Below are 57,671 nucleotides of genomic sequence, written 5' to 3' on the forward strand. Positions count from 1 at the left end.
TAGAAAAACCTATGACGATAAAAAACATGGTTTGAGTGTGAAATATAAATACAAGATGCTCCATGTAATTAAAAGGTCTTCTAATGTATATGAGCCAAATGCTTAAGGCAAAAAAGGGAAGAAAGAAGAATATGATGAAAGGTAATTTATTAAATATAAATTCAAAGAATTCTTGTCCATAGTTTTCCTCTATTGATTTGGTTTTTAGAACTCTATGGTAGATGTATTTGTTAAATTGATTTCTTTCGTGTTTTAGTTCTGATAAAGCTCTATAGGTAGATTTCTCTTCTGTTTTGTCATAATAATCTTCATACATCGACCATAGTTTAAAGCCTCTTTTAAAAAAACCAATACTATCAATCTGTTCTTGTGAATAATAGGTAACTTCTTCTGGTTTGGTCAAGCTGTCATTTAGTAAAGGAAACCCCTCAACTTTTAGAATTCCTTCACTAATTTTTTCTTTATCTGATTTAGAAATACCATTAGTAGCTAATATTTGATCATTAATTTTATGTTTTAATGAATCATCCATTTTGATGCTTTTTTTGATTTCGGTAATAGCATCTTTTCCAACGTTGACTTTGCCTTCAACTTCTGTCCTAAAACCATCAAAATCAATAAATAAACCGTTAATGATAAAAAAGATAATAGAAACACTAAGGTAAAACCGAAATGGGTTAGCATATTTTACTCTTTTACCTTGGGTGTATTCTTTAGAGATTTTTCCAGGCTTAAAAAGTAATGCAATAATAGTGTGTCTTAAACGAGAATCATAAGAAAAAATACTTGCAAAAAACTCATTAAAAAAATCCTTAAGTGATAATCTTTTTTTGGTGTTAATTTGCCCGCAATTATGACAATATCGATCAATAACATCTAATGGTACACCGCAGTTAAGACATTCGCTACCGCGATACTCTTTTAAGAATCTTCCCGTTTCTTTCATTTTTAGTTGATAGTTTCCTTACGGGACTAAAATAGTAGTATTTTATTACAATCTAAAAAATGAATGTACTTATATTAATTTGTAATGTTAGCTGAGTTCCCTGTTCCTTTTCCGATAACCCTATCATAACGCGCTCCGGGAGCTCTGTAATAAGGTAGTACAGTATACTCATTTTCGGTTTCATCAAAATTACCACTAATAAAACCTGGATCTATAGTTCCGTCTGGTCTTAAGAGGACATATTTGTAATTATAAAATCCTTGTTTAAAAATGCTTTTGTTGAAGTATCCGCCACTTTCTTTATCATATTGAAGAAGTGTTGATTCATCAAGAGTATAGTTGTTGAAATTGCCATAAAGATGAATTTCTCCTCCTTCCAGAGGTTCGTAACATTCTAATGAAAAATGCATCCACACATAATCTGCTTCGACATTATTATTTTCGGCATCCAGGTTTCTGATCACAAAATTCCCATTGATATCGGGGTTGTATGTGTATCTTCGATTAGCTCTAACTCGATTAGAGTACAGGTAGTTGTGGTAGATGTCTTTTAGTTCTATGCCTCGTGTGCTTACTGTAGATGCTCTAATGTCTTTACTGTCAAAAAATAAAAATTCATTTCCTCCCCAAAAACTAGACTCCTGATCATATTTGTATACTAGACTATTAGCAATGGTGAATTGAGGAACCAAATTGGTAATTGCATTTTTGAGATCGTTATTTTGCATCACCAAAGTTTTTACTGTTTTTCGAGGATTTCTTAAAATTTCATTTGGTGAGTTTATTTCGAATTGAACAGATTGTTTGGTGTCTATGTGTTTGAGATCTCTAGATCTTTTTGTGTATACTTTTACAGATGTTAAGGGTTCATAGACAATAAATTTTCTAGAGAATACAACTTCGTCATCTTCATCGTATATTTCTATAAGGTAGTTTCCGCTTACTTTAAGCCTTCTGGTATCCTCGTTTGGGATGCTTAAGGTGTAATGGCTATACATTTGTAATGTATTAAAAGAATTCTCATAGTTTACAATTCTAATTTCATCAAAACCGTCCAGATATTCATTTTTATATAAAGAAGAAGGTGTCCAATCAAAGTTATAATGACTTATTCTGTAATAATAGTCAGATTCATCGCCATTAATATCATCAAAAGTGATTTTAAAAGGATCTCCAAGTTTAAGTATAGGTATTCCAGAGAATTCTGCGCCTGTTAGTAGCTGGATTGTTTTAATGTGATCGGCAGTATTGACTTCGTTTACAGTAGATTGACCAAGAAAGGTGTAAGGAGCAACAATGTGCAGTAGTAGAAATAGTAAGGATGGTTTAAATCTTTGTGACATCATATAAAGAATTGCGGGTATAAATATAAGCAAAATGTGTGCCTAAAGAATAAAGAGTGTTTTTTTAAGTCGCAGATCACTATTTAGAAGCATTATAAATAATATCTTATAACAAAACCAGCTTTCACTTACGTGTTTTAATTAGTAAATTTGCACGATTTTTTTAGTTAATTAACATAGACTACAAATATGTCAAAAGACATTCGTATCAGAAAAGGCTTAGACATTAAGCTTGTTGGCGAAGCAGAAAAAGTTACTGTAGATGCCATAAGAAGTAATGTTTACGCAATTAGGCCTGACGATTTTCACGGTATAGTACCAAAGGTTGTTGCTAAACAAGGTACAGAAGTTAAAGCCGGCGAACCACTTTTTTATTCAAAATCTAATGAAAAAATGCTTTTTCCTTCTCCTGTAAGTGGAGAGGTAATAGAGATTGTGCGTGGTGCCAAAAGAAAGATTTTAGCTTTTAAGATTCTTGGAGACAAGGAACAGAAACATGCAGACTTTGGTGTAAAGGATGTGAATTCTATGAGTGGGGACGATATTAAAACCCACCTTTTAGCATCAGGTTGCTGGCCATTTATTAAACAACGCCCCTATGATGTAATCGCTAATCCTGATGTAGCTCCAAAAGCTATTTTTATTTCAGGATATACAACTGCTCCTTTGGCAGCAGATAGTGATTATGTATTAGAAGGAAAAGAAAAAGAACTTCAGGCTGCAGTTACTGCTTTAAGCAAATTAACTGAAGGCAAAGTGCATATTTCTGTTGGTAAAAATGGAAATTCACCACTATCTGGCCTAGAGAATAGTACAATTCATAATGTTTCGGGGCCTCACCCTGCAGGAAATGTGAGTGTACAAATAGCCAAAATAGATCCTATTAACAAAGGAGAAACAGTTTGGGTAGTAAATCCACAAGATCTAATCGTTATTGGAGAATTGTTATTAACTGGGAAATTTAATGCAGAAAGAACAATAGCTTTGGTTGGTTCGTCTGTTAAAACTCCTAAATATTTTAAAACCAAGATTGGGGCAGAGGTGTCATCAGTAGTATATGCTTCTGGAGTACACGATGAAGGAAATATAAGGGTGATTAGTGGAGATGTACTTACCGGAGAAAATGTAAAGCCAGATGGTTACCTTGGATATTTTCATAATACCATAACAGTTATTCCCGAAGGAGACGATTATGAACTTTTTGGATGGAATAAACCTATTTTCAATAAGATTTCACCTTCTAGAGCACTTACTTTTTCATGGTTGTTTCCTAACAAAAAGTACGAGCTTACCACCAATACAAATGGTGAACACAGAGCTTTTGTAGTTACAGGAAATTATGAAAATGTATTTCCGCTAGATATTTATCCGCTACAATTACTTAAAGCATGTGTGGTAAATGACTTAGATGCAATGGAACAATTAGGAATGTATGAGGTAGCTCCAGAAGATTTTGCTCTTACAGAGTTTATATGTGTTTCTAAACAACCACATCAACAAATTATAAGAGAAGGGTTAGACCTAATGTTAAAAGAAATAGGATAGTGCTATGGGATTAAAAGATAAATTACATAAACTAAAACTTAAGTATAAAGACAAAAAGATTGCCCCTGCATTTAATGCAATCCATACGTTTTTATATTTACCTAATGAGACCACACATTCTGGTGCTCATGTTCGTGGTGCAGATGATTTGAAACGTACCATGAATACTGTAATCATGGCTTTAGTACCATGTTTGATATTTGGAATGTTTAATGCTGGATATCAGCATCACTTAGCAGCAGGAGAGATAGAAGCCGTAACTAATGGTTTTTTTAGTTCAGGGTTTTGGTCCTTGGATAACCTAACAGTAGGATTATGGAAAGTATTACCACTAGTAATTATTTCTTATGGGGTAGGACTTGCAGTAGAAATTTTGTTTGCGGTTATTAAAAAGCATGAAGTAGAAGAAGGATACCTTGTAACAGGGATGTTAGTTCCTTTAATTGTACCGGTAGATACTCCATTATGGATGTTAGCCGTTGCGGTTATTTTTGGAGTTGTGATTGGTAAAGAAGTATTTGGAGGAACAGGGATGAATATTCTAAACCCTGCTCTTACCATTAGAGCATTCTTATTCTTTGCATACCCAACCTGGATGTCGGGTGATAAGGTATGGGTTCATGGAGCTGTAGAAAGAGCTAACGAAATAGCTGGAGGAGCAGAACTTGATGCTATGTCTGGAGAAACTGTTTTAGGTGCTTTGGCTCAAGGAAAAGAACTTACCTATTCAGTTTCGGATATGTTTTTAGGATTTATACCAGGTTCGGTAGGAGAGACCTCCGCAATATTAATTTTATTGGCCGGATTATTCTTAATCTTTACAAAGATAGGAAGCTGGAGAATTATGGTAAGTGCCGTATTAGGTGCTTTGGTAATGGGATTGATCTTTAATGGAGTGGTAAGTGCAGAATGGATTAATGAAGGAAGTAAGTTTTATAGTCTTATGAGTACAGAATTCTGGCATCATTTAATTATTGGTGGATTTGCTTTCGGAGTTGTTTTTATGGCAACTGATCCGGTAACAGCATCGCAAACCAACAAAGGAAAATGGATCTATGGATTTCTTATCGGATTTATCTCAATACTTATTCGAGTATTTAATCCAGCATATCCAGAAGGAGTAATGCTTGCTATTTTATTAATGAATGTATTTGCTCCAACTATTGATCACTATGTGGTTCAAGGAAATATCAAGAAAAGAATGAAACGTTTAAAACTAAAAACGGCGTAGATCATGGCAATTAATACAGATAAAAATTCATATACAATCATATTTGCCATTGCAATGGTGGTTGTGGTTGGTTCTTTATTAGCATTTACTGCATCTTCATTGAAAGGAAGAATAGATGCTAATAAACGTACAGAAAAACAGCAGAATATTCTATTTGCTATGGGAGTTGCAGATACCGAAGATCCTAATGAGTTTGTACCTGCAGAAAAAGCACAGGAGTTGTTCGATAAATATGTTGGTGATGAGCAATATATCATTACTGGTAGTTCTGCAGAGAAAACAAGTGACGCTTTTAGTATAGAAGTGAAAAAGGAAAATGATAAAGTAAAGCAGGATCCTAATTATGAAAGAAAACTTCCTTTGTTTATAGGTAAGAAAGACGGAGAAGAGTTTTATGTAGTTCCGATGAGAGGTAATGGATTATGGGATGCAATTTGGGGGTATGTTTCTTTGGATAAAGAATTTAAAACCGTTAAAGGAGCATTTTTTGACCATAAAGGAGAAACCCCGGGATTAGGAGCTAATATTAAAGAAGCATATTTTAGAGATGATTTTATAGGAGAAAGCATATTAGATGCATCAGGAAACTATAAAGGAATTACTGTGAAAAAAGGAAATGCAGATCCTAAAAATGAAGATAAAAGTGATAATGAAGTAGATGCCATGGCAGGAGCAACAATAACAGGAGATGGTGTTACAGCAATGGTAAAGAAGGGAATAAAGATGTATCAACCTTATTTCGAAACTTTAAAAAAATAACAAATGGCTGAAGTAACAGAAGAAAAAGTTAAAGTAAAAGAGCCTAAAGAGCCTTTGTTTTCAAAGAAAAACAAGAAATTACTAACAGACCCTCTTGCCGATAATAACCCAATTACTATTCAGGTATTAGGGATATGTTCTGCTTTGGCGATTACAGCACAATTGAAACCTTCAATTGTAATGGCAATTTCGGTAATCTTTGTATTAGGAATAGGTAATGTGGTTATTTCTTTGATGAGAAATATCATCCCTTCAAAAATTAGAATTATTGTTCAGTTAGTAGTAGTGGCAGCTTTGGTGATCATAGTAGATCAAGTCCTTAAAGCATTTGCCTATACCTTAAGTAAAGAACTTTCTGTATTTATAGGATTGATTATTACCAATTGTATTATCATGGGACGTTTTGAAGCATTTGCTTTAGGTAACGGGCCCTGGAAATCTTTTCTTGATGGAATTGGTAATGCAGCCGGTTATGGAGTGCTATTGATTATAGTAGCTTTCTTTAGAGAGTTATTAGGATCAGGTACCTTGTTTGGTGCTAAAGTATTAGGAGATCCAATAGAAAAAACAGGATTATATGCTTTGGGATATGAAAATAATGGATTTATGGTATTGGCCCCAATGGCATTAATTACAGTAGGGATCATTATCTGGATTCAAAGAAGTAGAAATAAAGCATTAATAGAAGATCATTAAAATAAAGAGACATGGAATATTTAGAATTATTTTTAAAATCGATCTTCATAGATAATATGGTATTTGCATTCTTCTTAGGAATGTGTTCATACCTTGCTGTATCTAAAAAAGTGTCTACTGCGGTAGGACTGGGTGCTGCAGTAATATTTGTATTGGCAATTACAGTCCCATTAAACTTTTTATTAGATAAGTATATTCTTAGAGAAGGTGCTCTAGTATGGTTAGGACCAGAATATGCTGATTATGATTTAAGTTTTTTAACCTTTATATTGTTTATTGCTACGATTGCAACTATGGTACAATTGGTAGAAATAATAGTTGAGAAATTTTCACCATCATTATATAATTCTTTGGGTATATTTTTACCGTTAATTGCAGTAAACTGTGCAATTCTTGGAGGATCATTATTTATGCAACAAAAAGAATTTGCAACGATTTCCCATGCAGCCGTATATGGTATAGGATCTGGTATAGGATGGTTTTTAGCTATTCTTGCTATCGCAGCAATCCGTGAAAAAATTAGATACTCTAATGTACCAGCTCCTTTACGAGGATTAGGAATTACATTTATTCTTACAGGATTAATGGCAATTGGTTTTATGAGTTTCGGAGGAATGTTAACAGGAGGAGATGAAGAAGAAAAGAAAGAACCTAAAGCTGTTCAGGTTGAAAAAAAAGAGACTACAAAAGAAGTAGCCGAAAATACTAACGTTACAATACTTAAATAATTATGATATTTTTAGCATCTACCGTTGGAACAATAGCGATAACCATTATTTCATTTTTGGTTCTTATCCTGGTGTTGGTAGGAATTTTATTATTTGCAAAAGATAAGTTACTACCATCTGGACCTGTAAAGATTACCATTAATGGTGAAAAAGAAATTGAAGTAGCTTCGGGAGGTACATTACTATCAACTTTAGGAGCTCAAAAAATATTTTTACCATCTGCATGTGGTGGTGGTGGAACCTGTATCCAGTGCGAATGTCACGTACTAGAAGGTGGAGGAGAAGCGTTGCCAACAGAAACTCCGCATTTCTCTCGTAAAGAGTTACAACATGGAGCACGTTTAGCTTGCCAGGTTAAGGTAAAACAAAATATGAATATCGAAGTTCCGGAAGAAGTATTCGGAATTAAGAAATGGGAAGCTGAGGTTGTACGTAATTATAATGTAGCGTCTTTTATCAAAGAATTTGTAGTTCGTATTCCAGAGGATATGGGATATAAAGCAGGAGGATATATTCAGATTGAAATTCCACAATGTGAGATTAAATATTCAGATATAGATATCACTGCTCACCCAGAAGAACATGAAACTCCAGATAAGTTTCAGGCAGAGTGGGATAAATTTGGTCTATGGCCATTAGTGATGAAGAATGATGAAACTGTAGAGCGTGCTTATTCTATGGCTTCTTATCCTGCAGAAGGAAGAGAGATTATGCTTAATGTACGTATTGCTACGCCACCATGGGATCGATCTAAAAATGGATGGATGGATGTTAATCCAGGAGTAGCTTCATCTTATATCTTTGCTCAAAAACCTGGAGATAAAGTAGTGATTTCAGGACCTTATGGAGAATTCTTTATAAATGAATCTGAATCAGAGATGCTTTACGTTGGTGGAGGAGCAGGTATGGCGCCAATGCGTTCTCACTTGTATCACTTATTTAAAACCTTAAAAACAGGTCGTAAAGTAACGTATTGGTATGGTGGTCGTTCTAAACGAGAATTGTTCTACTTAGATCATTTCTATGACTTAGAGAAAAACTTCCCGAACTTTAAATTCTACCTTGCGTTATCAGAACCATTAGAAGAAGATAATTGGAAAGTTAAAAGTGATATCGATGCTGAAGGAGATGGATTTGTTGGGTTTATACATAACTGTGTAATCGATAACTACCTAAATCATCATGAATCTCCAGAAGATATAGAACTATACTTCTGTGGGCCACCATTAATGAATAAGGCAGTACAGAAAATGGGAGAAGATTTTGGTATCCCAGACGAACATATTAGGTTCGATGATTTTGGAGGTTAAGGATAATCTTTCAGATATAATATAAATAAGAAACCGATACTTTTAAGTATCGGTTTTTTTTGTAGAAATATATAACAGCTCCTGTCAAAAAATTATATATGTATATTTATTTTCCTCGATAGCAAAAGATAATTTTAACCTTTTGTTGAATCATGATACTCAGATTATTAATATTTTTATAAACTAAATGTTTGTTATAATGAGGTCAAGGATTACTTTAATTTCGGCTTTTTCAATAGTAAACCTGTTAATAGGAAGGTTATTTCAGGAAAGCCTGCAAATTATTTGTTTTTCAGAACTTATTGCTGTTGCAGTTTCCAGCTTTATATTTTGGAATCTAGCTATGCCTCAAATCAAACGTACGATTCGATATTGGAATGTATTTACAACTCCTAAGCATATATTAGCCCATAGTGGCATGGCAATTTTTACAAGTGTTTTAAATATAGTAATAAGCCAGGCTTTAATTTTATTTTTGATGCTATATGTATATCAATGTACTTCGCCAAGCTTCAGTTTTATAAATGCAAGCTTAACCAATAATATAGCTTTAAATCTTCTGTGTTATTTTTCATTGGTGTTTTATAGTATGCAGAGAAATCTTAAAAAAGATACTCCTATAGAAAGTAATGTGCCAACGCCATCTAATTCGAATAATAACTTTGTAAGCTTAACTTATGGAAATACAAAAAAGATCATTCCGATCGAGGATATAAAATTTATAGAGGCATCGAATAATTGTATAGTTTTTAATACTAATGAAGGGAAATTTGTTAGATATCAAAGCCTGAAATCATTTTTACACGAGTATAATGGTGCTGATTTTAAACGAGTACATCGATCATATGCGGTAAACATTAAGTATGTTAACTGTATTCAAAAAAATAAAAATGGAGATGGCGTTATTACACTTACAGATAATAAAAAAATTAAACTTAGTAGAACGTACCGATCATCGTTGGTGATGTAGTTAACTCCTCTTTTTACCCCTTTATCGCCTCATATTACCCCTTTTCTTTTTTTAAACTAATATGCATATCAGATGTTTGTTAAAAAATAAGCATGATAAGAATTGCATTAATATGTTGTAGCATTTTATGTTGCTCACATTTTTTTGGCCAGGAAAATACAGAAATCATAATCAAAAAAACGAATAGTAAAATTATATTAGATGGGTATGTTAGTGATGAAGAATGGAAAGGAAATCACACTTTTTTATTTCATGAGTTTACTCCAAATTGGAATCAAAAGGACAGCTTAACAACGGTACAAATAACTTTTGATGATAATTTTATATATTTAGGAGTACATGCTAAAGAACCAGAACCAGATAAAATAATTAATAGAAATTTACTTAGAGATGGATGGTATGGTGACGATTTTATTGCTTTTGGAATAGATCCTAATCAAACCAAAAAGAATGCTTTGGTATTTAGTATATATCCCTCTGGTAGTCGGTACGATATGTCTATCTCTAATGATGGAATTCCCTTGGGAGACTCTACATTTAACCCGTCTTATGACATGATATGGGAGGGGAAGACTCAAATTACAGAAAAAGGCTGGTCTGCAGAGTATAAGATTCCTATTTCAAATTTAAGATTTGTAAAAAAAGAAAATCAAATAAAAGCAGGAATATCTGTAGTTAGAACACAAAATCACCGTAATAGAAGTATGAGAATATTACCATTGCCGCCACAAAATATTCCAAATGCTACAGAAACACCATCGTTGTACCATCCCATAGTTTTTGATAGTTTACATCCCAGAAAACAATTGCAAATAACACCCTATGCGTTAGGTTCTGTTGGGAGTTCTTACAATTTTGATACTAATGAATATCGAAAACAAAATGATAATAATATAGAAGCAGGTATTGATGTACGGTATGGTATTACACCAAAACTTACTTTAGATATTAGTGTTAATACAGATTTTGCTCAAGTAGAAATTGATGATCAAATCGTTAATATTAATGATAGAGTAAATGTTTTTTTGCCCGAAAAACGAAGGTTTTTCCAAGAACAAGCTGGGTTGTTTGATTTTAATGCCGGTGTACTGTCACAATTGTTTTATAGCAGAACTATAGGTATCAATAGTGGAAGGTTAACTCCGATAATCGGTGGAGTACGGTTAACAGGGCAGGTTAGAAACGCTGATGTTGGATTTCTTTCGTTACAGACAGAGGGAGTAAATTTGGGTGATGAAGGTAGTGTGTCATCAGAAAATTTTAGTGTATTACGATTCAGGAATAAAGTGCTTAATGATAAATCTTTTGTTGGTTTTATGGCTACCAATCGTTTGAGAAAGGATTATTTTAATACGGCAATAGGTTTTGATGGCGTATTTAGCTTGCCCAAAAGTCTATATTTTATTCCATCAGTATCGACTACTGTCGAGAAAGACACTAATGATTATGATTTGGCCGAAAATTCTAGAGTTTCATTAGTATTAGATAAGCGTAAACAAGATGGATTGTTTTATAGAGCAGCGTATGAGTTTTCTGGTAAGCAATATAATCCGGGAATGGGGTTTTTATTACGAGAAAAACACCATAATCTTTATGGGAGTTTAAATTATGGAAATTACAATAGTAATAAAGATGAAGCTTTGTTTCAGTATACCAGATGGACTCTGATGAATTCAGATTTATATTATACCACAGATTTTTCAAGGGTTATTACATGGTATAACAGAAGTTTTTGGACAGGAAGGCTATTTAATGGAGATAGTTTTACTGTTTTTGGGCAAGTACAGTATGAAAATTTAGAAAAACCTATACGTTTCACAAATACGCTCGAAGCTGCTATTGGGGATTATATGTTTTATTATTTTGGAGCTTCCTACTCCCCGGGAAACCGCCGTAATATTCAATTTCCTGTCGGTATAGAATACGGTAAGTTTTATGAGGGAACCAACTTGAAATTAGAAATCAAACCAACTATAAATTTTGGGAAACATTTTAATATTGAATCTTCCTGGAAAGCAAATTATATCGTATTTGATAAACAAAATACAGAAGAATGGATACATGTTATACAGACAAAATTTAATTGGGCATACAATCTTCATCTTTCGGGTAGTATAATAGGCCAATATAATTCGGTTTCTGATCAATTATTAACAAGTGCTCGATTGCGCTACAATGTTAAGGATGGTCATGATATATATCTGGTTTATAATCAAGATTACAACATAGACAGGCAGTTAACGACTCCAAATTTGCCAGAATACAATAATCAGATATTTACCATTAAATATTTATATACTTTTTTTAAATAAATTATTTCACTGTAAATGGGTATACGCAATTATACTGGTTTTTTTATTTTTGAGTATAAATGAGGTTTTATGAAGAAGTATATAGTATCTCTGGTTGTAATCATTGTTTTAATATTGGTATTTAAGAATACATCAAAAGGAAAAATGGTAACCAATCATGTAAAAGGCATCGTTACAGATGTAGTTACAAAAACAAGTTATATTAATAGTAAAGGAGATTCTATCTCAACTCGGGTTATGATTCCTGATGGGTATAAGAGAACAGAATATATGTCAGGCTCTTTTCAGGAATATTTACGTCATTATCCGTTAAAATCTTATGGAAGCAAGATTATAAATTATGATGATAGCGAATATTTTGCACAACATTGGCACGAAGCAATTCTAGAAGTCCCTGTTCCTTCAAATGGATTACAACAATGTGCAGATGCATTGATGAGAATTCGATCAGAATATTTGTGGGGGCAAAACAGAAAAGATGAAATAGGGTTTAATTTTACCTCGGGTCATTATTGTTCGTGGCGTAAATATGCACAAGGATATCGCCCAAAAATAAATGGCAACAAAGTAACGTTTCATAAAACGGCATCCCCCAATGATTCTAAAGCTAATTTTTATAAATATTTAAATCTTATATATACTTATGCAGGAACCCTATCGATGCATAACGAACTACAAAAAATATCAGTAAAAGATATACAAATTGGTGATATGCTTGTCAAACCTGGTTCTCCAGGGCATATTGAAATCATAGTAGATGAAATCATAAATGATCAAGGAGATAAGATGTATCTTCTGGCTCAGGGAAATACACCAGCTCAGAATGTATGCCTGCTTAAAAATTTTGAAGATACTGCAATCTCTCCATGGTATAAGTTTGACGAAAACCAGCCTGTATATACACCGAGTTATTATTTTGAAAAAGCACAATTTATTAGGTTTAAGTAAATGTTTCAATGTAAATATATTTGATGCTGAAGTTTTTATTAGACCTCACAGGTTTTTAAAACCTGTGAGGTCTTGAAGATACTTAATGATATGAACATTGAAGTAAGAGTAATTATTGGGATTACGTACTTAAAAAATTACTCTTTTTGCTCTATACCTCAAAATAAGATGTAACTGCAGGCTATACTTAATATCTAATCGAGCTTAGTACAAGCTTTTGTTTTTTGTTTAAAATAAAAAATGCTATTGTTCTTACGAGCACATTCAAATTAGAAATAGTATTATACCCAATATGGATACACTTATGCTTTAGTTTTTAACGCTTATGACATTACTTTTAAGAGGTAGTGTAAATCTGATTAATTTTACCGTAGAAATGATAATAAAACCAGATTCGATAACCAATTAAAAGCGTGCGAAGAAGGAAGTAGTAGTGTGAGAATGAATTATTAAGATTGGATTTGCGATTATAGCATGAATAGAATTTGTGTTTAGTCAAATAAAATTAAAACGTTCATACATTTAGTTTTTATAGAAAATATGCTGCTTCTGTTGAGGGTGAAATGGGGGTTTGCCGTTACGGCAGGAGCAGCCATATTTACCAAAGGTAATGTGTTTGTTTTACTTGGTGCTAATAGTATATATCTTAACAATACAATGCATTTAGTTTAATATATCGTTATCCTTTATAAATAAAGCTTTATAGCGTTCGCTAAATGGGATTTTGGCATCGTTCTCTAATATGATAAGATTGTCTTCGAAGTAGATTTCTTTAATTTTTTTAATATTGACCAAAAAATTACGATGCACTTGCGTAAAATCTGGATTCGATAATAGCTCTTTTACTTTTATTAAGGACAGCTTAATCAAAAAATTACCTTCTTTACTTATCAGATTACAATATTTTTCTTTCACCTCAATATAATGAATAGATTCTATAGCTAATTTCATAACACTTTTATTCTTTTTTACAAAAATATAAGTAGGACTCAGTACTGCATTTTCTGAGTTAAAACTTAAGGTATTAGATTGTTTATAGTGCTTTTCGATAGCAAGCTCTATAGAAAATAGAAGTTCTAAGGTGTTATATGGTTTAAGTAAATAAGTTGCTGGTTGTGTGAGTTTAGCCAGGTCAAAAAAATGTTTACTCTGCGTACTGGTCAAAAATAAAAAAGGGATGTTAAGTTGTTGCTCATTAATCTGTTGTGCCAAAACAATACCATCGGGTCTCCCGTCTATCATAATATCCAAAATGATCATGTCAAAGAAATGATCTTGTATTTTTCTTTCGGCATCTTGTATCGTTGAGGCTCTCGTCACTTCAAAATTATTATCGCTCAAAAATTCTGAAATTTCTTTAGCTTCTTCGTCTTCGTCTTCTAATACTAATAATCTTAATGTTTTCATATATAAAGTTACACAAATAATTAAAGTATTAGAACGAACTATAAATTTCCTTTTTTAAGGAATTTTTTTGCTTCAACCCTAATACCCTTAAGTTAAGTTTTGCATTGTCAGTCTGAGACATCCAATAAAATTTTATCCAGTGTTTAAGCTGACGTTTTAAAGCAGAGCTTTGAAATCTTTTTTCACCAGTATAAGATTTGTTTTGCGTTAAAAAATCTTGAAGCCTTGGAAAGATTTTAGCACAATAAATCTGGTTTTCAGTGAAACTGAAAAATACCTTGAAAAAAGTGCCTTTTCTTTTGGTTCGTTTTCTTTGGGCAAGCAAAGAAAATGAACAGAAAGCCAAATCAAAGGAAATTAGATGAAATTTAAGAGTGTATAAGTTTGTGAGAAACAAATCATTATGAAATACGTCAATGGTAGCTTGTCGAAGACCAATTAAAGTTTCGTTTTTATACGTACTTATATCATATCCTATCCCTGGAGAGTTTTGAAATCTTGGCATCATACGTATAGGTGTTAATCAATTCCTTTGGGTAATACAATCTTGATACTTGTTCCTTTACTGGGCTCACTATCAAATAGTATTTGCCCATTGTTTTTTTTGATAAGTGTATGGCATAGCAGTAGTCCAAGACCTACTCCCTTAGACCGATCAATTTTATCGGTGGTAATGTCATGTAATGAGTTGATTTTGGCTAAAATCTCTGGAGGAATACCCGCTCCCGTATCTTTAATCTCAATAAAACATTCGTTCGCAGTGTGATCACCAGATGTTATCGTAATCTTCCCTTCGTTTTTAGTGTATTTAATAGCATTATCAAGAATGTTACGAAGCACAATTTTTAGGGATTCTTTATCAACTGTAACCAAAATAGAAGCATCTAATGAGGTGTTGAGTACAATGTTTTTGGTTGTTGCCAAATACTCATAATCATTTATAACATGTTCAAGAATGGGTTTTAAAGGATATGTTTGGGGTTCAAAGAATAATTGTTCACTTTGCTCTAATGACCAGTGCAATACATTGTTTAATAAATGACTGGTAGACTCTGTTAAGGTAATTGCAGTGTTTGTGGTTTTTTTGATTCCCAATAAATCTTTTTCGGCTATGTGATCCAGCAATTTTTCATGTTGTCGTTTTAACGCATTAACAGGAGATCGCAAATCATGCGAGACTACAGAAAATAAGTAATCTTTGGTGGTGTTTGCGATATCCAATTGTTCTTTTTGTTCTGTAATCAATTTCTTTTTACCAATTAACAATTTGTAAAAATAGCCCAGAACACCAATAAACAATAGTAAGAGCGAGCTACCTATAATTAGACCATTACGTTGCGTTTTTTGTCGTTTTATCTTTTCATCCTGCAACCGTATTTCTTGTTCCTTTTGTGCAATGGCAAGTTGTTTGTCTTTTTCGGTAAGCTCCCAGATCTTATCCCTGTTCCAGATAGAATCTTTCCATTTTCCATATTCTATGTAATACGTTACACTTTCTTGATACCGTTTTCTATTTTTTTCAACTACCGCCATATTTTTGGCAGTATTTTGTTTTAGTACGATATCATGAAATGATGCAGCCAATTGGTAACACTCTTTAAACAAGGCGATAGCTTCTTCATCTCTATATTGGCTATAATAGGCGTTAGCAAGCTCCATTTTGGTGACAATCACAAAAAAAGTATCCTTTTCTTTGATTAAGGCTAATTCTTTAGAAAAATAATCCTTTGTATTTGCATACTCTTTTTTATGTAGATAAGAAATACCCAGATTATGGTAAGCGGTTTTTAGTAAAAGTTCGTCTTTGGTCTCTTCATCTTGATTTAACCATTTTTTATAATACTGTATAGATTGATCATAATCCTCCAACCCCAAATAGACTCTTCCAAGTTTATGGTTTTTAAGCCCCGAAAATTTAAAATTTTCAGAAATACTGCCCATGTTTTGGAGGGATTTAGTATACAAGTTTTTGTCAAGTGCGCTTACACCTTGTATATAATGCAGGATATCCCGTTGTTCCTGATGTTTTGTGATTTCTAATGCTTTACCGGCATAGATATAACAGGAATCCAACTTATGATTACGATAAAATTCTACAGCATTACAAAAATCAGTAGTAACCACCTTTTCTTTACAAAAACTATCCAGATGATTGTAAAATGAGTTGAGTTGACTGGTTTTTTGAGACTGACCATGCATAAACGTATATCCAAGAAGTACACACCATATGATAATCGTTTTATGCATTTTATTGTCCACTCGTTACAGGAGTAGTCACTGTACCCCTATCGGTTTCAGGATCTAGGTTTTTATCATGTACTACAATAGCTTCTACACTCTGTGTTCTTAGAGATGTGATTTTATAATCTATCTGTATATGGTACATATCAAATTCTGAAGGAATAGGATCTGTAGAATCATATACAATATTAAAATCCCGGGAAACGACCAAACCACTTTCAGTATGTATAGTGGTTTTTACATCTGTAACTCCGTTGTAATTAAAAAATATGGTCTTTTCTTCATTTAAAAACAAACCACTACTGGTGTCTTTTAAAGGATCTAGTTTAACGGGTAAAAATGAAATGATATTAACAATATAATGTCTTTCTCCTTTGGGATTGGCATATATATTAGCTAAAGATTGTTGTGGGACTTCTGCCAGGGGAATAGGTTGGGCATTTATTTTATTACAAAAATTAATTACGAAATCTAATCCGGCCAAAGTAATTTTATTTTCCATAGGGTATGTTTAATACGGTTATTATAATTAAAAAACGTTAAGAGTTTTAATACACTAAAAAAGATAATTCTACAGACGTTTTCAGGACTATCAAATTATCACATTAAACATACAATAATTTCTCTGAATGCGTAAAATAATGGCTATATTTTATACTATTATTTACAATATATACGGTAGGTAAATGATATAAATATGTCTGTTCGAGTGATTTTTCGCAATGATAATGGAGAAAAATAGTACTTCGACAGGCTAAGCAGAACTATCGAGAACCGGTTTTAAAAGTGAAAATGTAAAATACTAAAGTAAAAAAAAATGAAGCCGGAATGAATGCTGAATATCGAGTAACGAATACAAAATGTAGAAGCAGTTTTGTTTCTTTTTTACGGTTGAGGTAAGCAAAGAAAGGTTAACAGGAGGGGTGAATTAAGATTACAAATTTACTCGTTGTATAATTCAGAATTATATTTCCAAAATAATATCTTTGCAACGCTATGACCAGAATACTTACTAAACAAGAATTACATAACCTTGCAATGAATATTGTAGGTGAAGAATTAGAAAAAAAAGGCTTCGAATTTATTGCTATTAATAGCACTTTGGGAAAACATCCTCAGTTTGTGTGTATTGATAAATCTAATCAAAGATATTTTGTACTTGTTAAAGCAGTTTCGTATCCAGATAACCCTCATAATTATGATATGATCTGGATGGAGTCGTTTAAAAAACACGCTATAGAACAAGAAGCAAAAGTGTTCTATGCAGGTGTTGGGTTACAAAATTCTGAAAACCCAAATAAACCGGTACTTTTAAACGAAGAATATATTTTGGAATACGCAGGACTACAAACCATTGAAACTCATCTGAACTAAAATTATGATTCGAAAAATAGGGATAGTTGTATTAATAGGGATATTTTTCTCATGCAAAAAGGAATCTAAGTTACACCTTAATTATACGAATGGAAAAGCTTTTGGAACCACGTTTTCAGTTCAGTTTATAGATGATAAAGAGTATGATTTTTCAAAATCATATGATAGTTTGATAAATGTGATCAACAGATCAATGTCTACTTATAGTAAGGATTCTGATATATCGAGAATAAACTCTGGCGATACTACTGTAGTGATTGATGAACATTTTATAAAAGTATTTGATGCTTCTAAAAGGATACATAAAGAAACAAATGGAGCTTTTGATCCTACAATTGGGATTTTGGTAAATGCATGGGATTTTGGACCAGAAGGAAAAATAGCCTCTTTAGATAGTCTTAAAATAGATAGTTTATTGCTCTCGGTTGGTTTACACAAAGTAATACTGAAAGAGAATAAAATTGTAAAAAATGATCCTAAAACATATATCGATTTTAATGCATTGGCAAAAGGATATGGAGTAGATGTTTTTGCTGAATTTTTTGAAAGCAAGGGGTTTAAGAATTACCTGGTTGAGATAGGAGGGGAGATTAGAGGTAAAGGAAGTAATGTAATTAAACAAAAACCATGGAGAATAGGGGTGGAAGATCCTAATTTTGATGACACACAATCCTATAGTAAAGTAATTTCATTACACGATGAAGCTATGGCGACTTCTGGCGGATATAGAAAGTATAAAATTGATGAAAATGGAGAGCGATATATTCATATTTTGAATGCTAAAACGGGATACCCATTAAAATCAAATCTTCTAGCGGTTTCTATTATTGCCAATACCTGTATGGAAGCAGATGCATATGCGACTGCATTAATGTCGATGGGATTAGAAGGTTCAAAAAAATTCTTAGAAACGCATCAAGAACTCAAAGCATTCTTTATTTATGAAGATCAAAATAAAGAATTAAAAACACTAACTATAAATGGTTTTCCTGAAAAGTAAGTATTAAGGCTTATAACAAACAGGAAGGATTTCTCCAGGAGCAAGACAGTATTTTGTTACACATTCTTTTGATAAAATATTAGTGTAATCTACCTCGTCAACTTTAAAACCAATAGCTCTTAATTTTTCGAAATAATCTCGACCATAAACTCTTACATGATCATATTGACCAAATATTCTGGCGCGTTCTTGTGGATCTGTAATGCTATCATCCTCAAAGGTTGTGTCTCTATTTAGATCCTGAGGAATTTGAAGAATGGCCATTCCACCTGGTTTTAAAACCCTTAAAATTTCTTGCATTGCTGCAGTGTCATCAGGGATATGTTCTAAAACATGATTACAAAAAATAATGTCATATTCACCATCTGCAAAGGGTAAATTACAAATATCTGCTTTTACGTCTGCTAACGGGGAGTTAAGATCAGTAGTAGTATAATCGAGATGTTTTAAATTTCTAAATCTTTTATAAAAAGCCTGCTCTGGAGCGAAATGTAATACTTTTGCAGGAGTAGTAAAAAATTCGGTTTCATGAGTTAGAAATAACCAAAGTAACCTATGACGTTCTAATGATAAAGTCGAAGGAGATAGCACATTGTCTCTTTGTGTGCCATATCCGTAAGGCAAAAAACGAGAAAAACTTTTACCATCAATTGGATCGGTATAAGTATTCCCTCGTAACCATAATGATAGTACGGGACGCACCATATAACTCAACCGAATCAATAGTGGTCTGGGGATGGTATTAAGTATGAATTTAAATAGTTTTTTCATTTTGAAAAGCTACACAAAGCAGACTTTGAGTACTTAAAGAATACATACTATACAGTCAATACTTCTTGTCTAAAGGCATCTTCTTCATTAGACTCAATGCCTAATGCCTGATAGATATATTTAAAGGTCGAGAGAATTTCAGGCTTTCCGTCGATTATAGCTACGTCATGCTCAAAATGAGCACTTGGTTTCCCGTCTGCCGTAAGAATAGTCCAACCATCTTGTAGTTGTTTGATACGATGTGTTCCCATATTTGTCATAGGTTCTATAGCAACGACCATACCTTCGATAAACTTTTTCCCCTTACCGCGACGTCCATAATTAGGCATCTCGGGATCTTCATGCATTTTTCTACCCAAACCATGACCTACTAATTCTCTAACTACACCATAACCGGCTTCTTCGGTAAACTTCTGGATTGCATATCCAACATCACCTACTCGTTTTCCAACTTTAAACTCGGCAATCCCAACGTATAGCGATTCTTTAGTAATACGAAGTAAACGTTCTACTTCTTTTGATACTTCACCTACAGGAAATGTATATGCATGATCTCCATAAAAATCATTTTTAATAGCACCACAATCAATAGATATAATATCACCTTCTTCTAATGGATTGTTATTCGGGATCCCATGAACCACTTGAGCATTAGGACTCATGCATAAGGTATTTGGGAAATCGTACAATCCCAAAAAACCAGGAATTGCACCATGATCTCTAATAAATTCTTCTGCAAGTTTATCCAACTGTAGCGTAGTTACCCCAGGTTTAACTTCAGAGGCTAACATCCCTAATGTCTTAGATACAATTAATGCACTTTCTCGCATTAATTCTATTTCTTCACGTGTTTTAGTAATAATCATATGTAAACAATTCCTTGATAAAAGAAGGCAAATTTACAAAGAATAATGCTTGTTCTGTTCAACAGCACCCTCTATTTTGATATTTCACTTTTTTACGCTATTGGTTAGAGTACTTTTAAGTGGTTTTTAATGTAAATGAAGTAGTTAGGCCTACACAAAAATTTCGAGGTAACTTATCCACTCCAAAAATTGCTCTTGTGTGTGTACCTTTTTCTTCTAGTATCTTAATAAATAGATCTGAAGCGCCATTTACTACAATAGGAGAATCGTCCCAATGAGCACCCGACTGAAAGTAAGCATCAATATGATTGAGTCCTTCAATAGCATCAAAGCCAATTTTTTTATCTATCTGGGCAAGAACATTAAGAGCACATAATTTCATAGCTTCATATCCTTGATCCGTTGTTACGGTATCTCCTAATCTGCCTTGATATAAGTATTCACCATTTTGAATAGGAAATTGAATAGCTACATAGGCAATATTACCTCTTATATTTACAGATACATAAGACCCTCCCGGAACTGATATTTCAGGTAATTGGAGTCCAAGTGTGTTTAATTTCTCTTTTGGTGTCATCGAATTATTTAATCTTCGTAAGAATGTTTATAAGGTTGTTCAGAAACAATTGCCAATATGTCTTTTTCGAGGGTTTCTCTTGCAAATTCTACATAACGCCCTATTTCTTCTCCGTTTTCATAAAAGATAAAGGTTGGCACTCGCATAATGTCTAAATCTTTTTCAAAACCTTCGGGAGTATCTTTAGATTTTGTTACTGTTATTAATTCCAGATTTTTATAACTAAAATTAGAAGCGTCCAGTATTTTATAAAATGTGGGAGTTTCTCTTTTACTGTCACTACACCAAGTGCCCATAAAAGCTTTAATCGTAATACTTTTTAGGTATGGAGATAATTTCTCTACAGTTCTGGTATCGACAGTATAATTTTTGTAATTAGCATTAAACCAATTTCCATATGGCTCTTGCTCTAATGCTTTTCGATCTTGTTTGCCGACTAAAAAATCTGATTTAGAGCTATTTTTCTTTTCAGTTGAAACTTGCTGTTGATTACTTTTCATTAGTTCTGCATTAGAATTTTTATCATTTGTAACAGTAGAAGTACTTCCGCAAGAAAAAAGAAAACCGGTAATAGCTAAAAAAAATATTTTTTTCATTTTGATCCACAATTGTTTGCTCTGCCAATTTATATAAATTCTAATGCTTGATCCAGTGATTTGATACTAGTTTAACAAATAATGAAGTATCGACGCAGCGTTTTTATTTTTCTGGGGTTTAATAGATAGAAAACAAAGATAATATTCACTTAAAAAAAGAAAACCATGAAAAAATTATTGATTTGTGCCCTGATTTTTGGCCTAGTAGTGAGTTGTACTAAAAATGATGTTGATGATAATGTTTCTGAACAAAATAATAAAGAAACATTCGAATTGAGTAAAACCGTGAACTTGGCTATGGATGATTTTGGGAAAATTTCGGAACAGGCTTCTTTAGATCTTAAAAATTCCTCTAAAAATAGTAAAGGTACCTGTTTCTCTATTGAATTATTAATTCCTTATCAGGAAAAACCTATTCTGGGTTTTTCGGAATATGGTCATTACAGTAAATTGATTTTTAATGATGCAGGAGACCAATGTCAATTTGACGATTGGACAGGTAGTTTAGAATACTATGTAGCCGAGGATTTACCATCTAAATTTAAGGATTCTGCAGTGTTTAAAAATGTGCAATACGATCGGGGATATATTTTTGATGGGTATAGAGTAGCTCAAAAAAATGAAGAACAAAGCACCGATGATATTCCGGTATTTGATGTAAAAATAGATGGAGTTATTACAGCTCCTGATGGAGAAACATATCAGTATACAACCAATAGAAATTTTTCTTTTCAAAACCGTTTTACAAAAGAAGAGGTTATTACTTTAAAAGAATCTTCGTCATTAGAAAATCTAAAAAAACCATTCTTTATAAAAACAAAATCTGTTGATGGATCTCCAATAGTATATAAAGCAGCATGTTTTGAAGGATTAGATTTTTATAAATATCCTGTGCAGGGGTCACAAGACTATTCTAGTAATTTTGGAGTTAATTTTAATATTAATTTTGGCGACGGAACCTGTGATCGTGAGGTTATACTTACTTCAATAGAAGGGACGATAACTTTTGATCTATAAATAATAGATTAAGTTTAAAAAAACCGGCCTATAAAACATTTTATAGGCCGGTTTTTTAATATACAAATAATGTATTTATAACCCGTTGTGCATTTAGAAATTAATAACATAAAAAAGCGTCAATTCGAATGGTTTTTCGAAATAGAATGAAGAAAAAATGTACTTCGGCAAGCTCTGTAGAATTATCGAGAATAGCTTTTTTAATTCAAAATTCTTGTCATCCTGAGTATATCGAAGGGCTCAATACACTTCTTCCTTTGATCGAAGCACTCGAATTGACGAATTTCGAATTAAAAAACCTCAAATGAACAACGGGTTGTATTTATAGTAAGAAGTACTAAAAGAATCAGATGTGTTAAAATATCTTTTTAGAGTTTACAAAGAAAATATTTGCGCTATACAAATTTTTAATTTGCACAATTACCTTCTCTTATAAGTATAAAAATCTCACCTTCCTTTTCTATTCTTACGTTGAATTTCTTAGCTAATTCACTCAATACTTTTTTGGTAGTTGCATTGCTAAAAGATCCCGTGTATTTACAATCGAGTAGAGGACTGCGTTTTAATCTAATTTTGGCATCGAAGTTTTCACCCAAATCACTTATAATTTGGTTCACGCTAATGTTTTGATAATGTAAAACACCAGTTTTCCAGGCAAATTGATTTGGAGATCTTTTAAGAAGCATAATTCCTTGGGGGGTGATACTAAAACTTTGCCCCGAAATTACATTTTGTTTTTTACCAGTTGTTCGATGAATTATTTCTGCAGAACCTTCAATAAGCGTTATATAATCGGCATCTTTTTCTACAGATATTGCAAAAGAATTTCCGCTAACCCGAACATTACAATAGTTTCCGTGTATCACGAATGGTTTTGATTCATTTTTCTGTATTGAAAAGAATAGAGTACCAACAAGATCAACTCTTCTATAGCTTTGTATCGAAGTATTAAAATTAACTTTGCTATTTTTTCTCATTACCATCGTACTCGAATCGGGAAGCTTAATATACTTGGTGCTTTTTGTTGAAGCATATTTTTCTGAAGCAATGTAGGATACCCCAATAAATCCTTTTTCGTTACTTTCTTCGTCTGGTTCTAAAATGGTAGAATCTATAGAAAAAGTTTCTGTTTTAGAAGTTTTCACAGGCTTACTTTCTGTATTCGATTCTACAGGTTTGACTTCAATAATTTTTGGTTGCTCTTCTATTTGAATTGTTGTTTGAACATTTTTTGGTTCGACAGAATCAATGTTTTCTTGGTGTGATGGAGTGATTTCGGTATTTTTAGAAGTAGTGTCATTCATTACGTAATACAGAATGAATATAGCGCAAAGTAATACGGCAATAACAGTTATTTCATACCAAGGTATATAATTGCGTTTAACCTTTTCTTCCTGTACTGCATTGTATATGTCATCAAACCTATCCTTCGATGGTATAATCGAATCACTTTTAAATTTTGCTTGTAAAAGCGGTTTTAAAAGGTCTTTATCATCTTTCATTTGTTACTCATTTAGGTTTTAAACGTTAAAACTTTACAACTCCATTATTCCTCATACGCTCTAATAGCTTCTTTCTTGCTCTGGTATAGTTAGATCTTGATGTACTTTCTTTAATATTAAGCATTTCTCCTATTTCTTTATGAGAATATCCTTCTATGGCATAGAGGTTTAGAACATAGCGATACTGTTCGGGTAAATCACTAATAAAGATTCGTAGCCTCTCTATTGATATTTCCTTAGATAGATAGTCTTTTTCGGGCTCTTCTAGTTCTTGTACCTCATTTTTGTTAATGAAATCTTCATGATCTATATGAATCGTTTTTTTCATTTTATGCCAATGATCAATGGCACAATTCACAACAATTCTTTCAATCCAACTCCCTAGCGTTCCTTTATGACGGTATTTTTGAATACCTTTAAATACTTTGATAAAAGCTTCTTGTACAATGTCTTCTGCGTCAGATTGATTTACACAATAGCGAAGACCCACCGCAATCATTCGCGGTGCAAAAGTATTGTATATTTTTTCCATGGCATCCCGATTACCCTTTTTACAGGCTTTTACTAGTCTGTCTTGTTCTTTTTTATTCATGAATAAGGGTTAGTGCTTAACTCATATAATGTATAACCAAGAATATTGGGTTTCGCTGCGTACTAATTCTACTTTTTTTATTTACATAAAAACATATAATCTATGTTAAGGTAACAAAAGAATTTTGAAAAATAAAAAGACAGAAAAACACAAGTCGCATAAAAACACTCTTTTATGCGACTTGCTTCAAAAAAAGAAATTATTTTATAGTATCCTTTTGAATGCTATTTTAGTAATGAATCTTGTGTCATAGTCTTAGGTTTTTCTATTCCCATAAGATCAAGAATGGTTGGAGCAATATCTCCTAAAACTCCATCATTTATTTGTATCTGCTCATTATCGATTAAGATAAAAGGAACGGGATTAGTTGTGTGGGCTGTATGTGGTGTGCCATCTGGGTTAATCATAGTTTCGCAATTACCATGATCTGCAATCAGGATGGTAGCGTATTGATTATCTAGAGCGGTAGTTACTATATCTTTTACACATTGATCTACGGCTTCACAAGCTTTAATAGCAGCTTCCATTACTCCTGTATGCCCTACCATATCACCATTTGCAAAGTTTAAACATACAAAATTAACATCGCCTTTTTGTAGTTCTGGTACCAAAGCATCTCTTAATTCAAAAGCACTCATTTCGGGTTTAAGATCATATGTTGCTACCTTTGGAGAATTTCTTAATATTCTGGATTCTCCTTCAAAAGGTTCTTCTTGTCCTCCAGAAAAAAAGAAGGTAACGTGGGGATATTTTTCTGTTTCAGCAATCCTAATTTGAGTTTTACCGGCTTTAGAAATGATTTCTCCAAGAGTTTCGGTAATATTATCTTTATTATAAATAACATTAATACCTTCAAAGTTTTCATCATAGTTGGTCATTGTAACATAATGTAAAGAAAGCCTGTGGGTATTATACTCGTGCATATCTTTTTGAGAAAGCATTTCGGTTAACTCTCTACCTCGATCTGTTCTGAAATTAAAGAAAATTACAACATCGTCATCGTTTACGGTAGCGACCGAAACTCCATTTTCTTGAAGTATAATTGGTTTGATAAATTCGTCGGTAATGTCGTTGTCGTAACTATTCTGAATACTGTCGAGGGCATCAGTGCTAGGTTCTCCAATACCATTTACCAAAAGATCATAGGCTAATTTAACACGCTCCCATCTTTTATCTCTATCCATAGCATAATATCTTCCTACAATAGAGGCTAGTTTACCTGTAGTTTTAGACATATAATCCTGAATATTTTTGATGTGAGTTTTACCAGACTTCGGATCTACATCACGACCATCGGTAAATGCATGAAGGAAAACATTTTTTAATTCATAAGAGTGAGCTGCGTCAAGTAATCCTTTAATATGATCGATATGAGAGTGAACTCCACCATCACTTACCAGACCCAGTAAATGAACATTTTTATTTTCTTCTTTGGCATAGCGAAAAGCATCCAGAAGAACAGATTCTTCTTTTAAGGTGTTGTTTTTAACTGCCATATTGATTTTGGCCAAATCCTGATATACAATTCTACCAGCCCCAAGGTTCATATGACCAACCTCACTGTTTCCCATTTGTCCATCTGGCAAACCTACATGAAGTCCGTCTGTACGTAAAGAAGCATTAGGGTAGTGAGTGTATAAACTATCGATATACGGAGTGTTTGCATGATCAATTGCAGATACTTTAGGATCCGGTGATGTTCCCCATCCATCCAGGATCATCAGGATTACTTTTTTGTTCATAATGTATTCTTAATTAAGGTTTTTGGTTGGTTATTTTTTGAGTCTAAAATCTCAAAAAAATGAAATAAGAAACAAAGTTACAACTTCGGCTACAAGCACACAAAAAGCTTATGTTATTCCTATATGATTTATACCTTTTTGTAATATTAACTGACACGTAGTTTTTGTGAAATTATTAACGAATTTGTGTAGGGAAGGTTAAAAGTAAGTTATTCTTAAAATTATGCAGTTTTTTATGAGAATAATGTAATTCATTTGCACCATCAAATTTTGGCATTGCACAAATCAATAATGAACTTATAAAGATAAAAAAAATGAAAAAGCTATCAATTTTAGTAATGTGTATGACGGTTGGTCTGGTTTTAGCAAACGATCCCGTGAAAAACCTTAATGCATATAAGGTTGCAAAAACAGAAATTATTAATGTATCTCCTTTTTGTATTTCAATCGCTAAAGGCGATTATGAAATGGTAAAGAAAATGGTCGAATTAGGGAGTGAAGTAAATAAGTTTTCAGAAGGTATGACACCTCTTATGTATGCTGCTCGATATAACCGATTAGAGATCATTAAGCTTTTGGTTGCTAATGGAGCAAAAATCAATATTAAAAATGCGAAAGGTTATAATGCAATGAAATATGCAGAATTATCTGGAGCCAAAGAAGCTGTAGCCTTGTTATTAGAGCTTAAGAAAAAGTAATTACTCAGAATTAGTTTTTAAACCAATATAAACCCCGTCTATCATTTTTATAATGGTAGGCGGGTTTATTGTATAGAAACGAATCGTTTTTATCAAAATATTTTGTTATAAGAAAGTTAAAATCCTGTTATTTGGCAAAAGGAGATGTAACATGATACCGATTCTAAGGTCGTACTGTATATAAGTCAATCAAATAAACTTAAAATCAATTCATCATGAAAAAAACAGTTTTAGCAACCTTATTGGTTATGTGTATTACTTCTGTAAGTTTAGCTACAGAAACAAATGTGACTACTGCTAGTCATAATTACGATCTTACAACATATAAGACAAGTCCGTTTTGTATGGCAATTGTAAAAGGAGATTTAGAGACTGTAAAAAAACTAATTGAATTCGGCAGTGATGTTAATCAAAAATCTGACGGAATGACACCACTTATGTATGCTGCACGATATAACCGTGCAGATATTATTAAACTGCTTGTGAAAAATGGAGCAAATATCAAAGCTAAAGATAGCAAAGGCTATACAGCAATGAAATTTGCAAAGCAATCTAATGCTAAGGACGCAATAGCTCTTTTAGAGAAATTGTCATAAGTATAGAAGCCATTGCTTGTTGATATGAACAGGCAATGGTTTTTTATTGTACACTGCTATATTCTCGTATTGCCTCTTTGATTTTTTCTATACGATTTTCAGGATCGGGGTGGGAGCTTTGAAATTCGGGAACACGGTTAGGCCCGGCAGCAGCTTTTAGAATTTTCATTACGCCAATCATTTCTTCGGGATTATAACCCGAATTAATCATAAACAAAACGCCTAGCTTATCACTTTCTAATTCATCACCACGGCCATTTTTTAATAAAACATTTTGTCCGATACCATTTACGATTCCACCAGCATCTGCACCAACTGAAGCTCCGGTAGATATCGTTTTCCAGAATTCATGCTCTGCTATTCTTTCTGCAGAATGTCTTCCTAATACATGACCGATTTCATGACCCAATACACCAGCAACCTGGTCTTCATTTTGTAATTTGGATAATAAAGCATAGGTTATAAATATTTGCCCTCCTGGTAATGCAAAAGCATTAATGGTATTAGGATCGGCTAATAAATGAAATTCATATTTGTAAGGGGTTTGTTTTGCCATACTCGAATTGACTAATTTGTTTCCAACCATATCGATATAGCTTTGCAATTTTTGATCAGGGTATAATCCTCCATGTTGTTGGGCCATTTCAGGAGCACTTTGTAGTCCAATTGCGATTTCCTGATCACTTGTCATATTAATATTTTGTACTCTATTGGTATATGGGTTTAGCGTTTTATTATTACATTTTTTAAAAAATGCAAAAGCTATAATTGCTAAACCTATTAATATTCTGATTTTTAAGCCGCCACGTCTCATTATAAATTAAATTTTAATATCATAAAGCTTAAAGTTAATAAATATAAAAGTTGCTTACTAATAAAATGTAAAAACACTTCTTAGTAAGCAACTACTAGAGGTACCGTTTCCTAATTTTAAGAAACAAGATTAGTGCTAACCTTGCATAGTTGAGTTTGCAGAGTTTAGCGGTAAAATATTTGTGTATAGTAGTATCTGCCACTTCCATCTTTTATTGCGGCAATACCAGTATGGGTATAATTACCCTCAATGTTTTTTCTATGTCCTTCACTATCAATCCATCCGGCTACAACACTTTGGGCATCGGGATAAAAACTAGCTACATTTTCTGCCATTCCTGTGGCATTTTCCTTTTCTCGTAAAGTGTCAAATTTAGTATCGAAATTATCATGATTGATATCACCTTTAGAAATCATATATCGTGTATGATCGGCAGCTAGTTGCTCGGCGGTTGTATTTTTTGCCAATGCCTCTAGTCCTTTAGTTTGTCGGTATTCATTTACCAATTTTAATATTTCGTCTGTAATCGAAACCTCACTTGGAGTTTCTGTAATGGTATTATCATCATCATCCTTTGAACAAGAAAAAGCAGTGCATAAAAGCACAAAAACACAAAAGTATTTAATTAAAGAAGTTTTCATTAGTATGGGGTCTTTATTTTAATAGATAACTAAAATAGTATAATTTTAGTATATAGAACTTATTTTGATTTTTTTGATTCAATCGAAAAAGAAGATTTTTTTATGCTGTGTAGCATTGTTGCAGAATAATAAAAGGTAATTTTGAATATAAAGAGACATTTTTATAGGGAGTATAAAAATTAATATGAGTTTTATGAAGCTACAATAATTTGGGGTTAATATCTGATATATTCTCTGCAATATATTGTGTTATAAAATCTTCTGAGAAAAAGTTACTACCAAGCAGTTTTGCCTTTTTTAACTCTTCGGCAATGTCGAGTTTTTGATATGATTTTAACATAGGAATAGAAAGTGGGGCATACGAATAGTGCCAGGGTTCGTATTTAAAACCTTTTCTGTTTTCTTTATCTGTATATACAAGGTAGAAACCAAAAGAGTTTGCATGTTTATCCATCCATTCTTTAAACTTGCAAAACGGACCATCGCCTTCAAAATTTTTGGCAAGAAGTAACCCTTTGGGTTGTGGAGCATTACCATCTACAATATCTAAATCGGTACCCCAATGATGTCTTGAGGTACCGGGAATAGTAGAATATTCTATAATCTTTTGTATTGCTTTAATTGGGGTTAAACCTTCTTTTGTAAACTTTTTGTATTTACGTTCCCAGATTCGATTTTGGTGCGCATAGTTTCTATAGCTGGATACAACTTTTATTTTGAATCCACTTTTTAGTGCTTCAGTCTTCATTTTAAGAAAAGCTTCATAAGCATCTTTTCGAAGCTTATATCCATCACCAAAAAGTGACGGATTACTTTTTCCCATAAGATCATCTTTAGAGAATTCTGACAAAAGCATAGAAAATGATGATAATGAAACTCCAATCATTCCCAGGGCACTAATACCAATAAAATCTCTTCTTACCATAGGGATCTGATTATAATTATATCATTTTGGATCATTATTCCAGAATTCCATCTATAATACCGTACTCTACTGATTCTTGAGCATCCATCCAATAATCACGATTAAAATCCTTCAATACTTTCTCAACATCTTGTCCGCAGTTATCAGCAAGGATTTGAGCACTTAATTCTTTAGTCTTAAGAATTTCTGCAGCTTGGATTTCTATGTTAGAAGCTTGCCCTCTGGCTCCACCACTTGGTTGATGAATCATCACTTTTGCATGAGGTTGTATAAACCTTCGACCTTTTTCACCAACACTTAGAAGAATTGATCCCATAGAAGCAGCTAATCCTGTGCAAATCGTAGAAACCGGACTTTTTAAACTTTTTATAGTATCATACATTGCAAACCCTGATGTAACATATCCTCCAGGACTATTAATATATAATTTGATTTCTTTGTCGCTTATCATATCCAGATACATGAGTCTGTCGATTACATGTTTAGCCGACTTGTCATCTACCTGTCCCCAAAGAAATACACTACGTTCCTCCAGAAATTTTTTGTCGATCAGATCTTGTGTTTTTCCTGATTTTTCTTTCATCTTTATATTTTTTGTTCTTTTTAACTTGTTTGTAATACTAAAAAGGATGCTATACAAAGCCAATAAAACAATAGAATTGGTATATTCTTTCTTTTTTAAGAATTCTTTACATCTTTGAGATAAATGTATAATTATTTTTGCAGAAAAACATCATATGGATTTAGCATTTCACAAAATTTTAAAAGAGGACTTTGATATTATTTTACCATTACTTCAGAAATTAATGAATAATCAATTTTCTGATGCTGTTTTAACAGAACGGTTTAGTGAAATGTTTGAGCAAAATTATGAATGTTGGGGAGTGTATTTGGATGAAAAGCTAATAGGGTTTTTTGGGTTATGGTTTATGACACGTCATTATGTTGGGAGATCATGCGAACCAGATCACGTATATATTGATGAAAAGAATAGAGGCAAAGGAATAGGGAAGAAAGTATTTAACTGGATTTATGAATATGCAAAGAGTAGGGGGTGTGAGGCTTCTGAATTAAATAGTTATGTGGTAAACTATCCTTCGCATAAATTCTACCTTAATGAAGGATATGAAATATGGGCACATCATTTTGTGAAAAAGTTATAGAATTTTGATGAAAATGCTTTTGTGTAACCTACAATTATTATCGGGGGCCAATAGCTATAAAGGAAAAATATGAATCTTCAAATGTATAGGAGTCATTGTCAATTGTGCTAATGGTACACTGGGTTGTTGATATCTGAGATATATTTAAAATATTATCATCAAGAACTCCTGTAACATCTCCTGGAGTTGCTGTTAAACTTGGAGTTCCTGTAAAAGCTGTAGTGAAATTAATAGTATATCTTCCTGTACCGATTTTGGTAATAGTAAAACCAGTTCCCTGGGCAATACTACCATTTGCATTTACATTTCCTCTCATCATTCGCAAAGTTTCTTCTCCTTCTACTGTGTTAGAAGAAGATGATGCATTTGGACTTATTTGCTGCCAATTAGTGCCATCACTTTTTATCCATAACACAGATTCATTTGTAATAATGGCTTGGTTTGAATTGGTAAGATCACGATACGTACTAATAGTTCTGTTGGCATTAGTACTATTTTTTAGAATGTAGATTCTGCCTTCACAAGTATTGGCATTTGGTAGTGTTATGCTGTGGGCTCCTGTAATGTGTATAGTATGATGATTCTCGGTTAATGTAAGATTTCCGGTAGTGCTGATTATCGAAGTCGAAAAAGACCCTTCCAGTTGTAAAGTAGAGTTTGCAACATTAAATCCTGTGCTGGGATCATCATATCCAGTATCTACAGCAACTTCTTGCGGGTTTAAATTAATACCAAATCTTGTGGTTGCATCGGCAGTATTGTTGCTTCCTTGTACTCTAAAAAACTCTCGATGAAATTGACCACGTCTATAATCGTATCGTTTAAATACAATAGGTTCATTACCATCATCACCAATGATAAATTCTAATTTCCCATCATTTGCAGGTCCTGCAGAGCCTATTTCAAACAGGTCTGTTCCTCCAGTACTTCCTTTTAGTCTAAAACTTCCATTTGTCGTTGTAAAGAACATAGGTTTATAAAAAGAAGCACCTGCAGCTGTAAATTGTAATGCAGATGTAGTGCCATCCTCGTTGATATTAACCAAAGGTTGATCATCATCTGTGTAATCAGGAAAAGCTTGTGTTAATCCTAAAGTTTGTCTTCTTCCAAACTGTAATAAAGGTAAATTGTTAGATCGAATTTCCATTTTTACATCATCGATATGACCCAAAAAAGATGTGGCGGGCAAGCCTGTATTACCATCTACTAACCAATTATCATTAGTAGTTGCTACCCAATTTGTGCCATCAAAAACAAAGATTTTACTTTCTTCCAGGTTGTATAGGATTGATCCTGTAGCTGCTGCGGTTACACCATTCATTTCTGCATTTGTAGCAGCAGTTGGAAGACCCATAACAGAAAACTCATCGATCTGAGAAAAAATAACTCCTGGTAGAATTAGTAAAATAATAAGTAATGTTTTCTTCATTTAATACTAATTTTTAATTAGTAAAATACCTCTAAAAATGACTTTTATAACCTGAAGTTAACTATTTATTATTTTATAAGGTTCCTGAATTTACATTTTTTAGGAGTAAGACTTTTTTATTCGATAGAAATGATAGTGTATTAATATTAATGATCTAGAACATCATGATTTTTTAGATCATTATTCTAAACATTGATGTAAAGATATCCAGCACGATCTTTTTGACCTTCAATTTTCAGGATGTAATAATAAGTACCTACAGGTAATTGTTCATCCTGGGCAATTGTTGCTCTACCTTCAGAGTAACCTCCCCATGAATTATCGTATCCTTTTTTACGGTATACTTCAACTCCCCATCTGTTATAGATTATTAGTTCGTTGTTTGAAAATTGCTCAATCCCCTGAATGATAAAAGTATCATTAACTCCGTCACCATTAGGAGAAACTGCAGTAAATATCTCTAGATCACCATCTAAAATGATATCAGAAGAACCAAACGTAAGAACAACATAGTTATCAGGGATCATTAGTTCTGAAGTGATTTCTCCGCTATTTAAATCCCCAGAAGCAGTAAAGTTTCCTAAGCTTACCCACTGTTGTAAATTTCTATCCCACCCTACAACTCTAAGATCTTCTAATTCATCAACAAGAGTAGGTATATTACTATTGTCATCCCAGGTAAGAGTTACTCTGGTTTCTACATCTCCATCAAGATCCCAAAATTCAAAAGAGCTAACACCAAATAATACATTACTGAAATTATCGGTATTAAAACTAGTAGAGAAAAAATTAGGAGAGTTTGGGTTTTCAAAGAAATATGCACCGCGTGCTGTATTTACAGCTGCTTGGTTTTCGATACGCATAGGACGTAATCTAAAATCATCCCCAATAGGGAAAGTAAAATCTAATACTCCGGTAATAGAAGAATATCCATCTACATATCGATCATCATTTTCACCTAAATAAGGAGCATCATTTATATAATCTAAAGAAACATTACGTCTATCTCTGGGAGTTTGTACCCTTCCGTTTATAAATTCCTGAAAGTTTGTTACACCAACAGCAACATCCAACAGCAGATCATCTACAACATCAATTTCCATATTATGAAAAATAGGACGGTTATCACCAGATACATTAAGATTACCTGTAGGATTGTAAAACCCTACAAGACCTAAATTTTGGTCGAACGTACCATCATTAATTAAATCAGTGTGGAAACCAACTTCTCCTTGATCGTGAATTTGAATATTCCCATAGTTATGAAAAGCTTGTTGGGCTATAGTCACCTGGGCCAGAAAGCATACGATAATAAAAATTATTCTATCCATAGTTATATTGGGGTAATACTGTTTTACGGTTTAACAGTAAATATGTTATGGCAAATATATTCTTTTTTAGCAAAATACACTACTTTTTCACGATAAAATGCAATTATTTATCGGTGAAATGCATTTTTGGTTCGATTAAAGGTGTGGTTTTGTTGAAAAGTTACATATTCGTAAAAAATAAACATTTTGACAAAGCAAACATAAGAAAATAAATTGACGTAGAAATTTTGCTGAATTAATACGAATACCATTAATACGATGTGAATTATATGGTATTTGTTATAATTTTTTGATGTTTTGCTTTAAGGTTGATAATGAATTTGATTTTTTTCTTTGGGGGTATTTAAGTGGTAATTTTAAAAATCAGTATATAATCATTAAAAAGGCAATGGGGTGTTTTTTTCATAAAGATTTGACAAATATGTGTTTAACAATCATTAGGATTATGTATTAAGATAAATCAAATACGGGGTAATAAATACATTTAACCTAAATTTTAAATATTTTTTTTATAAAATTGCTAATTTGGATTTACTCTATATGTAATTCTCCTATTAGTTATTACTGTTTTAACAATGACATTAAGTGTTCCTGTAGTTGTGCCTGCTAAAGGAATATTCTGATCATTCGAAATATCACCAGACGATACAGTATTGTCAAAGGTTCCTACCGCGGTTCCTGTTACATCAAAAGTAAAAGTACAAGAATTACCTGCCAGTAGACTTACTCCTGAAATAGAAAAATTATCAGAACCAGGTACAGAGGTTATGGTTCCACCACAGGATGAAGTTCCATCTGGCGAAGTTGATATTGCCATTCCTGAGGGTAAATTATCTATAAGTGACAAATTTGTAAGATCTACTCCGGTAGCAGGATTTTCTATAGTTATAGTTACTGTTGATTCCTCACCATAGCCAATTGTAGCAGGAGAAAAATCTTTACTTGCTACTGCAGGAAATGCAACTTCTGTAGAAAGAGCAAAAACTCCTCCCCAAATACCTTCGTTGGCACTTCCAAGGTCTACATTTAAAGTTGTAGCATTGTTAGGAACCAAACCAGTAGCGTCAAAAATATCAATATCCATTCCCCAGTTAAAACCTAAATTAGGGTTTCTTCCGCCAAGATCTACTCCAAATTTGGAGATTGTACTATTCAATGTATTGTTTGCTGGGTTTAAAACGTTAGAAAGGACTGTTCCATTTATAGATACAAAATCCCCTGCTAGATTTGCTTCACCATCAAAAGCAAAATATCCGGCATCTGTATCAAAAGCTCCTAGCGAAGGAGTTAGTAAACCAGTAACCGTAAAAGTGTCGTTGGCTCCAAATCCAAAAAAATCAAAGCCATCCCATATACTTACACTACGTGTAATATCTGAGGGATCTTCATAAATAATCACCATTGTCCATCCACCGAAAGGTCCGGTAAAGGCACTGCCTGTTATTAATGGAATATCTGCAACCGTATAGGTTCCTGACCCTGCTGTTTGTACAATTGAAGTTACATTTGCAAAAGACATAAATGTATTCCATCCCGCAAATGAGCCAGTTTCAATATTTGTTACACCAGCGTTAACTGTTGTGTATGTTCCTGCACCAGGTTCTCTAAACTGTACTTGCTGTAAATTCAAAGAAGGATCAGGGTTTGTTATTCCCCCGAAGGTAGAATTATACGAACCACCCCAATACAATCCAGCCCAAGCTACAGTTGCTCCTGCAGGTAAAGTGAAATTTGAACTACTAGAGTTTATGGTGGTACCATCAACACTAGCATACCCCATAACTACAGTAGGGTTATTAGATGTAGGAGTTCCTGGGCAATTTGCTGTACAAATAAGGTTAGTATTTCCAATCATATCAAAATTACCTCTGACATTAATCGTAATTCGTTCTTCATAAGGCCTTGTATTATCTATTTCAATATCGACAATGGTACCTACTCCTTGATCTGTAATATCAACCGAAGCATCACTTACGCCAGAAAAGTTAATAAAATAGATTTCATTTCCTTCTATAATAATATCGTCTAAAATAGTAACAATAATTGTTTCAGTATCTCCGCTAGTTCCAGAAAAATTCAATGTCCCACTATTTGTTGTATAATCATTCCCGGCCGTAGCTGTATTGTTGGCTGTTGTGAAATTTACAGAAAAAGGCCCTGTTGTATTAGGTCCTACGTGTGTAACGGTAAAAGTAGCTGTGCCAGCATTTTCATTAACCGAAATATCATCGATATTAATTGCTGCATCATTGTCCTCAATTGTAGCCTCTCCTTGATTATCACTTATAGCAACAAGTGGATTACTTACTGTACCTAAGTTTACAAAAAAGTTATGATTTCCTTCAATATCCGTATCATCAATAATTGGTATTGTAATTTGTTGTGTCTCGTTAATATTTCCTGCAAAATTAATAGGAGAAGTAGTTGCTCCAACGGTTGTGTAATCGGCAGGATTAGTTGCAGAACCATTGGTAAGCGTGTAGGGTACAGAAAACCCTCCAGCTACATTAGCTCCTGATAAAGTGACCGTAAAAGTTACAGTTCCATCACTTTCATTAACCGTTACATCATTTATTGCTATAGATGCATTATCATCATCATTAATTGTGATTTCTCCTTGACCATCAGTAATAGTAATGGAAGGATCACCAACTATAGTACCAAGATTTACAAAAAAACTTTCGGTAGCTTCTGCGAAGTTATCATTAATAATGGGTATTGGTATCGTTAAGGTTTGTGTTTCAGGACTTGTTCCCGAAAACCCTATAGTAGAGCTTGTTGTTGTGTAATCACCAGGTGCATTTGCAGAGTTATTAGCTGTGGTGTAAGCAACAGTAAAAGCTCCAGATGCATTTCCTCCAGAATGACTAACTGTAAGATCTGCAGTACCTGCATTTTCGTTAACAGAAATATTATTAATACTTAACTCTGCTATCGGTTGAACTACATCAAATGTAATGGTAGTATTTGCTCCAAAATTTCCAGGGAAATTCTGTAATATTTCGACTCCATCTACATATACTCTTACATACGAAGGTCCTCCTCCATAATTTTCCCATCCGTCACCAAAAGCATCTGTTATAAACAAACTGTATCCAGTACCGTAAGGGACATTAAAGCTTGCTGGGCTTGCAATATTATCAAAGGTGTTATCAGCAAAGGTTACAGCACCACAGGTTGGATCACAAATAGTGCCAAGAGGTGCAGTTGCTGGATTCCTAAATGTAATTACATTTTCTTCAGAGAAATTATTCCAATCCACTTCAATAAGAACAGTTGCCTGGGCAATAGCATCTATGCTAGTCATAAAAACAAGCATTGATATGATAAGTGAAAATTGTTTAAAATAACTCATCTGTTTTTTTTAAGATTATTTAACAACAAATACTACATTGATTAACGTGTTAAAATCTGCAGGAGTATTAACAATACTATAGCTCATGTTTCCATTACTATCTATCGATATTGTTGTCGGGTTTCCGAAAACACTCTGATCAGCAAAGGTCACATAGTAATATAATTCATTTCTTGCGTATGTTGGAATAGTAGGGGCGTTGGCAGCATCACTTGATGCTACAGGCGATCCGAACTGGTCAATGTATTCCTGATATAGATCAATAGGTGGTTTGGCACCTGTTGAAGAAGCATCTACTGAAATGGATGGCGGATAAAAAATCCTTGCTGCTTTAGAAGTGATAGGAGCAATGGCTTGTATTACTCCCTGCACTGTTGTTTCGTTGGTAATAGTTGTTGATCCGCTTTCATCAACATCGATAGGAGTTGCCAGGTTTACTTCAGAATCTAATTGATCATCAGTACTTCTTTGCCATCCTGTATTAGTAAAACGATAAATTTCCTGATCATCTAAATTAAAAACTACAGAACCGATACTAGGACCAATAATTGCATTTATTTCAGCTAAATCAGTAGCGGTAGGTAATCCCATTAGTGCACCAGCATCACCTGTACCAATCTGTGCAGATATACTTGCTGATAGAATAATTGATAAAGCTATAAGGGATAATTTTTTCATTATTTAACTTTTAAATGTATTCAAATCTTAGTTTGGTAGAGTAATAACGGTGAACATGAAGTCAAGGTCAATATCATCTCCTTGATTTGTGCCATTATCGCTATCTTTTATGTTTACAAAGAATCCACCGGTAGTTTGAGTATAATAAGTAATACCTGGGTCATCGTAATTTGCTCCTGTATTACCTGGGCAATCTCCTCCACAATCGGGGATAGTTAATTGAATGATATAATTAGTATTCGGTAATGCGGTAGTGAATGTCACTTGATAATCTCCTTCTGTTCCGCCTCCAGTACCGTTGTTTGTAGTAACTTTAGTAATGGTGGCATTATAAATAGCTCCCGCATCAACAGTTCCATTTGCATTAACTTTTCCTGCTGCATATATTACAGGGATGTTTAAAAAAGCTCCACCATCAGTCCCGGCTGTAATTTGATTGTTTGCATCTGTACTTACAACACTTATATCAATTGTATTTCCACCACTTATAGAGACATTACCCGGGGTTCCATCAGTAGAAAGTGTTTGATCATCCGTTGCAGGGTCGCCTTGTGGTCCAGTAGCACCTGTATTTCCTGTTGGTCCTTGCGCACCAGTTGCTCCAGTGGCACCTGTATTTCCTGTTGGTCCTTGCGCACCGGTTGCTCCAGTAGCACCTGTATTACCTGTTGGTCCTTGCGCACCAGTTGCTCCGGTTGCACCTGTATTTCCTGTTGGTCCTTGCGCACCAGTTGCTCCGGTTGCACCTGTATTTCCTGTTGGTCCTTGTGCACCAGTTGCACCAGTGGCACCCGTATTTCCTGTTGGTCCTTGCGCACCAGTTGCACCAGTTGCGCCTGTATTTCCTGTTGGTCCTTGTGCACCAGTTGCTCCGGTCGCACCAGTAGCACCAGTAGCACCTGTATTACCTGTCGGTCCTTGTGCACCAGTTGCTCCAGTGGCACCTGTATTACCTGTTGGTCCTTGTGCACCAGTTGCTCCGGTTGCACCAGTTGCACCTGTATTACCTGTTGGTCCTTGTGCACCAGTTGCTCCGGTTGCTCCAGTGGCACCAGTATTTCCTGTTGGTCCTTGTGCACCAGTTGCTCCGGTTGCTCCAGTTGCACCTGTATTACCTGTTGGTCCTTGTGCACCAGTTGCTCCAGTGGCACCTGTATTACCTGTTGCTCCTTGTGCACCAGTTGCTCCGGTTGCTCCAGTTGCACCTGTATTACCTGTTGGTCCTTGTGCACCAGTTGCTCCGGTTGCTCCAGTGGCACCAGTATTTCCTGTTGGTCCTTGTGCTCCGGTTGCTCCGGTAGCACCTGTATTACCTGTTGGTCCTTGCGCACCAGTTGCTCCGGTCGCTCCAGTCGCACCTGTATTACCTGTCGGTCCTTGTGCACCAGTTGCTCCGGTTGCTCCAGTGGCACCTGTATTACCTGTTGGTCCTTGTGCACCAGTTGCTCCAGTGGCACCTGTATTTCCTGTTGGTCCTTGTGCACCAGTTGCTCCAGTAGCACCTGTGTTACCTGTTGGTCCTTGTGCACCAGTTGCTCCGGTTGCACCTGTATTACCTGTTGGTCCTTGCGCACCAGTTGCTCCGGTAGCACCTGTATTACCTGTTGGTCCTTGCGCACCAGTTGCTCCAGTGGCACCTGTATTTCCTGTTGGTCCTTGCGCACCAGTTGCACCTGTATTACCTGTTGGTCCTTGCGCACCAGTTGCTCCGGTCGCACCAGTGGCACCTGTATTTCCTGTTGGTCCTTGCGCACCAGTTGCTCCAGTTGCACCTGTATTACCTGTTGGTCCTTGTGCACCAGTTGCTCCGGTTGCTCCAGTTGCACCTGTATTTCCTGTTGGTCCTTGTGCACCAGTTGCTCCGGTTGCTCCAGTTGCACCTGTATTACCTGTTGGTCCTTGTGCACCAGTTGCTCCGGTTGCTCCAGTGGCACCAGTATTTCCTGTTGGTCCTTGCGCACCAGTTGCTCCGGTCGCTCCAGTGGCACCTGTATTTCCTGTTGGTCCTTGCGCACCAGTTGCACCAGTTGCACCAGTATTTCCTGTTGGTCCTTGCGCACCAGTTGCTCCGGTCGCTCCAGTCGCACCTGTATTACCTGTCGGTCCTTGTGCACCAGTTGCTCCGGTTGCTCCAGTGGCACCTGTATTACCTGTTGGTCCTTGTGCACCAGTTGCTCCAGTAGCACCTGTGTTACCTGTTGGTCCTTGTGCACCAGTTGCTCCGGTTGCACCTGTATTACCTGTTGCTCCAGTGGCACCTGTATTTCCTGTTGGTCCTTGTGCACCAGTTGCTCCGGTTGCTCCAGTTGCACCTGTATTACCTGTTGGTCCTTGTGCACCAGTATTTCCTGTTGGTCCTTGTGCACCAGTTGCTCCGGTTGCTCCAGTGGCACCAGTATTTCCTGTTGGTCCTTGTGCACCAGTTGCTCCAGTGGCACCTGTATTACCTGTTGGTCCTTGTGCTCCAGTTGCACCTGTATTACCTGTTGGTCCTTGTGCACCAGTTGCACCAGTTGCACCTGTATTTCCTGTTGGTCCTTGCGCACCAGTTGCTCCGGTCGCTCCAGTCGCACCTGTATTACCTGTCGGTCCTTGTGCACCAGTTGCTCCGGTCGCACCTGTATTACCTGTTGGTCCTTGTGCTCCGGTTGCACCAGTTGCACCTGTATTTCCTGTTGGTCCTTGTGCACCAGTTGCTCCGGTTGCTCCAGTTGCACCTGTATTTCCTGTTGGTCCTTGTGCACCAGTTGCTCCGGTTGCACCTGTATTACCTGTTGGTCCTTGTGCTCCGGTTGCTCCGGTTGCACCTGTATTACCTGTTGGTCCTTGCGCACCAGTTGCTCCAGTGGCACCAGTATTTCCTGTTGGTCCTTGTGCACCAGTTGCTCCGGTTGCACCAGTATTTCCTGTTGGTCCTTGTGCACCAGTTGCTCCGGTTGCTCCAGTGGCACCTGTATTTCCTGTTGGTCCTTGTGCACCAGTTGCTCCGGTTGCTCCAGTGGCACCTGTATTTCCTGTTGGTCCTTGTGCACCAGTTGCTCCGGTTGCTCCAGTTGCACCTGTATTTCCTGTTGGTCCTTGCGCACCAGTTGCACCTGTATTTCCTGTTGGTCCTTGCGCACCAGTTGCTCCGGTCGCTCCAGTCGCACCTGTATTACCTGTCGGTCCTTGTGCACCAGTTGCTCCGGTTGCTCCAGTGGCACCTGTATTACCTGTTGGTCCTTGTGCACCAGTTGCTCCGGTTGCTCCAGTGGCACCTGTATTTCCTGTTGGTCCTTGTGCACCAGTTGCTCCAGTCGCACCTGTGTTACCTGTTGGTCCTTGTGCACCAGTTGCTCCGGTTGCACCTGTATTACCTGTTGGTCCTTGCGCACCAGTTGCTCCGGTAGCACCTGTATTACCTGTTGGTCCTTGCGCACCAGTTGCTCCAGTGGCACCTGTATTTCCTGTTGGTCCTTGCGCACCAGTTGCTCCGGTCGCACCAGTTGCACCTGTATTTCCTGTTGGTCCTTGCGCACCAGTTGCTCCAGTGGCACCAGTATTTCCTGTTGGTCCTTGTGCACCAGTTGCTCCAGTGGCACCTGTATTACCTGTTGGTCCTTGTGCACCAGTTGCTCCGGTTGCTCCAGTTGCACCTGTATTACCTGTTGGTCCTTGTGCACCAGTTGCTCCAGTTGCACCTGTATTACCTGTTGGTCCTTGCGCACCAGTTGCTCCGGTCGCTCCAGTTGCACCTGTATTTCCTGTTGGTCCTTGCGCACCAGTTGCTCCGGTCGCTCCAGTTGCACCTGTATTTCCTGTTGGTCCTTGCGCACCAGTTGCTCCGGTCGCTCCAGTGGCACCTGTATTTCCTGTTGGTCCTTGCGCACCAGTTGCTCCGGTTGCTCCAGTGGCACCAGTATTTCCTGTTGGTCCTTGCGCACCAGTTGCTCCAGTGGCACCTGTATTTCCTGTTGGTCCTTGCGCACCAGTTGCTCCGGTCGCTCCAGTAGCACCTGTATTACCTGTCGGTCCTTGTGCACCAGTTGCTCCGGTTGCTCCAGTAGCACCTGTATTACCTGTTGGTCCTTGTGCTCCGGTTGCTCCAGTTGCACCTGTATTTCCTGTTGGTCCTTGCGCACCAGTTGCTCCGGTCGCTCCAGTTGCACCAGTATTTCCTGTTGGTCCTTGCGCACCAGTTGCTCCGGTCGCTCCAGTGGCACCTGTATTTCCTGTTGGTCCTTGCGCACCAGTTGCTCCGGTTGCTCCAGTGGCACCAGTATTTCCTGTTGGTCCTTGCGCACCAGTTGCTCCAGTGGCACCTGTATTTCCTGTTGGTCCTTGCGCACCAGTTGCTCCGGTCGCTCCAGTAGCACCTGTATTACCTGTCGGTCCTTGTGCACCAGTTGCTCCGGTTGCTCCAGTGGCACCAGTATTTCCTGTTGGTCCTTGCGCACCAGTTGCTCCAGTGGCACCTGTATTTCCTGTTGGTCCTTGCGCACCAGTTGCTCCGGTCGCTCCAGTAGCACCTGTATTACCTGTCGGTCCTTGTGCACCAGTTGCTCCGGTTGCACCAGTTGCACCTGTATTACCTGTTGGTCCTTGTGCTCCGGTTGCTCCGGTCGCTCCAGTTGCACCTGTATTTCCTGTTGGTCCTTGCGCACCAGTTGCTCCGGTCGCTCCAGTTGCACCTGTATTTCCTGTTGGTCCTTGCGCACCAGTTGCTCCGGTCGCTCCAGTAGCACCTGTATTTCCTGTTGGTCCTTGCGCACCGGTCGCACCAGTGGCACCTGTATTTCCTGTTGGTCCTTGCGCACCAGTTGCTCCGGTTGCTCCAGTGGCACCAGTATTTCCTGTTGGCCCTTGTGCTCCAGTTGCTCCGGTTGCTCCAGTGGCACCTGTATTACCTGTTGGTCCTTGTGCTCCGGTTGCTCCAGTGGCACCTGTATTTCCTGTTGGTCCTTGTGCTCCGGTTGCACCAGTTGCACCTGTATTTCCTGTTGGTCCTTGCGCACCAGTTGCTCCGGTTGCACCTGTATTACCTGTTGGTCCTTGCGCACCAGTTGCTCCAGTTGCACCTGTATTTCCTGTTGGTCCTTGCGCACCAGTTGCTCCGGTCGCTCCAGTAGCACCTGTATTACCTGTCGGTCCTTGTGCACCAGTTGCTCCGGTTGCTCCAGTTGCACCTGTATTACCTGTTGGTCCTTGTGCTCCGGTTGCTCCGGTTGCACCTGTATTTCCTGTTGGTCCTTGCGCACCAGTTGCTCCGGTCGCTCCAGTTGCACCTGTATTACCTGTTGGTCCTTGCGCACCAGTTGCTCCGGTCGCTCCAGTAGCACCTGTATTTCCTGTTGGTCCTTGCGCACCGGTCGCACCAGTGGCACCTGTATTACCTGTTGGTCCTTGTGCACCAGTGGCACCTGTATTACCTGTTGGTCCTTGTGCACCAGTAGCACCTGTATTACCTGTTGGTCCTTGCGCACCAGTTGCTCCAGTTGCACCTGTATTACCTGTTGGTCCTTGTGCACCAGTTGCTCCGGTTGCTCCAGTGGCACCTGTATTACCTGTTGGTCCTTGTGCACCAGTTGCTCCGGTTGCTCCAGTGGCACCTGTATTACCTGTTGGTCCTTGTGCACCAGTTGCTCCGGTTGCTCCAGTTGCACCTGTATTTCCTGTTGGTCCTTGCGCACCAGTTGCTCCGGTCGCTCCAGTAGCACCTGTATTTCCTGTTGGTCCTTGCGCACCGGTCGCACCAGTGGCACCTGTATTACCTGTTGGTCCTTGTGCACCAGTGGCACCTGTATTACCTGTTGGTCCTTGTGCACCAGTGGCACCTGTATTACCTGTTGGTCCTTGTGCACCAGTAGCACCTGTATTACCTGTTGGTCCTTGCGCACCAGTTGCTCCAGTTGCACCTGTATTACCTGTTGGTCCTTGTGCACCAGTTGCTCCGGTTGCTCCAGTGGCACCTGTATTACCTGTTGGTCCTTGTGCACCAGTTGCTCCGGTTGCTCCAGTTGCACCTGTATTTCCTGTTGCTCCTTGCGCACCAGTTGCTCCGGTTGCACCAGTATTACCTGTCGGTCCTTGTGCACCAGTTGCTCCGGTTGCTCCAGTTGCACCTGTATTACCTGTTGGTCCTTGCGCACCAGTTGCTCCGGTTGCTCCGGTTGCACCTGTATTTCCTGTTGGTCCTTGCGCACCAGTTGCTCCGGTTGCTCCAGTGGCACCTGTATTTCCTGTTGGCCCTTGTGCTCCAGTTGCACCTGTATTTCCTGTTGGTCCTTGCGCACCAGTTGGGCCTATAGGGCCTGCAGATATTAGAGAAGATAAATCAACAGTTCCTCCATCTTCCAAACTTAAAATGTTTGTTGTAGGATTAAAAGATAATTGTTGATCATCATTGCCGGAACATAGACTTGACCAGCTATTGTTGTTATATTGAAAGACGCAATTGACAGTTGTATTATAAACTAATGCTCCATTTAATGGAGTCATTGCGTTCATTTGAGTTGTTGTAACTCTAGAGAGAACGAATGTCCTATTAGTACTTTCCAATTCTAAAATAGAAAAAGAATCTATTTGATTGGGGTTATCACCAACTTTGACCTGAGCCTGAGCAGTTGCTAAAGATAAAAATAAGATTATGAGGGGTAATTTTATCTTCATATTTTACGTTTTATTTATAATTAAAACTTAAATAAATTACGGTTTAACCACAGTATACATATGGTTAAAACAGCAATTATTCTTTTTTGGCATAAATATAAATTGATAATTCCTTAAAATGTTATCAATTAAGCAAATATATGATTTTTTCGATAAAAAACAATTTTTATCGTCAAAATACACATAAAAAAATATTTATAACTAGCTTTTGTTAAAATTTAACGTGAAATTATCATAAAAAAATATTTATTTGTTTTTTAGTTTAGAAGAAATCTAATACATTTGTCGCCACAAAAAGCGGGAGTAGCTCAGTTGGTAGAGCGTCAGCCTTCCAAGCTGAATGTCGCCAGTTCGAACCTGGTCTCCCGCTCAAAGGCTTCATTAATTTTAATGAAGCTTTTTTATTTATATTAAATGTCTTGTAACTATTTGAAAAAAAGCGAATTAATATATTTTGAATTTTGATATTTTATTAAAGTGTCTATTGCTATAAACTTGTAATCGATTTCATTTTTATAATTAGAAAGAAGTAGAATTTGATTGTTTTTATTCATAAACCAAAAACCATTTCCTAGAAAAACTATTCCATTCTTGTCGATATATTCAAACTTGGAAGCTCTTGCTCCTAAATCACCTCCAATCCATAAAATGGTTTTACCAGAGTTTTTAACTTGTAATAGTTTGGGGTATATTTCAGATTGAAAATTATTTGAATTATGGCAGTAATCACAAATTCCTTTGGGGCCATTACATATCTGATTAATTTGACTATCCATTACAGGATGTTGATCCATAAAAATTAATTTATGAGAAAGAATAACAATGTTTTTGGTTTGTAAAGTATTTAGGATATCAAAAAACATTGTTTTTTGTTCGCCAACTATAGAACTTAAACTGTCTTGAGAATTGATTGTTATAAAGGTAGTTCCATCTTTTATATAATAATGAAATTTATTTTTATTTGTAAACTTCTTAAAATTTTCATTTGATGTATTGTCATGATTACCAATACTCCACAGAGTGTTTTTGTTTTTTAAATCAAAAACTTTATCCAGATGATGTATTATTGAATCTTCAAATGTTGCGACACCTAAATCTCCACCTAACAAAGTCATATCATATAAGTTCAGGTCTAAATCATAGATTTTCTTAAATATGCTATCATTTGTTTGCAATCTAGTATGTGATAGATAAATGTAATTTGATCGAGAATTAAGAATTCTCTTTTTTGGAGTAGCACATCTTACAGAAAAAAAAATACATACTAAAGGTATAACGACCGTCACAATATATATATTGAACTCAACTGGTTTGAAAGCTTTTTTGTTTTTCATACGGCTAAGAATGAATTATCTCAATACCTCTAACATATTTTGAGTTTTTAGATAATCGAGAATTAATTTGTTGCGTTAAGACTCTAGATTCATTATCATGTTTTTTATTGTATTTAAGCTCTAAAATAATCTCATTATTGATTGAACGACAATGCTTATAATTATTAGGATTAAAGAAATGCATGTTAAAATCTAAAGTGATCCTAAATTTTTCACAAGCAGAAAGAAAGTATCTTCTTTCATATGTGTTGTACAGTGTTGGAAATAGATTATAAAACTTGCAAATTAATTCTTTGTTTTTTGTTTCTTTTACTGCTTTTCTTATTTGAGAATTGATTTGATCTGCATGTAATGATTGTAGGTTTGTTTCAAAAGAGGGTATTTTAAGAGAAAGCTTATCTCCGACTTCTCCGAACTTCTTTTTTATTTCTATGGTTGGGGATTTTATTATTGATGGTACATCATTATACCATCGAAGTCTATATTTTTCTCTTATTCCGTCTCCAGAAATATTTTGTTTGTAAAATGTATAATTATTATCATCAAAATATATATTATTGACGGTTCTTTTTGAATAGATTTCTTCAAAACCAAAAGTGTTTGTGTAAACAATAGTTTGTATTAGGTCATCTAAGTGTATATTTTGAAATATAAATTTTCTTTCATATCTCAGATTGTAAAAGAGTGGTTTATGAAAATTTTCATTTACTGCTTTTTCCATATTTTTTCCCATACATTTGATCTATTACTTTATTAGATACGGTTCTAACAGGAGTTTTATCAATTAAAAGTTGAGAGCCATTTTCAATTAAATAATCTAATTCATTGTTTTGCAATGTCAACATTGAAATATCAATTGATCCGGTTCCGTATTCAGACTTTTTTTGAAAAGACGATAATGCTAGTTTTGTATTTGATATGCTAACATTTTGCAATGAGATACTTGATAAATCTTTACTTACAATACCAATTTCTCCTTCAGACACACTAATATTCATTCCTTTGATCGTACTTGATTCTCCTGCACTTATCGCTTTGTCTGAAGAATTTCTGATTACAATATCTTTTAAGAAAATAGTAGAGCCTGATACATCTATGCCATCGTTTCCATTGTTTGAGAATGTGCTATTTAGAATTTTTCCTTCAACAAAATCTCCATCAAATGCATCAGATAATGTGTTTTTAAAAATCGTAGAATCAATAAGAAATTTGGATCTAATAATGTTAAGGCCATCTTCTGATCTATTGTTTCTAAAAACAGAGTTAGAGATTTCGACAATAGTTTCGTTAAAATTTACAGCACCAGATAGAGTCCAGAGATTAGATGTCGGATTTGAAAGGCTTGTGAAATTGCAATGATTTAGTATTGATTTTTTTTTAGTGTTTGAAATGAAAATTCCACCACTTGAATTATCAGATGAAAAAAAATGAATAGGAGAGTTCTTTATTCCTTTGCATATAATTGGTGAATATGAGATGATAGATGCTTTATTTGTCATATCTATAGAGGCTCCTTTTTCGACAATAACTTTGTGATTTTTTGGAATGACTAAGGTTTTATTTAATTTATGATTGCCCTTTGGTATCGTAAGTATATTATTTTTAACTTCAATAAAATTAAAACTGGTATAATTAGCTACGAATGATTTTTTATAAGTATTAATAACCTCTAGTGTTTCATCTTGATTCGCTCCAAAGGGAATGATAATATTCTTCCGAGAAATTGAAAGGCCTGGAAGCTTATATTTTATTTTCAATTTTTTTACATCTTTAGGATACCGAAATCCTCCCTTTTTATTTTTTTTTGAAACGAAGGCATTATTAAAAGCATCTTTTATGTAAAAAGTAATAAGCTTTTTTTCGTTTGGATGAATAATTGGATCTGAGGAAAAAGGAAAACTTAACCTTCTTCCATTATTATGTTCTAAACTATTGATAATAACAGGGAAATCAGATAGGTTGTTGATATCTATTTGTATTTGCTTTTTGTCAATATTTAGTAAATTAGAAACAATTATGTTTGAAGGGTTTATTTGTTTTTTTATGAAATTACTATTATAGTCAAGAATTGAAAGATCTACTGTTGTTTTTAGTTCTGTTTGTAAATTTACAAATACCTTATTAAGATCGTTATTGAACTTATTTATGAAATTTTTAATAAACTTTTCATTACTAATTATTTCAAGCTTTTCTAGTAATTTTTTTGTGTAAATACTATCATTTTTTGAAAAAGGATAGTGAGTGATTTTATCTATTTTGAAGCCTGGGTGAGAGTCAAAACAAACGGGCTCTAGTTTATTTGTAACAGGGTTAAAATAGATTCTCAAATTATGATTTATTAATCCGTGTTGTCCCCCAAATAGATTTGACAAAGCAACGAAGGTTGTTAATTTATCTATGTCAAATACTTCAGAGATTTTTAATTTTCCTTTTTTAAGACCTTCTAATAAATTTTTGGCAACGTTAAACTGTTTTGATAGTACGGGGTCTGAAAGTATTCGTGATTCATCAAAAACTTTAATGGGTAAATTTTGTGTATTTTGTAATTTTTTACTCCACGAATTGACATTCAATTTTAGGTCAGAAGATTTTTTTCGATCTTCCCAAAGCAAAGATTCATCAAACGACAAGATAATACCTTCCCTTCTTTTATTATTTTCTATTAATCTTTTGTCAAAAGATTCTTCAATAGCCATAATTCCCAAAGGAATTGTTTGTATACTATCTTTTTCTTTTATTTCTATGTCTACATTGATAAAATCATATCGTAATCCAATTAGATCATTATTTTTAATCACTTTTTGAAATAGCCATTCCCACTCATAATTTCTGACTTTTGGATGTTGGATGGAGAATTTACTCATTCCTCTTATAGTAAGATTTTCATTCTCAAGAATTACTCTAAAAGACCATTTTTTTTCATCATCCAAATGATCCGTCCAGTCCCCCTTAAGTCTTATTCTAGATTTTATATTTTTTGTTGTATTATATGAAACTTTGGATGTTACAAAATCATCATCTTTTTTTATTAAAATTTTACTTTTTAATGCTTCATTTCGTCTTGATTTTACTTTCTCAAAGTTCTTTTTATTAATAGAGATCGTTATTTTTTCTAAAGTATTAGATGTGTTATCAGGAGATAGGTTTTCGAAATTGATTCCATCTGCTTGATATGACCTTCCTTGAATTTCCGAAAATCTACCTGTATTGAAGAATTTTATCTTATTAGGTTCTAAAAAATGAGTTAGTGTTTTATGGGAAAAAACACCTGTGAAGACAAAGTAGGTTTCATTATTTATTTTCAATTCAATAGGATTAAAGTCGAAGAAATCCAGATTTATATAATTGTATTTCTGTAATTTTAATAGTGCTTCTTCATCTTTTGGGAAAATATGTATAAAAAATGCATCATTTAACTGTCTATTTGTTAAACTATCTTTGTAAACATAATATATTTTAGGCACGCCGCGATCTGCTTTATAATAAATTGAAAATTCAGAATCTGAGTATATTTTGTTTATATTCTTATCAATCATTTCAGAGATTCCTTCTTCACTAAGAGTGGTAGTGGGGATTTCTGTATTGTGTACTTGTTCGTTATTATTGGATAAGGAGTTATTTTTTTGAAATAATAAACTAGATATAAATAATGCAAAAAATACGATTGGCATTATAATTAAATGAGATTTTTTATTTTGAACCTTTTTGATTTTCATAAAAAAAATAGGTTTTAACTAATCTATATTCTATTTATATTTCATTACTAAGAAATGTAACATCTACAGTAGTATTTATTTCTGATAGACCATCATGTATTAACCTTATATTTTCTATTGAAGAGATATTGATTAAAAAATTGAAATGGATTTCTCCATTTGCATATTTTATTCTTTTTAGATCTACTTGATTAGAATTTTCAGAAACTATAGTGCTTATTTGATCAGTGATTTTAGATTTATCTTCATTATTGCATTGTAAACATATTAGTAGGTTTTGAGAAAAAGAATTACCTAATTTATTCTTGTTTAGGAAAATTACAATTAAAATAAGTATTCCAAAACCAATAATCGTAGGTAATAATTGATTAGCTCCTAATCCTAATCCAATTGAGATAGCAATAAAGAAATACCCCAATTCTTCGGGTTCTTTTATTGCTGTTCTAAACCTAACAATAGAAAGAGCACCTACCAGACCTAATGAAAGGGCCAAGGAGGATTTTACAATAGAAATAATAATAAAAGTAGTTATGCCAACTAAAATAAGAACTTTAGATAATTGAGATCTATTGGATATGGCGGTTCCATATCTTACATAAACAATTTTCAGGAAGAAAAGAAGTGTTCCGCATATAAGTATGTTAATGACATAATTTAGAATGGAAAAGTTTTCTTCAAAATTAAGATTTAGTTGATTAATCAGATCGTTCATTCTTTTTAAATTTTACTATGCACAAGGTAAAGAAGTTTTAGGAAAAAAATGCCTTTTTTATTCTTATGACTCTGGCTAAAGATAAATTTAGTATGTTTATATTGTTTTAAAAATAAACTCAATGAGCAAGACATTAACCATTGTAATGCCTGTTTATAATGAAGAAGAATCACTAAAGTTATTTTTACCTAAGGTTATTGACCATTGTATAACTAATTCGTATTCTCTTATTTTGGTTGACGATGGATCTAAAGATAAGACTAGTGAAATTTTGAACATGCAAGCTGCAAATACTTCTATACTTACAGTAATTACCCATAAAGTAAATAAGGGGTATGGAGGGGCAATTAAAAGTGGTATTGAAGAGTGTGATACCGATTATGTAATAACAATAGATGCAGATGGTCAGCATTATTTAAGTGATGTAGATAATTTGTTTGCCAAGATATTAGAAACAGATGCTGATTTGGTTATTGGAAGTAGAAAAGGACAATTGTCTGCTTCGGCATTTAGGAAAGTGGGAAAAGGAATTATTCGTTTTGTTGCGAAAATGCTTATGAAATTGTCGGTTTATGACATTAATTCGGGGATGAAAATTTATGACACAAAATTGGTCAAGAAATATTTAAAACTAACTCCAGATACCATGTCTTTTAGTGATATTATTACATTGACTTTTGTAAGTAATCGACATTTGGTCATTGAAGAACCTATTCAAATTAAGAAACGAATTGGAGGGGTAAGTACTATAGGTATACGAACAGCTTTTGAGACGGTTATGGAGATCATCAATATTATAATCCTATTTAACCCAGCAAGAATTTTCTTACCTATTTCTGCTTTCTTTTTTGTGTTTGGTGTATTTTGGGGAGCTAATTTTTTCTTTCAAGGTAAAGGTATAAGTATTGGAGCTAGTACTTTAATACTTACCGGTTTGATAATTTTTCTTTTAGGACTAATTGCCGAACAATTATCTGCTCTAAGAAAAAATCAATAATTTGTTTAATAAAAGAAGTGTTTTTATGGTTTGCTTTTAAGCTTCGCCGGAAATAATTAGAATCACTTTTTTGAGAAATAAGTACTTATAATTGTCGAATAATGAAATTTGATAAAAAAGAAAATATTTTTTTGTTTAGCGTTGATTTAGAGGATGTTCGTTTACGTGTTAATGATGGATTAAGATATAATCCAAGTGTTGAAAAATTAACAGAAGAATATTTAGATTTTTTAAATTTATATAAGGCAAAAGCTACATTTTTTACTGTTGGAGATATTCCAAAACATTATCCAGACCTGATTAAAACTATAACTGCAGAAGGGCATGAAATTGCCTGTCATTCAAACAAACATATTCCGGTAACAAGGCAAAGCGAAGAAGAGTTTCGAGATGATCTACAACGAAATATGGATAATCTATATAATGCAGGAGCAAAAGAGCTTATAGGATATCGAGCACCAACATACTCTATAACTAAAGATACAGAATGGGCTTTTGGTGTTTTGACAGATTTAGGATTTAAATATTCTAGTTCGGTACTTCCTGCAAAAAACCCTTTATATGGATGGAAAGAATTTGGAGAAGACCCCAGAAAAATGAACACCGATTTATGGGAAATACCAGTAAGTCTGCGTGAAGGGAGATTTTTTAAAGTGCCATTCTCGGGGGGAGTATATTTTAGATTTTTACCTTTCTATTTTATAAAAAAAAGCTTTAATTTTCATTATAATAAAAACAGGGCGATAACTAGTTATTTTCATCCTTATGATATTGATACAGAACAAGAAAAATTTATGCATCCTGAGATTAATGATAATTGGATTTATAATAAATTAATGTATTTTAATCGAAAAGGAGTATGCCCAAGACTCCATAAAATTATGGATATTTTTAATCCAAGTATCATTACTTATAAAAGTTATATTGAACTTTTGAATGAAGGAAAATAGAGATTACATTGTAGAAGCAAATCGAATTACAGATTATTTAATCTCTGCTCCTTTGAAAAGAAAGGAAGAGAGTAGCTATGTGTCAGCAATGACTCAATTTAATCTTCAATTAACAATATATGAACAAAGGCTATTATCTAATATGCTTAAAAGTAAGTGGAGAATGGCATGTATAGATGGCGGTTTAGCAATAAAAGATCCGAATAATATAGTGAGAAGAAAAATTTTCACAATGCTCGCCATATTGGAAGCTTCACCAAACTATACTATGTTTTTTTTATCACAGCGATATTCCTTTTTTTACTTTTTTAGACTAGGAATGGTTGGTTTCCGAGCTGTTTTTAGAGCTCTTTTTGGAGTAATAATTATTACAAATATTAGATCGAAATGCAGTTGAATTATGATTATATAGTTGTAGGTTCGGGGGCTACAGGAGCAATAGCAGCAAAAACTCTTGTGGATAAAGGGGAGCAAGTTGGGTTGTTGGATATTGGAGAAGAGGATAAGGTATATAAAGATGTGATTCCTAACGCTGATTTTCGAACAATACGCGAAAATGACGAGTTACAGCATTCTTATTTTTTGGGAAATAAATTTGAAGGAATTCCTTGGGAAACCACAAGAGTCGGTTCCCAGCTAACACCTCCAAGAAGTTTTTTAACAAGATTCTCTGAGAAATTATTGCCTTTTGAATCAAATAGTTTTCAACCGATGGAAAGTACAGCAAAAGGTGGATTAGGTGGCGGTTGGGGATTAGGTTGTTATGTTTTTTCTAAATTGGAATTAGAAGCCTTAGGGTTGAATGAGTCAGAAATGTTATCTGCGTATCAGGAAGTGGCTTCTTATATTGGAATATCTGGAGCAAAAGATGATGGAAGCCCATATAGTATAAGAAATTTGAAGGATATACAATCACCAACAAAAATTGAAGATAACTTAAAAGGAATTTTTAATGCTTATTATACCAATAAGAATAAACTGAATAAAAAAAATATATTTATTGGCCGATCAGGGTTGGCTTTACTTACAAAGGATTGGAACAATCGCTCTGCTGTTAAGTACAGTGATATGGGGTTTTGGAGCGATTCTAATAAGTCAGCGTACAGATCTTGGATTACTATTGACGAATTGTTGAAAAAACCAAATTTTGATTATCATAAGAAATGTTTGGTGATCAAATTTAAAGAGCAAGAAAACAAAATCGAAGTTTATGTGAAAAGAATTGATACCAATGAAGAACAAGTTTTTGTATGTAAGAAACTAATTTTATCACCTGGTGTATTAGGGACAGCCCGTATTGTTCTTAGATCTTTTGATTATAAGAAAGAAAAACTTCCTATAATTTGTAATCCGTATTCTTATATTCCCTGTTTGCAATGGAGACGTTTAGGTAAAAAAATTGAACAATATAAAACCAGTTTTGCTCAATTACTACTTTTTATTGATGAAAATAAAGATAATTTTGATGTAAGTATGGCCGCATTATTTAGTTATAGATCACTTTTGTTGTTTAAGTTAATCAAAGAGACTCCTCTTAACTTTGCTGATGCCAGAATTATAATGCAATTTTTGCACTCTTCTTTTACGATAGCAGGTATCCATCACCCTGATAAAGGATCAGATTCAAAGTTTATATCAATGAAGAAAGATGTTTCAAGCTATACAGGAGATATTTTGACTGGTCAATATATATTGTCTGATGATGAACAAAGGATAAATCATGCCAGAGAGAAAAAAATTAGAAAAGCATTAAGGGTTTTAGGATGTTTTCCATTAAAAACAATTCGTACTCCCATTGGCGGGAGTATTCATTACGGAGGAACTTTACCATTTGATGAAGGTGGAGACCTTTTTACTATTTCTAAATCGGGTAAATTAGGAGGGACAAAAAATGTATTTGTAGCTGATGGATCGGGATTCAAATATTTACCGGCAAAGGGATTAACATTAACTCTAATGGCAAATGCTAATAGGGTAGCTAGAAATGTTCTTGATTATGAATAAACCCACTATTATTATTACTGGAGCAAATGGTTTCTTAGGTAAATACCTGGTAGATTATTTTAGAATAAAAAAATGGAAAATAAAAGCATTTGTTCATAGTTTTCCAAAAGAAAAGTATGAGGATGTTACCTATGTTCAATACAATTTGGAAGAATGTAAAGAATCAACCTACTTCGATGGTGTAGATTTTCTAATTCATGCTGCGTATCTCAGGTATGAAAAAAATACTAACGCAGATGAAATCAATCTAGAAGGTACTAGAAAAATAGTTTCTATCTGTACACAAAAAAAAATAAAAGTAGCCTTTCTTTCTTCATTTTCAGCACATGATAAAGCAGTTTCACACTATGGAATCACAAAATTGCGATGTGAAGAGTTGTTTGATTTAGAAAAAGATATAGTGTTAAAGATTGGATTTGTAATAGGAGAAAAAGGGATTTTGTCGGAAATGATTGGTCGAATGAAAACATCCAGTATCTTTCCATTGGTAGGAGGTGGAGTACAGCCTTTGCAAACCATTTATATAGAAGATTTAGGTAAGATTATTGAGAAAACTCTCATCAAGAAAGAATTGACTGGGGTTTTTAAGGTAGCGCATCAAGAGGTGGTGACTATGAAAGTTTTTTATAAAGAATTGGCGCAACGATTAGGTAGGAAATTAATTTTTATTCCAATTCCAACTTTTATGTTGTATTTAGCGTGCAAATTTTTTGAAGGAATTAATGTGAAAATACCGATATCTTCAGAAAGTGTGTTGGGATTAAAGAAATTGACAACTTTTGAAACAAAAGAAGATCAAAAAAAAATAGAAGTAAAGTTAAAAAGCTTTCAGGAAAGTTTAGATTTAATATTAAAATAGATGAGTTACAATTTTTTGCCTATTCGGACAGATGAAACATCGATTAAAGAGATTACAAATCTATTGAAAATTACTTTTCCTCATGCTAAGAAATATACAGAAACTTTTGTTGTTTGGCAATATGTAGATAACCCCGATGGACCAATGATGGGTTATAATGCATATGAAGGAGCTACCTTAGCAGCTCATTATGCATTGATGCCAATCAAAGCTAAAATTTATGGTAAAGAAGAGAAGGGATTATTGTCATTAAATACAGCAACACATCCTGAACATAGAGGAAAAAAATTGTTTCCTAAGTTGGCAAATGAAAGTTATAAAGAAGCAGCGAATCAAGGGTTTAGTTTTATAATCGGAGTTGCTAATGCCCAAAGTACATCAGGTTTTTTGAAGAAATTAGATTTTCAATTTATAGGAATGCTTGATGCTAAACTAGGTTGGGGCCCAATTACACGTGAAAAAGATGATTACAATGTTGATTATCAAAGAATTTGGAATGAGGATACAATACAATGGCGTATATCTAACCCCGAATTACAGTACAAAATCAAAAATAATAGAATTTTAGCTCCAACAGATCGTTTTGGGATACAAGCAATTCTTAAAGAATTTGACAAAGAATATAGTATTGATGATAATCATACACGTACTCTGAGTTTGATGCCTATTAAGCTATGGATGGGTATTGATAATACTATCGATTGGAAAAAATCTTTTTATTTTGATATTCCATTAAAAATGAGGCCATCGCCACTTAATTTAATTTTTAAAGATCTTACTGGAAATGGTAGAGAATTTGATTTTTCTAAAATACAATTCGATGCATTAGATTTTGATGCGTATTAAGTTGTTATATTACGTTTACTTATTTGCTATTGTTGTATGTTTTTTAAAGCTACATTATAATTATTCTTTAAAAGTTGATTGTCTGGATTTATTACTAACCCTTTTTTCCCTGCTTCAATAGCTTTATTCCAGTTTTTTAAGACGTTATGTGCAGTACAAATGTTATTATAAAGCTTATCAGAGTTGGGATATATTATAACTCCTTCTTCAGCTATTTTTATACATTTTTCAAACAATCCATAATTGTAATATAATACGCTTAGATTCAAGTAATTTTCTTCGCTAACATCTTCTTTTAATAGATTAATTTGATAATCTATTTTAGTTTTACGATTAACAATATCTTCAAGATTGTTTTTTGCAAGTTGATAATTTGGAGCTAGTTCAATTGCTTTTTTACACGCTTTAATTGCTTTTTCATATTCTCCCAAAAGATTATGAGCACTACATATATTATTGTAGGCTTCTACATAATTAGGGTTTAGGGCTATGGCTTTTTTAGCAATAGATATGGATTTACGATATTGTTTTTTTTGATAATACTTGAAACTCAGATTAAAATATTTTTCAGGCGTAGGGTCATTTGCAATGTTTTTTTCTTCAATTGCTAATGCGCTATTTTTCTCGATACTTGCCACTAAAAAGGATTGTGCTCTTTTGTTATCTTTATCGATCTCAAGAGTGCTGGAAGCTAGTAGATTTAAATTTTTCCAATCTTCTAACTTTAGATAGTTTTCCATAAGTAATATGCGTGTTTCTATACTATATGGAGATAATTCTAGTGACTGAGATAGTTTATCAATAGATTCTTCATTTCTAGATTTTTCCCATAAAAATTTCCCATAGTAAAACCATGAATTATAATAGTTAGCTCCGTATTCTATAGCTTTTTTAAAATGTTCTTCTGCTAACGCACTATTTTCTTTTGCATTATATAATATACCGAGATTTATATGTAAAAATGGATAAAAAGGCCTTATTTTTAGCGCTTTTTTAAAATATGTTTCTGCATTATCATATTCTCCTTTTTTCATTTTTGTAATCCCATAATTCATCAATCCTCTGGCGTTTTTTGGGCTTTTAATAGTGACATCTTTCCATAGAGTTTCATCATTATGCCATACTTCATTTCTTAAATAGGTCCCAAAAGCATAAATAGATAATATTATAAGAATGGGAATTGGTAGAAACGAAAATCGAAAATGATACTTGTTTCTAAGATATTGGAGGAACAAATTCAGTGACCAACCTACACTAAGTATTAAGCCTACATAGGGGAAAAACATGCGATGATCATTCATAACTTCTGCCAACGGAATAAAACTAGAAGTAGGAGCGAGTGTTATAAAAAACCATAACAATCCAAAACAAATAGGGCGGTATTTTTCTTTTTTAGAGGTAATAAATATAACATAAGCTGCTATAGATAAAAATAGTATACCTATAAGGTATTTATACGACCAAATTGTTTGTAAAACAGTCCAATCTGTATCCGCGCTAAG

The 57,671-nt window shown here is 34.5% G+C and carries 50 protein-coding genes and 1 tRNA gene (2 of these 51 cut by a window edge); 23 read left to right on the forward strand and 28 right to left on the reverse strand.

Annotated elements, in window-relative coordinates; translation table 11 throughout:
* Both NNL09_RS12670 and NNL09_RS12675 read right to left on the reverse strand, forming a co-directional pair.
* Nucleotides 1-946: the 5' portion of a DUF3667 domain-containing protein gene (locus NNL09_RS12670; protein ID WP_025664976.1), read on the reverse strand. 209 nt of this gene lie to the left of the window's left edge; 946 of the gene's 1,155 nt are visible here — the first part of the coding sequence; it begins with the start codon at nucleotides 944-946; its stop codon lies off the left edge, out of view.
* A 74-nt stretch (nucleotides 947-1,020) separates the two neighbouring features.
* Complete coding sequence (locus NNL09_RS12675; RefSeq protein ID WP_196910887.1) at nucleotides 1,021-2,289, reverse strand: DUF5103 domain-containing protein; 1,269 nt, start codon at nucleotides 2,287-2,289, stop codon at nucleotides 1,021-1,023.
* 189 nt (nucleotides 2,290-2,478) lie between these two features.
* Between NNL09_RS12675 and NNL09_RS12680 the strand changes: the two genes are divergently transcribed.
* The 9 genes from NNL09_RS12680 to NNL09_RS12720 all read left to right on the forward strand — a co-directional run bounded on the left by NNL09_RS12680 (nucleotide 2,479) and on the right by NNL09_RS12720 (nucleotide 12,788).
* Nucleotides 2,479-3,834 carry a Na(+)-translocating NADH-quinone reductase subunit A gene (locus NNL09_RS12680; protein ID WP_196910861.1) on the forward strand — a complete coding sequence of 452 codons (1,356 nt, stop codon included), beginning with the start codon at nucleotides 2,479-2,481 and terminating at the stop codon, nucleotides 3,832-3,834.
* A 4-nt stretch (nucleotides 3,835-3,838) separates the two neighbouring features.
* Nucleotides 3,839-5,065, forward strand: coding sequence for an NADH:ubiquinone reductase (Na(+)-transporting) subunit B (locus tag NNL09_RS12685; RefSeq protein ID WP_025664973.1), 1,227 nt, complete (start codon nucleotides 3,839-3,841; stop codon nucleotides 5,063-5,065).
* A 3-nt stretch (nucleotides 5,066-5,068) separates the two neighbouring features.
* Nucleotides 5,069-5,824, forward strand: coding sequence for a Na(+)-translocating NADH-quinone reductase subunit C (locus NNL09_RS12690; protein WP_196910862.1), 756 nt, complete (start codon nucleotides 5,069-5,071; stop codon nucleotides 5,822-5,824).
* A gap of 3 nt (nucleotides 5,825-5,827) precedes the next feature.
* Complete coding sequence (locus tag NNL09_RS12695; RefSeq protein ID WP_051476030.1) at nucleotides 5,828-6,520, forward strand: NADH:ubiquinone reductase (Na(+)-transporting) subunit D; 693 nt, start codon at nucleotides 5,828-5,830, stop codon at nucleotides 6,518-6,520.
* An 11-nt stretch (nucleotides 6,521-6,531) separates the two neighbouring features.
* Nucleotides 6,532-7,248 carry an NADH:ubiquinone reductase (Na(+)-transporting) subunit E gene (gene nqrE / locus NNL09_RS12700; protein ID WP_025664970.1) on the forward strand — a complete coding sequence of 239 codons (717 nt, stop codon included), beginning with the start codon at nucleotides 6,532-6,534 and terminating at the stop codon, nucleotides 7,246-7,248.
* A gap of 2 nt (nucleotides 7,249-7,250) precedes the next feature.
* Complete coding sequence (gene nqrF / locus NNL09_RS12705; RefSeq protein ID WP_025664969.1) at nucleotides 7,251-8,558, forward strand: NADH:ubiquinone reductase (Na(+)-transporting) subunit F; 1,308 nt, start codon at nucleotides 7,251-7,253, stop codon at nucleotides 8,556-8,558.
* Between the two features lie 199 nt (nucleotides 8,559-8,757).
* Nucleotides 8,758-9,528 (forward strand): LytTR family DNA-binding domain-containing protein, encoded by a 771-nt coding sequence (locus NNL09_RS12710; protein WP_196910863.1) that lies wholly within the window; start codon nucleotides 8,758-8,760, stop codon nucleotides 9,526-9,528.
* A gap of 92 nt (nucleotides 9,529-9,620) precedes the next feature.
* Entirely contained in the window at nucleotides 9,621-11,840 is a 2,220-nt protein-coding gene (locus NNL09_RS12715) for a DUF5916 domain-containing protein (RefSeq protein WP_196910864.1), read from the forward strand.
* A 69-nt stretch (nucleotides 11,841-11,909) separates the two neighbouring features.
* Entirely contained in the window at nucleotides 11,910-12,788 is an 879-nt protein-coding gene (locus NNL09_RS12720) for a DUF4846 domain-containing protein (RefSeq protein ID WP_196910865.1), read from the forward strand.
* A 663-nt stretch (nucleotides 12,789-13,451) separates the two neighbouring features.
* Here the strand turns inward: NNL09_RS12720 and NNL09_RS12725 are convergent.
* From NNL09_RS12725 to NNL09_RS12740, 4 genes are read right to left on the reverse strand one after another with little or no spacing between them, the layout of a single operon-like run.
* Entirely contained in the window at nucleotides 13,452-14,195 is a 744-nt protein-coding gene (locus tag NNL09_RS12725) for a LytTR family DNA-binding domain-containing protein (RefSeq protein WP_196910866.1), read from the reverse strand.
* A 28-nt stretch (nucleotides 14,196-14,223) separates the two neighbouring features.
* Complete coding sequence (locus NNL09_RS12730; RefSeq protein ID WP_196910867.1) at nucleotides 14,224-14,703, reverse strand: hypothetical protein; 480 nt, start codon at nucleotides 14,701-14,703, stop codon at nucleotides 14,224-14,226.
* An 11-nt stretch (nucleotides 14,704-14,714) separates the two neighbouring features.
* Nucleotides 14,715-16,442, reverse strand: coding sequence for a tetratricopeptide repeat-containing sensor histidine kinase (locus NNL09_RS12735; RefSeq protein WP_196910868.1), 1,728 nt, complete (start codon nucleotides 16,440-16,442; stop codon nucleotides 14,715-14,717).
* Nucleotide 16,443: 1 nt separating this feature from the next.
* Entirely contained in the window at nucleotides 16,444-16,938 is a 495-nt protein-coding gene (locus tag NNL09_RS12740; RefSeq protein ID WP_196910869.1) for a hypothetical protein, read from the reverse strand.
* 494 nt (nucleotides 16,939-17,432) lie between these two features.
* Between NNL09_RS12740 and NNL09_RS12745 the strand changes: the two genes are divergently transcribed.
* Together NNL09_RS12745 and NNL09_RS12750 are read left to right on the forward strand one after the other, a co-directional pair.
* Complete coding sequence (locus NNL09_RS12745; protein ID WP_025664962.1) at nucleotides 17,433-17,810, forward strand: hypothetical protein; 378 nt, start codon at nucleotides 17,433-17,435, stop codon at nucleotides 17,808-17,810.
* A 4-nt stretch (nucleotides 17,811-17,814) separates the two neighbouring features.
* On the forward strand, nucleotides 17,815-18,810 hold the full coding sequence (locus NNL09_RS12750) for an FAD:protein FMN transferase (protein ID WP_196910870.1): 996 nt from the start codon (nucleotides 17,815-17,817) through the stop codon (nucleotides 18,808-18,810).
* 3 nt (nucleotides 18,811-18,813) lie between these two features.
* Here NNL09_RS12750 and NNL09_RS12755 read toward each other — a convergent pair whose 3' ends face one another.
* From NNL09_RS12755 to NNL09_RS12770, 4 genes are all read right to left on the reverse strand, one after another.
* The gene (locus tag NNL09_RS12755; protein WP_196910871.1) at nucleotides 18,814-19,581 is read right to left on the reverse strand and encodes a class I SAM-dependent methyltransferase; all 768 of its coding nucleotides are present in this window, start codon (nucleotides 19,579-19,581) and stop codon (nucleotides 18,814-18,816) included.
* Nucleotides 19,582-19,628: 47 nt separating this feature from the next.
* A complete protein-coding gene (map, locus tag NNL09_RS12760) occupies nucleotides 19,629-20,447 on the reverse strand; it encodes a type I methionyl aminopeptidase (protein WP_025664959.1) in 819 nt (272 codons plus the stop codon).
* A gap of 115 nt (nucleotides 20,448-20,562) precedes the next feature.
* Entirely contained in the window at nucleotides 20,563-21,024 is a 462-nt protein-coding gene (locus NNL09_RS12765; protein ID WP_025664958.1) for a RidA family protein, read from the reverse strand.
* Between the two features lie 8 nt (nucleotides 21,025-21,032).
* Entirely contained in the window at nucleotides 21,033-21,620 is a 588-nt protein-coding gene (locus NNL09_RS12770; RefSeq protein ID WP_196910872.1) for a thioredoxin family protein, read from the reverse strand.
* A gap of 165 nt (nucleotides 21,621-21,785) precedes the next feature.
* Here NNL09_RS12770 and NNL09_RS12775 point away from each other — a divergent pair, with 165 nt between their 5' ends.
* Both NNL09_RS12775 and NNL09_RS12780 read left to right on the forward strand, forming a co-directional pair.
* Nucleotides 21,786-22,637, forward strand: a complete 852-nt coding sequence (locus NNL09_RS12775) for a hypothetical protein (protein WP_196910873.1) — start codon at nucleotides 21,786-21,788, stop codon at nucleotides 22,635-22,637.
* Between the two features lie 146 nt (nucleotides 22,638-22,783).
* Nucleotides 22,784-22,945, forward strand: a complete 162-nt coding sequence (locus NNL09_RS12780) for a hypothetical protein (RefSeq protein ID WP_196910874.1) — start codon at nucleotides 22,784-22,786, stop codon at nucleotides 22,943-22,945.
* A gap of 99 nt (nucleotides 22,946-23,044) precedes the next feature.
* On the opposite strand, the gene NNL09_RS12785 is transcribed toward NNL09_RS12780, so the two are convergent.
* The 3 genes from NNL09_RS12785 to gpmI form a co-directional block, all read right to left on the reverse strand.
* Nucleotides 23,045-24,139 (reverse strand): FecR family protein, encoded by a 1,095-nt coding sequence (locus NNL09_RS12785; RefSeq protein WP_196910875.1) that lies wholly within the window; start codon nucleotides 24,137-24,139, stop codon nucleotides 23,045-23,047.
* A 25-nt stretch (nucleotides 24,140-24,164) separates the two neighbouring features.
* A complete protein-coding gene (locus NNL09_RS12790; RefSeq protein WP_025664954.1) occupies nucleotides 24,165-24,731 on the reverse strand; it encodes an RNA polymerase sigma factor in 567 nt (188 codons plus the stop codon).
* A gap of 224 nt (nucleotides 24,732-24,955) precedes the next feature.
* A complete protein-coding gene (gpmI, locus tag NNL09_RS12795; RefSeq protein ID WP_196910876.1) occupies nucleotides 24,956-26,473 on the reverse strand; it encodes a 2,3-bisphosphoglycerate-independent phosphoglycerate mutase in 1,518 nt (505 codons plus the stop codon).
* Nucleotides 26,474-26,787: 314 nt separating this feature from the next.
* On the opposite strand from gpmI, the gene NNL09_RS12800 reads away from it, so the two are divergent.
* Nucleotides 26,788-27,171, forward strand: coding sequence for an ankyrin repeat domain-containing protein (locus NNL09_RS12800; protein ID WP_025664952.1), 384 nt, complete (start codon nucleotides 26,788-26,790; stop codon nucleotides 27,169-27,171).
* A gap of 215 nt (nucleotides 27,172-27,386) precedes the next feature.
* Nucleotides 27,387-27,767: an ankyrin repeat domain-containing protein gene (locus NNL09_RS12805; protein WP_025664951.1), complete on the forward strand. Its 381-nt coding sequence runs from the start codon at nucleotides 27,387-27,389 to the stop codon at nucleotides 27,765-27,767.
* A 43-nt stretch (nucleotides 27,768-27,810) separates the two neighbouring features.
* Here NNL09_RS12805 and NNL09_RS12810 read toward each other — a convergent pair whose 3' ends face one another.
* From NNL09_RS12810 to NNL09_RS12825, 4 genes are all read right to left on the reverse strand, one after another.
* Nucleotides 27,811-28,581: a M48 family metalloprotease gene (locus NNL09_RS12810; RefSeq protein WP_196910877.1), complete on the reverse strand. Its 771-nt coding sequence runs from the start codon at nucleotides 28,579-28,581 to the stop codon at nucleotides 27,811-27,813.
* Between the two features lie 164 nt (nucleotides 28,582-28,745).
* Nucleotides 28,746-29,222 (reverse strand): CAP domain-containing protein, encoded by a 477-nt coding sequence (locus NNL09_RS12815; protein WP_025664949.1) that lies wholly within the window; start codon nucleotides 29,220-29,222, stop codon nucleotides 28,746-28,748.
* Nucleotides 29,223-29,421: 199 nt separating this feature from the next.
* Nucleotides 29,422-30,147, reverse strand: a complete 726-nt coding sequence (locus NNL09_RS12820) for a M15 family metallopeptidase (RefSeq protein ID WP_196910878.1) — start codon at nucleotides 30,145-30,147, stop codon at nucleotides 29,422-29,424.
* 34 nt (nucleotides 30,148-30,181) lie between these two features.
* On the reverse strand, nucleotides 30,182-30,766 hold the full coding sequence (locus NNL09_RS12825; protein WP_256525686.1) for a ClpP family protease: 585 nt from the start codon (nucleotides 30,764-30,766) through the stop codon (nucleotides 30,182-30,184).
* A 118-nt stretch (nucleotides 30,767-30,884) separates the two neighbouring features.
* On the opposite strand from NNL09_RS12825, the gene NNL09_RS12830 reads away from it, so the two are divergent.
* Nucleotides 30,885-31,310 carry a GNAT family N-acetyltransferase gene (locus NNL09_RS12830; protein WP_025664946.1) on the forward strand — a complete coding sequence of 142 codons (426 nt, stop codon included), beginning with the start codon at nucleotides 30,885-30,887 and terminating at the stop codon, nucleotides 31,308-31,310.
* A gap of 37 nt (nucleotides 31,311-31,347) precedes the next feature.
* Here the strand turns inward: NNL09_RS12830 and NNL09_RS12835 are convergent, their stop codons facing one another.
* The 6 genes from NNL09_RS12835 to NNL09_RS12860 all read right to left on the reverse strand — a co-directional run bounded on the left by NNL09_RS12835 (nucleotide 31,348) and on the right by NNL09_RS12860 (nucleotide 44,375).
* A complete protein-coding gene (locus tag NNL09_RS12835) occupies nucleotides 31,348-32,739 on the reverse strand; it encodes a hypothetical protein (protein ID WP_196910879.1) in 1,392 nt (463 codons plus the stop codon).
* A gap of 185 nt (nucleotides 32,740-32,924) precedes the next feature.
* On the reverse strand, nucleotides 32,925-34,070 hold the full coding sequence (locus NNL09_RS12840) for a gliding motility-associated C-terminal domain-containing protein (RefSeq protein WP_035095812.1): 1,146 nt from the start codon (nucleotides 34,068-34,070) through the stop codon (nucleotides 32,925-32,927).
* A gap of 520 nt (nucleotides 34,071-34,590) precedes the next feature.
* Nucleotides 34,591-37,425 (reverse strand): Calx-beta domain-containing protein, encoded by a 2,835-nt coding sequence (locus NNL09_RS12845; protein WP_196910880.1) that lies wholly within the window; start codon nucleotides 37,423-37,425, stop codon nucleotides 34,591-34,593.
* Nucleotides 37,426-37,440: 15 nt separating this feature from the next.
* On the reverse strand, nucleotides 37,441-38,103 hold the full coding sequence (locus tag NNL09_RS12850; protein WP_231389196.1) for a hypothetical protein: 663 nt from the start codon (nucleotides 38,101-38,103) through the stop codon (nucleotides 37,441-37,443).
* A gap of 27 nt (nucleotides 38,104-38,130) precedes the next feature.
* Nucleotides 38,131-38,367, reverse strand: coding sequence for a hypothetical protein (locus NNL09_RS12855; RefSeq protein WP_254514250.1), 237 nt, complete (start codon nucleotides 38,365-38,367; stop codon nucleotides 38,131-38,133).
* A 221-nt stretch (nucleotides 38,368-38,588) separates the two neighbouring features.
* Nucleotides 38,589-44,375 (reverse strand): hypothetical protein, encoded by a 5,787-nt coding sequence (locus tag NNL09_RS12860; protein ID WP_254514251.1) that lies wholly within the window; start codon nucleotides 44,373-44,375, stop codon nucleotides 38,589-38,591.
* Between the two features lie 673 nt (nucleotides 44,376-45,048).
* On the opposite strand from NNL09_RS12860, the gene NNL09_RS12865 reads away from it, so the two are divergent.
* Nucleotides 45,049-45,121 (forward strand) — tRNA-Gly (locus tag NNL09_RS12865).
* Between the two features lie 55 nt (nucleotides 45,122-45,176).
* On the opposite strand, the gene NNL09_RS12870 is transcribed toward NNL09_RS12865, so the two are convergent.
* The 4 genes from NNL09_RS12870 to NNL09_RS12885 form a co-directional block, all read right to left on the reverse strand.
* A complete protein-coding gene (locus tag NNL09_RS12870; protein ID WP_035096429.1) occupies nucleotides 45,177-45,866 on the reverse strand; it encodes a hypothetical protein in 690 nt (229 codons plus the stop codon).
* Between the two features lie 223 nt (nucleotides 45,867-46,089).
* A complete protein-coding gene (locus tag NNL09_RS12875) occupies nucleotides 46,090-46,806 on the reverse strand; it encodes a polyphosphate polymerase domain-containing protein (RefSeq protein WP_196909492.1) in 717 nt (238 codons plus the stop codon).
* Entirely contained in the window at nucleotides 46,787-49,801 is a 3,015-nt protein-coding gene (locus NNL09_RS12880; RefSeq protein ID WP_196909493.1) for a hypothetical protein, read from the reverse strand. Before NNL09_RS12880 ends, NNL09_RS12875 begins: the two co-directional genes overlap by 20 nt.
* Before the next feature lie 34 nt (nucleotides 49,802-49,835).
* Nucleotides 49,836-50,513 carry a DUF4956 domain-containing protein gene (locus NNL09_RS12885; protein WP_196909494.1) on the reverse strand — a complete coding sequence of 226 codons (678 nt, stop codon included), beginning with the start codon at nucleotides 50,511-50,513 and terminating at the stop codon, nucleotides 49,836-49,838.
* A 121-nt stretch (nucleotides 50,514-50,634) separates the two neighbouring features.
* Between NNL09_RS12885 and NNL09_RS12890 the strand changes: the two genes are divergently transcribed.
* From NNL09_RS12890 to NNL09_RS12915, 6 genes are all read left to right on the forward strand, one after another.
* Complete coding sequence (locus NNL09_RS12890; RefSeq protein ID WP_196909495.1) at nucleotides 50,635-51,510, forward strand: glycosyltransferase family 2 protein; 876 nt, start codon at nucleotides 50,635-50,637, stop codon at nucleotides 51,508-51,510.
* Between the two features lie 101 nt (nucleotides 51,511-51,611).
* Nucleotides 51,612-52,460, forward strand: a complete 849-nt coding sequence (locus tag NNL09_RS12895; protein WP_196909496.1) for a polysaccharide deacetylase family protein — start codon at nucleotides 51,612-51,614, stop codon at nucleotides 52,458-52,460.
* Complete coding sequence (locus NNL09_RS12900) at nucleotides 52,447-52,857, forward strand: hypothetical protein (RefSeq protein ID WP_196909497.1); 411 nt, start codon at nucleotides 52,447-52,449, stop codon at nucleotides 52,855-52,857. Before NNL09_RS12895 ends, NNL09_RS12900 begins: the two co-directional genes overlap by 14 nt.
* On the forward strand, nucleotides 52,848-54,464 hold the full coding sequence (locus NNL09_RS12905; protein ID WP_196909498.1) for a hypothetical protein: 1,617 nt from the start codon (nucleotides 52,848-52,850) through the stop codon (nucleotides 54,462-54,464). The genes NNL09_RS12900 and NNL09_RS12905 overlap by 10 nt, the downstream gene beginning before the upstream one ends.
* Nucleotides 54,457-55,323, forward strand: coding sequence for an NAD(P)-dependent oxidoreductase (locus tag NNL09_RS12910; RefSeq protein ID WP_196909499.1), 867 nt, complete (start codon nucleotides 54,457-54,459; stop codon nucleotides 55,321-55,323). The genes NNL09_RS12905 and NNL09_RS12910 overlap by 8 nt, the downstream gene beginning before the upstream one ends.
* Nucleotides 55,324-56,169, forward strand: a complete 846-nt coding sequence (locus NNL09_RS12915; protein WP_025666542.1) for a GNAT family N-acetyltransferase — start codon at nucleotides 55,324-55,326, stop codon at nucleotides 56,167-56,169.
* Between the two features lie 26 nt (nucleotides 56,170-56,195).
* Here NNL09_RS12915 and NNL09_RS12920 read toward each other — a convergent pair whose 3' ends face one another.
* Nucleotides 56,196-57,671, reverse strand: partial view of a lipopolysaccharide assembly protein LapB gene (locus NNL09_RS12920; RefSeq protein WP_196909500.1) — the 3' portion only. The gene runs 858 nt beyond the window's last position; the window shows 1,476 of its 2,334 coding nt (coding positions 859-2,334); its start codon lies off the right edge, out of view — the gene reads right to left on this strand; its stop codon occupies nucleotides 56,196-56,198.

The organism is Aquimarina sp. EL_43 (assembly GCF_943422735.1).
Classification (GTDB): domain Bacteria; phylum Bacteroidota; class Bacteroidia; order Flavobacteriales; family Flavobacteriaceae; genus Aquimarina; species Aquimarina megaterium.

What these genes read in the sequence shown, in the direction of transcription:
- NNL09_RS12675 (WP_196910887.1), bottom strand. Translation starts at nt 2,289, where the DNA reads ATGTCACAAAGATTTAAACCATCCTTACTATTTCTACTACTGCACATT.
- NNL09_RS12680 (WP_196910861.1), top strand. Translation starts at nt 2,479, where the DNA reads ATGTCAAAAGACATTCGTATCAGAAAAGGCTTAGACATTAAGCTTGTT.
- NNL09_RS12685 (WP_025664973.1), top strand. Translation starts at nt 3,839, where the DNA reads ATGGGATTAAAAGATAAATTACATAAACTAAAACTTAAGTATAAAGAC.
- NNL09_RS12690 (WP_196910862.1), top strand. Translation starts at nt 5,069, where the DNA reads ATGGCAATTAATACAGATAAAAATTCATATACAATCATATTTGCCATT.
- NNL09_RS12695 (WP_051476030.1), top strand. Translation starts at nt 5,828, where the DNA reads ATGGCTGAAGTAACAGAAGAAAAAGTTAAAGTAAAAGAGCCTAAAGAG.
- nqrE (WP_025664970.1), top strand. Translation starts at nt 6,532, where the DNA reads ATGGAATATTTAGAATTATTTTTAAAATCGATCTTCATAGATAATATG.
- nqrF (WP_025664969.1), top strand. Translation starts at nt 7,251, where the DNA reads ATGATATTTTTAGCATCTACCGTTGGAACAATAGCGATAACCATTATT.
- NNL09_RS12710 (WP_196910863.1), top strand. Translation starts at nt 8,758, where the DNA reads ATGAGGTCAAGGATTACTTTAATTTCGGCTTTTTCAATAGTAAACCTG.
- NNL09_RS12715 (WP_196910864.1), top strand. Translation starts at nt 9,621, where the DNA reads ATGATAAGAATTGCATTAATATGTTGTAGCATTTTATGTTGCTCACAT.
- NNL09_RS12720 (WP_196910865.1), top strand. Translation starts at nt 11,910, where the DNA reads ATGAAGAAGTATATAGTATCTCTGGTTGTAATCATTGTTTTAATATTG.
- NNL09_RS12725 (WP_196910866.1), bottom strand. Translation starts at nt 14,195, where the DNA reads ATGAAAACATTAAGATTATTAGTATTAGAAGACGAAGACGAAGAAGCT.
- NNL09_RS12730 (WP_196910867.1), bottom strand. Translation starts at nt 14,703, where the DNA reads ATGATGCCAAGATTTCAAAACTCTCCAGGGATAGGATATGATATAAGT.
- NNL09_RS12735 (WP_196910868.1), bottom strand. Translation starts at nt 16,442, where the DNA reads ATGCATAAAACGATTATCATATGGTGTGTACTTCTTGGATATACGTTT.
- NNL09_RS12740 (WP_196910869.1), bottom strand. Translation starts at nt 16,938, where the DNA reads ATGGAAAATAAAATTACTTTGGCCGGATTAGATTTCGTAATTAATTTT.
- NNL09_RS12745 (WP_025664962.1), top strand. Translation starts at nt 17,433, where the DNA reads ATGACCAGAATACTTACTAAACAAGAATTACATAACCTTGCAATGAAT.
- NNL09_RS12750 (WP_196910870.1), top strand. Translation starts at nt 17,815, where the DNA reads ATGATTCGAAAAATAGGGATAGTTGTATTAATAGGGATATTTTTCTCA.
- NNL09_RS12755 (WP_196910871.1), bottom strand. Translation starts at nt 19,581, where the DNA reads ATGAAAAAACTATTTAAATTCATACTTAATACCATCCCCAGACCACTA.
- map (WP_025664959.1), bottom strand. Translation starts at nt 20,447, where the DNA reads ATGATTATTACTAAAACACGTGAAGAAATAGAATTAATGCGAGAAAGT.
- NNL09_RS12765 (WP_025664958.1), bottom strand. Translation starts at nt 21,024, where the DNA reads ATGACACCAAAAGAGAAATTAAACACACTTGGACTCCAATTACCTGAA.
- NNL09_RS12770 (WP_196910872.1), bottom strand. Translation starts at nt 21,620, where the DNA reads ATGAAAAAAATATTTTTTTTAGCTATTACCGGTTTTCTTTTTTCTTGC.
- NNL09_RS12775 (WP_196910873.1), top strand. Translation starts at nt 21,786, where the DNA reads ATGAAAAAATTATTGATTTGTGCCCTGATTTTTGGCCTAGTAGTGAGT.
- NNL09_RS12780 (WP_196910874.1), top strand. Translation starts at nt 22,784, where the DNA reads ATGAAGAAAAAATGTACTTCGGCAAGCTCTGTAGAATTATCGAGAATA.
- NNL09_RS12785 (WP_196910875.1), bottom strand. Translation starts at nt 24,139, where the DNA reads ATGAAAGATGATAAAGACCTTTTAAAACCGCTTTTACAAGCAAAATTT.
- NNL09_RS12790 (WP_025664954.1), bottom strand. Translation starts at nt 24,731, where the DNA reads ATGAATAAAAAAGAACAAGACAGACTAGTAAAAGCCTGTAAAAAGGGT.
- gpmI (WP_196910876.1), bottom strand. Translation starts at nt 26,473, where the DNA reads ATGAACAAAAAAGTAATCCTGATGATCCTGGATGGATGGGGAACATCA.
- NNL09_RS12800 (WP_025664952.1), top strand. Translation starts at nt 26,788, where the DNA reads ATGAAAAAGCTATCAATTTTAGTAATGTGTATGACGGTTGGTCTGGTT.
- NNL09_RS12805 (WP_025664951.1), top strand. Translation starts at nt 27,387, where the DNA reads ATGAAAAAAACAGTTTTAGCAACCTTATTGGTTATGTGTATTACTTCT.
- NNL09_RS12810 (WP_196910877.1), bottom strand. Translation starts at nt 28,581, where the DNA reads ATGAGACGTGGCGGCTTAAAAATCAGAATATTAATAGGTTTAGCAATT.
- NNL09_RS12815 (WP_025664949.1), bottom strand. Translation starts at nt 29,222, where the DNA reads ATGAAAACTTCTTTAATTAAATACTTTTGTGTTTTTGTGCTTTTATGC.
- NNL09_RS12820 (WP_196910878.1), bottom strand. Translation starts at nt 30,147, where the DNA reads ATGGTAAGAAGAGATTTTATTGGTATTAGTGCCCTGGGAATGATTGGA.
- NNL09_RS12830 (WP_025664946.1), top strand. Translation starts at nt 30,885, where the DNA reads ATGGATTTAGCATTTCACAAAATTTTAAAAGAGGACTTTGATATTATT.
- NNL09_RS12835 (WP_196910879.1), bottom strand. Translation starts at nt 32,739, where the DNA reads ATGAAGAAAACATTACTTATTATTTTACTAATTCTACCAGGAGTTATT.
- NNL09_RS12840 (WP_035095812.1), bottom strand. Translation starts at nt 34,070, where the DNA reads ATGGATAGAATAATTTTTATTATCGTATGCTTTCTGGCCCAGGTGACT.
- NNL09_RS12845 (WP_196910880.1), bottom strand. Translation starts at nt 37,425, where the DNA reads ATGAGTTATTTTAAACAATTTTCACTTATCATATCAATGCTTGTTTTT.
- NNL09_RS12850 (WP_231389196.1), bottom strand. Translation starts at nt 38,103, where the DNA reads ATGAAAAAATTATCCCTTATAGCTTTATCAATTATTCTATCAGCAAGT.
- NNL09_RS12870 (WP_035096429.1), bottom strand. Translation starts at nt 45,866, where the DNA reads ATGACTTTGTTAGGTGGAGATTTAGGTGTCGCAACATTTGAAGATTCA.
- NNL09_RS12875 (WP_196909492.1), bottom strand. Translation starts at nt 46,806, where the DNA reads ATGGAAAAAGCAGTAAATGAAAATTTTCATAAACCACTCTTTTACAAT.
- NNL09_RS12880 (WP_196909493.1), bottom strand. Translation starts at nt 49,801, where the DNA reads ATGAAAATCAAAAAGGTTCAAAATAAAAAATCTCATTTAATTATAATG.
- NNL09_RS12885 (WP_196909494.1), bottom strand. Translation starts at nt 50,513, where the DNA reads ATGAACGATCTGATTAATCAACTAAATCTTAATTTTGAAGAAAACTTT.
- NNL09_RS12890 (WP_196909495.1), top strand. Translation starts at nt 50,635, where the DNA reads ATGAGCAAGACATTAACCATTGTAATGCCTGTTTATAATGAAGAAGAA.
- NNL09_RS12895 (WP_196909496.1), top strand. Translation starts at nt 51,612, where the DNA reads ATGAAATTTGATAAAAAAGAAAATATTTTTTTGTTTAGCGTTGATTTA.
- NNL09_RS12900 (WP_196909497.1), top strand. Translation starts at nt 52,447, where the DNA reads ATGAAGGAAAATAGAGATTACATTGTAGAAGCAAATCGAATTACAGAT.
- NNL09_RS12905 (WP_196909498.1), top strand. Translation starts at nt 52,848, where the DNA reads ATGCAGTTGAATTATGATTATATAGTTGTAGGTTCGGGGGCTACAGGA.
- NNL09_RS12910 (WP_196909499.1), top strand. Translation starts at nt 54,457, where the DNA reads ATGAATAAACCCACTATTATTATTACTGGAGCAAATGGTTTCTTAGGT.
- NNL09_RS12915 (WP_025666542.1), top strand. Translation starts at nt 55,324, where the DNA reads ATGAGTTACAATTTTTTGCCTATTCGGACAGATGAAACATCGATTAAA.